At 69.7% G+C, this 57,671-nt stretch carries 45 protein-coding genes and 1 pseudogene (2 of these 46 cut by a window edge); 29 read left to right on the top strand and 17 right to left on the bottom strand.

What is annotated here, in order from left to right; genetic code table 11:
• A protein-coding gene (locus IF54_RS0130950; RefSeq protein ID WP_030324759.1) for a PadR family transcriptional regulator crosses the window boundary here: on the top strand, positions 1 to 143 show its 3' end. 439 nt of this gene lie to the left of the window's left edge; only the last 143 of its 582 coding nucleotides appear in the window; its start codon lies beyond the left edge, outside the window; it ends in the stop codon at positions 141 to 143.
• Positions 144 to 256: 113 nt separating this feature from the next.
• Positions 257 to 1,981 (top strand): acyl-CoA dehydrogenase family protein, encoded by a 1,725-nt coding sequence (locus tag IF54_RS0130955; protein ID WP_030324760.1) that lies wholly within the window; start codon positions 257 to 259, stop codon positions 1,979 to 1,981.
• 120 nt (positions 1,982 to 2,101) lie between these two features.
• Here IF54_RS0130955 and IF54_RS0130960 read toward each other — a convergent pair whose 3' ends face one another.
• From IF54_RS0130960 to IF54_RS0130980, 4 genes are all read right to left on the bottom strand, one after another.
• On the bottom strand, positions 2,102 to 3,595 hold the full coding sequence (locus IF54_RS0130960; protein ID WP_030324761.1) for an RICIN domain-containing protein: 1,494 nt from the start codon (positions 3,593 to 3,595) through the stop codon (positions 2,102 to 2,104).
• Positions 3,596 to 3,877: 282 nt separating this feature from the next.
• Complete coding sequence (locus IF54_RS0130965) at positions 3,878 to 4,852, bottom strand: sensor histidine kinase (protein WP_030324762.1); 975 nt, start codon at positions 4,850 to 4,852, stop codon at positions 3,878 to 3,880.
• Entirely contained in the window at positions 4,849 to 5,631 is a 783-nt protein-coding gene (locus IF54_RS0130970) for an MEDS domain-containing protein (RefSeq protein ID WP_030324763.1), read from the bottom strand. The genes IF54_RS0130965 and IF54_RS0130970 overlap by 4 nt, the downstream gene beginning before the upstream one ends.
• Before the next feature lie 380 nt (positions 5,632 to 6,011).
• Positions 6,012 to 6,941, bottom strand: coding sequence for an ADP-ribosylglycohydrolase family protein (locus tag IF54_RS0130980; RefSeq protein WP_030324764.1), 930 nt, complete (start codon positions 6,939 to 6,941; stop codon positions 6,012 to 6,014).
• Between the two features lie 225 nt (positions 6,942 to 7,166).
• Between IF54_RS0130980 and IF54_RS0130985 the strand changes: the two genes are divergently transcribed.
• Positions 7,167 to 8,480 (top strand): alpha/beta hydrolase, encoded by a 1,314-nt coding sequence (locus IF54_RS0130985; protein ID WP_030324765.1) that lies wholly within the window; start codon positions 7,167 to 7,169, stop codon positions 8,478 to 8,480.
• 363 nt (positions 8,481 to 8,843) lie between these two features.
• Positions 8,844 to 10,157: a glycoside hydrolase family 30 beta sandwich domain-containing protein gene (locus tag IF54_RS0130990; protein WP_030324768.1), complete on the top strand. Its 1,314-nt coding sequence runs from the start codon at positions 8,844 to 8,846 to the stop codon at positions 10,155 to 10,157.
• A gap of 79 nt (positions 10,158 to 10,236) precedes the next feature.
• Here IF54_RS0130990 and IF54_RS0130995 read toward each other — a convergent pair whose 3' ends face one another.
• Complete coding sequence (locus IF54_RS0130995; protein ID WP_030324770.1) at positions 10,237 to 12,504, bottom strand: M4 family metallopeptidase; 2,268 nt, start codon at positions 12,502 to 12,504, stop codon at positions 10,237 to 10,239.
• Positions 12,505 to 12,978: 474 nt separating this feature from the next.
• Here IF54_RS0130995 and IF54_RS0131000 point away from each other — a divergent pair, with 474 nt between their 5' ends.
• The 3 genes from IF54_RS0131000 (at position 12,979) to IF54_RS0131010 (ending at position 17,624) form a co-directional block, all read left to right on the top strand.
• Positions 12,979 to 15,078 carry a nitrate- and nitrite sensing domain-containing protein gene (locus IF54_RS0131000; RefSeq protein ID WP_051735600.1) on the top strand — a complete coding sequence of 700 codons (2,100 nt, stop codon included), beginning with the start codon at positions 12,979 to 12,981 and terminating at the stop codon, positions 15,076 to 15,078.
• Between the two features lie 37 nt (positions 15,079 to 15,115).
• The gene (locus IF54_RS0131005) at positions 15,116 to 15,655 is read left to right on the top strand and encodes a GNAT family N-acetyltransferase (protein ID WP_030324772.1); all 540 of its coding nucleotides are present in this window, start codon (positions 15,116 to 15,118) and stop codon (positions 15,653 to 15,655) included.
• 316 nt (positions 15,656 to 15,971) lie between these two features.
• Positions 15,972 to 17,624 carry a glycosyltransferase family A protein gene (locus IF54_RS0131010; RefSeq protein ID WP_051735601.1) on the top strand — a complete coding sequence of 551 codons (1,653 nt, stop codon included), beginning with the start codon at positions 15,972 to 15,974 and terminating at the stop codon, positions 17,622 to 17,624.
• A 131-nt stretch (positions 17,625 to 17,755) separates the two neighbouring features.
• Here the strand turns inward: IF54_RS0131010 and IF54_RS0131015 are convergent, their stop codons facing one another.
• Both IF54_RS0131015 and IF54_RS0131020 read right to left on the bottom strand, forming a co-directional pair.
• Positions 17,756 to 19,819: an alpha-L-fucosidase gene (locus IF54_RS0131015; protein WP_030324775.1), complete on the bottom strand. Its 2,064-nt coding sequence runs from the start codon at positions 19,817 to 19,819 to the stop codon at positions 17,756 to 17,758.
• Positions 19,820 to 20,256: 437 nt separating this feature from the next.
• A complete protein-coding gene (locus IF54_RS0131020; protein ID WP_030324777.1) occupies positions 20,257 to 21,051 on the bottom strand; it encodes an alpha/beta fold hydrolase in 795 nt (264 codons plus the stop codon).
• A 62-nt stretch (positions 21,052 to 21,113) separates the two neighbouring features.
• Between IF54_RS0131020 and IF54_RS0131025 the strand changes: the two genes are divergently transcribed.
• The 4 genes from IF54_RS0131025 (at position 21,114) to IF54_RS0131045 (ending at position 23,295) form a co-directional block, all read left to right on the top strand.
• A complete protein-coding gene (locus IF54_RS0131025) occupies positions 21,114 to 21,536 on the top strand; it encodes a MarR family winged helix-turn-helix transcriptional regulator (protein WP_030324779.1) in 423 nt (140 codons plus the stop codon).
• Between the two features lie 135 nt (positions 21,537 to 21,671).
• The gene (locus tag IF54_RS43115) at positions 21,672 to 21,827 is read left to right on the top strand and encodes a DUF6131 family protein (RefSeq protein WP_165939125.1); all 156 of its coding nucleotides are present in this window, start codon (positions 21,672 to 21,674) and stop codon (positions 21,825 to 21,827) included.
• 722 nt (positions 21,828 to 22,549) lie between these two features.
• The gene (locus tag IF54_RS0131040; RefSeq protein ID WP_030324783.1) at positions 22,550 to 23,035 is read left to right on the top strand and encodes a DUF2975 domain-containing protein; all 486 of its coding nucleotides are present in this window, start codon (positions 22,550 to 22,552) and stop codon (positions 23,033 to 23,035) included.
• Complete coding sequence (locus IF54_RS0131045; RefSeq protein WP_030324784.1) at positions 23,035 to 23,295, top strand: helix-turn-helix domain-containing protein; 261 nt, start codon at positions 23,035 to 23,037, stop codon at positions 23,293 to 23,295. The genes IF54_RS0131040 and IF54_RS0131045 overlap by 1 nt, the downstream gene beginning before the upstream one ends.
• 65 nt (positions 23,296 to 23,360) lie before the next feature.
• On the opposite strand, the gene IF54_RS0131050 is transcribed toward IF54_RS0131045, so the two are convergent.
• A complete protein-coding gene (locus tag IF54_RS0131050; protein WP_030324785.1) occupies positions 23,361 to 24,284 on the bottom strand; it encodes a GNAT family N-acetyltransferase in 924 nt (307 codons plus the stop codon).
• A 374-nt stretch (positions 24,285 to 24,658) separates the two neighbouring features.
• Here IF54_RS0131050 and IF54_RS0131055 point away from each other — a divergent pair, with 374 nt between their 5' ends.
• Positions 24,659 to 26,182 carry an RICIN domain-containing protein gene (locus tag IF54_RS0131055; RefSeq protein WP_051735602.1) on the top strand — a complete coding sequence of 508 codons (1,524 nt, stop codon included), beginning with the start codon at positions 24,659 to 24,661 and terminating at the stop codon, positions 26,180 to 26,182.
• Positions 26,183 to 26,399: 217 nt separating this feature from the next.
• Here IF54_RS0131055 and IF54_RS0131060 read toward each other — a convergent pair whose 3' ends face one another.
• Positions 26,400 to 26,915, bottom strand: coding sequence for a DinB family protein (locus IF54_RS0131060; protein ID WP_030324788.1), 516 nt, complete (start codon positions 26,913 to 26,915; stop codon positions 26,400 to 26,402).
• A 252-nt stretch (positions 26,916 to 27,167) separates the two neighbouring features.
• On the opposite strand from IF54_RS0131060, the gene IF54_RS0131065 reads away from it, so the two are divergent.
• From IF54_RS0131065 to IF54_RS0131075, 3 genes and pseudogenes are all read left to right on the top strand, one after another.
• Complete coding sequence (locus IF54_RS0131065) at positions 27,168 to 29,537, top strand: glycosyl hydrolase family 95 catalytic domain-containing protein (RefSeq protein ID WP_051735603.1); 2,370 nt, start codon at positions 27,168 to 27,170, stop codon at positions 29,535 to 29,537.
• 239 nt (positions 29,538 to 29,776) lie between these two features.
• The gene (locus IF54_RS0131070; protein WP_030324792.1) at positions 29,777 to 30,685 is read left to right on the top strand and encodes an alpha/beta hydrolase family esterase; all 909 of its coding nucleotides are present in this window, start codon (positions 29,777 to 29,779) and stop codon (positions 30,683 to 30,685) included.
• Positions 30,686 to 30,741: 56 nt separating this feature from the next.
• Positions 30,742 to 31,815, top strand: a pseudogene (locus tag IF54_RS0131075) (arabinofuranosidase catalytic domain-containing protein); the annotation flags it as partial.
• 257 nt (positions 31,816 to 32,072) lie between these two features.
• Here IF54_RS0131075 and IF54_RS0131080 read toward each other — a convergent pair.
• Entirely contained in the window at positions 32,073 to 32,330 is a 258-nt protein-coding gene (locus IF54_RS0131080) for a hypothetical protein (protein ID WP_030324796.1), read from the bottom strand.
• A 433-nt stretch (positions 32,331 to 32,763) separates the two neighbouring features.
• Between IF54_RS0131080 and IF54_RS0131085 the strand changes: the two genes are divergently transcribed.
• From IF54_RS0131085 to IF54_RS0131105, 5 genes are all read left to right on the top strand, one after another.
• Positions 32,764 to 33,828, top strand: a complete 1,065-nt coding sequence (locus IF54_RS0131085) for a LacI family DNA-binding transcriptional regulator (protein ID WP_051735604.1) — start codon at positions 32,764 to 32,766, stop codon at positions 33,826 to 33,828.
• A 147-nt stretch (positions 33,829 to 33,975) separates the two neighbouring features.
• Positions 33,976 to 35,286, top strand: a complete 1,311-nt coding sequence (locus IF54_RS0131090; RefSeq protein WP_030324799.1) for an ABC transporter substrate-binding protein — start codon at positions 33,976 to 33,978, stop codon at positions 35,284 to 35,286.
• A gap of 57 nt (positions 35,287 to 35,343) precedes the next feature.
• Positions 35,344 to 36,300 (top strand): carbohydrate ABC transporter permease, encoded by a 957-nt coding sequence (locus tag IF54_RS0131095; protein WP_030324800.1) that lies wholly within the window; start codon positions 35,344 to 35,346, stop codon positions 36,298 to 36,300.
• On the top strand, positions 36,297 to 37,151 hold the full coding sequence (locus tag IF54_RS0131100; RefSeq protein WP_037820831.1) for a carbohydrate ABC transporter permease: 855 nt from the start codon (positions 36,297 to 36,299) through the stop codon (positions 37,149 to 37,151). Before IF54_RS0131095 ends, IF54_RS0131100 begins: the two co-directional genes overlap by 4 nt.
• Positions 37,152 to 37,245: 94 nt before the next feature.
• Positions 37,246 to 39,804, top strand: a complete 2,559-nt coding sequence (locus IF54_RS0131105; RefSeq protein ID WP_199821266.1) for a CBM35 domain-containing protein — start codon at positions 37,246 to 37,248, stop codon at positions 39,802 to 39,804.
• Positions 39,805 to 39,865: 61 nt separating this feature from the next.
• On the opposite strand, the gene IF54_RS0131110 is transcribed toward IF54_RS0131105, so the two are convergent.
• Positions 39,866 to 40,303, bottom strand: coding sequence for an Rrf2 family transcriptional regulator (locus tag IF54_RS0131110; RefSeq protein WP_030324806.1), 438 nt, complete (start codon positions 40,301 to 40,303; stop codon positions 39,866 to 39,868).
• A 94-nt stretch (positions 40,304 to 40,397) separates the two neighbouring features.
• Between IF54_RS0131110 and IF54_RS0131115 the strand changes: the two genes are divergently transcribed.
• Positions 40,398 to 41,042 carry an NAD(P)-dependent oxidoreductase gene (locus tag IF54_RS0131115; RefSeq protein WP_030324808.1) on the top strand — a complete coding sequence of 215 codons (645 nt, stop codon included), beginning with the start codon at positions 40,398 to 40,400 and terminating at the stop codon, positions 41,040 to 41,042.
• A 95-nt stretch (positions 41,043 to 41,137) separates the two neighbouring features.
• Here IF54_RS0131115 and IF54_RS0131120 read toward each other — a convergent pair whose 3' ends face one another.
• The 5 genes from IF54_RS0131120 to IF54_RS0131140 all read right to left on the bottom strand — a co-directional run bounded on the left by IF54_RS0131120 (position 41,138) and on the right by IF54_RS0131140 (position 46,314).
• Positions 41,138 to 42,427 carry a glycosyltransferase family 39 protein gene (locus IF54_RS0131120; RefSeq protein ID WP_030324810.1) on the bottom strand — a complete coding sequence of 430 codons (1,290 nt, stop codon included), beginning with the start codon at positions 42,425 to 42,427 and terminating at the stop codon, positions 41,138 to 41,140.
• Positions 42,424 to 43,647 (bottom strand): bifunctional glycosyltransferase family 2/GtrA family protein, encoded by a 1,224-nt coding sequence (locus tag IF54_RS0131125; RefSeq protein WP_234439103.1) that lies wholly within the window; start codon positions 43,645 to 43,647, stop codon positions 42,424 to 42,426. Before IF54_RS0131125 ends, IF54_RS0131120 begins: the two co-directional genes overlap by 4 nt.
• A 71-nt stretch (positions 43,648 to 43,718) precedes the next feature.
• On the bottom strand, positions 43,719 to 44,240 hold the full coding sequence (locus tag IF54_RS0131130) for a hypothetical protein (RefSeq protein WP_051735605.1): 522 nt from the start codon (positions 44,238 to 44,240) through the stop codon (positions 43,719 to 43,721).
• 11 nt (positions 44,241 to 44,251) lie between these two features.
• Positions 44,252 to 44,758 (bottom strand): SigE family RNA polymerase sigma factor, encoded by a 507-nt coding sequence (locus tag IF54_RS0131135; RefSeq protein ID WP_030324818.1) that lies wholly within the window; start codon positions 44,756 to 44,758, stop codon positions 44,252 to 44,254.
• Between the two features lie 116 nt (positions 44,759 to 44,874).
• A complete protein-coding gene (locus tag IF54_RS0131140) occupies positions 44,875 to 46,314 on the bottom strand; it encodes an RICIN domain-containing protein (protein ID WP_030324820.1) in 1,440 nt (479 codons plus the stop codon).
• Positions 46,315 to 46,706: 392 nt separating this feature from the next.
• Here IF54_RS0131140 and IF54_RS0131145 point away from each other — a divergent pair, with 392 nt between their 5' ends.
• Positions 46,707 to 49,046, top strand: a complete 2,340-nt coding sequence (locus IF54_RS0131145; RefSeq protein WP_030324822.1) for an alpha-L-fucosidase — start codon at positions 46,707 to 46,709, stop codon at positions 49,044 to 49,046.
• Between the two features lie 81 nt (positions 49,047 to 49,127).
• Here IF54_RS0131145 and IF54_RS0131150 read toward each other — a convergent pair whose 3' ends face one another.
• Complete coding sequence (locus IF54_RS0131150) at positions 49,128 to 49,889, bottom strand: FadR/GntR family transcriptional regulator (protein WP_030324824.1); 762 nt, start codon at positions 49,887 to 49,889, stop codon at positions 49,128 to 49,130.
• Positions 49,890 to 50,199: 310 nt separating this feature from the next.
• Between IF54_RS0131150 and IF54_RS0131155 the strand changes: the two genes are divergently transcribed.
• From IF54_RS0131155 to IF54_RS0131185, 7 genes are all read left to right on the top strand, one after another.
• Positions 50,200 to 51,564, top strand: coding sequence for an ABC transporter substrate-binding protein (locus IF54_RS0131155; protein WP_030324826.1), 1,365 nt, complete (start codon positions 50,200 to 50,202; stop codon positions 51,562 to 51,564).
• Complete coding sequence (locus IF54_RS0131160) at positions 51,561 to 52,475, top strand: carbohydrate ABC transporter permease (protein ID WP_030324828.1); 915 nt, start codon at positions 51,561 to 51,563, stop codon at positions 52,473 to 52,475. The genes IF54_RS0131155 and IF54_RS0131160 overlap by 4 nt, the downstream gene beginning before the upstream one ends.
• A gap of 97 nt (positions 52,476 to 52,572) precedes the next feature.
• A complete protein-coding gene (locus IF54_RS0131165; protein ID WP_030324831.1) occupies positions 52,573 to 53,427 on the top strand; it encodes a carbohydrate ABC transporter permease in 855 nt (284 codons plus the stop codon).
• An 8-nt stretch (positions 53,428 to 53,435) separates the two neighbouring features.
• Positions 53,436 to 55,436, top strand: coding sequence for a hypothetical protein (locus IF54_RS0131170; RefSeq protein WP_030324833.1), 2,001 nt, complete (start codon positions 53,436 to 53,438; stop codon positions 55,434 to 55,436).
• Positions 55,433 to 55,780 carry an L-rhamnose mutarotase gene (locus tag IF54_RS0131175; RefSeq protein WP_030324835.1) on the top strand — a complete coding sequence of 116 codons (348 nt, stop codon included), beginning with the start codon at positions 55,433 to 55,435 and terminating at the stop codon, positions 55,778 to 55,780. The genes IF54_RS0131170 and IF54_RS0131175 overlap by 4 nt, the downstream gene beginning before the upstream one ends.
• Before the next feature lie 38 nt (positions 55,781 to 55,818).
• Complete coding sequence (locus IF54_RS0131180) at positions 55,819 to 56,724, top strand: amidohydrolase family protein (RefSeq protein WP_037820837.1); 906 nt, start codon at positions 55,819 to 55,821, stop codon at positions 56,722 to 56,724.
• A 112-nt stretch (positions 56,725 to 56,836) separates the two neighbouring features.
• Positions 56,837 to 57,671, top strand: the 5' portion of a protein-coding gene (locus IF54_RS0131185) for a (R,R)-butanediol dehydrogenase (RefSeq protein WP_030324838.1). The gene runs 209 nt beyond the window's last position; only the first 835 of its 1,044 coding nucleotides appear in the window; it begins with the start codon at positions 56,837 to 56,839; its stop codon lies beyond the right edge, outside the window.

Raw genomic sequence — 57,671 nt, forward strand, 5'->3', positions numbered from 1 at the left:
CGGACACACCGCTCGACGCGGAGACAGAGCTCCAGCACGTCGTCCTGCGGGGCGGTATCGCCTACGAGCGGATGATGATCGGCTGGCTCGACGACGTGCTCACCACTCTGGCCCGCTTCGCCCCGGCCGACCGTGATCGCTGACGCCTGACGGCAGACCATCGAGCGTCTGCGCTGCTCCGCGCCTCCGGCACCCCGGTCCCCAGACTTACTTCTCTCTCTATCCGACGTCCCCCATCTCCCTAGGAGTCCTCCCCATGGCCGACCAGCTCCTCTTCAACCCCCGCACGTACGACCCCGCGCACTTCGATGCCGAGACGCGCCGCCTGCTGCGGGCCACCGTCGACTGGTTCGAGGAGCGGGGCAAGCGGCAGCTGATCGAGGACTACCGCACGCGCGCCTGGCTCGGTGACTTCCTCGGGTTCGCCGCGAAGGAGAACCTGTTCGCCACCTTCCTGACCCCCTCCTCCGCCGCCGGCGAAGGCGAGGCGGACAAGCGGTGGGACACCGCCCGGATCGCCGCGCTCAACGAGATCCTCGGCTTCTACGGCCTGGACTACTGGTACGCCTGGCAGGTCACGATCCTCGGCCTCGGCCCGGTCTGGCAGAGCGACAACGCCGCCGCCCGCGAGCGCGCCGCGCAACTCCTCACGCAGGGTGAGGTGTTCGCGTTCGGCCTGTCCGAGAAGACGCACGGCGCCGACATCTACTCCACCGACATGCTGCTGGAGCCCGACGGCGACGGCGGCTTCCGCGCCACCGGCTCCAAGTACTACATAGGCAACGGCAATGCCGCAGGTCTCGTCTCCGTCTTCGGCCGCCGCACCGATGTGGACGGCCCGGACGGCTACGTGTTCTTCGCCGCCGACAGCCGCCACCCGGCGTATCACCTGGTCAAGAACGTCGTCGACTCGTCCAAGTTCGTCAGCGAGTTCCGCCTGGAGGACTATCCCGTACGGGCCGAGGACGTCCTGCACACCGGCCGGGCCGCCTTCGACGCCGCGCTCAACACCGTCAACGTCGGCAAGTTCAACCTGTGCACGGCCTCGATCGGCATCTGCGAGCACGCGATGTACGAGGCGGTCACCCACGCCCACAACCGTGTCCTGTACGGCCGTCCCGTCACCGCATTCCCGCATGTGCGCCGCGAGTTGACCGACGCCTACGTCAGGCTCGTCGGGATGAAGCTGTTCAGCGACCGCGCCGTGGACTACTTCCGCAGCGCGGGGCCGGACGACCGCCGCTACCTGCTCTTCAACCCGATGACCAAGATGAAGGTGACCACGGAGGGCGAGAAGGTCATCGACCTGATGTGGGACGTCATCGCCGCCAAGGGCTTCGAGAAGGACAATTACTTCGCCCAGGCGGCGGTGGAGATCCGCGGTCTGCCGAAGCTGGAGGGCACCGTCCACGTCAACCTGGCGCTGATCCTGAAGTTCATGCGCAGCCACCTGCTCGCCCCCGCGTCCTACCCCGAGGTGCCGACCCGTCTCGACGCCGCCGACGACTCCTTCCTGTTCCGGCAGGGGCCGGCCCGCGGTCTGGGCTCGGTGCGCTTCCACGACTGGCGGCCGGCCTTCGAGGCGTACGCGCACCTGCCGAACGTGGCCCGGCTGCGCGAACAGGCCGACGCGCTCTGCGAGTTCGTCACCACCGCGGCCCCCGACGAGGAGCAGAGCCGCGACCTCGACCTCCTCCTCGCCGTCGGTCAGCTCTTCGCGCTGGTCGTCCACGCCCAGCTCGTCCTGGAACAGGGCCGCCTCACCGGTCTCGACGAAGACGTGCTCGACGAACTCTTCGCCGTCCTCGTCAGGGACTTCTCCTCCCACGCCGTCGAACTGCACGGCAAGGACTCGGCGACCCCGCAACAGCAGGAGTGGGCGCTGGGCGCGGTCCGGCGTCCGGTCGTAGCCCCCGAACGCACCGAGCGGGTCTGGCAGCGGGTGGAGTCACTGTCCGGCGCGTACGAGATGGCCCAGTAGGCCCATGAGTTGTCAGGCGGACCGGAGGACCGGACGTGGCTGCGCAGGGCCTGCCTTCCGTGGCTCGCGAGAAGTGGCCGTCCGGTTCTCTGGTGCGCCCTGACTGCTGGTTGGGGAGCCTTACGACAGGTTCCACTGCTGGCTGGCCGCTCCGGTTCCGGTCAGCTGGACCACGGCGGCGCCCGCGGTGGTCGAGGAGGCGTTCACGCCGATGTTCAGCCCGCTGCTGATATTGACGAGCATGAACTTGGTGCCGGTGAGGCTGCCCACAAGGTCCGCGGCGAACTGCTGGTTGGCGCCGCCGTTGCAGGTCCACTGCTGCAACTGGACGTTGTCCACCGTGGACTTGCCCGGGACGTCCAGGCACAGGCCGCTCTTGACGCTCTTGAGCGTGTAGACGTTGTCGGCCGCCCGGTTCAGCGTCCACCTCTGGTTGTCGCCTCCGTCGGACTGCCACTGGATGACCTTGGCGCCGTCGGCCGTGGAGCCGCCGGCGACGTCCATGAGCATCGAGCTGCCCGCGTTGGTGAGGGTGTGCACCGCGTTGGTGGGCACGCCGGAGTCGGGCGTCCAGGTGCCGGCGCCGGAGTCAAGCGACCAGCTCGGGTACTGGCCGACGTTGACCGTGGTGCCGCGGATGGTCATCGGCAGCCAGATCAGCTGGGAGTTGCCGAGGTCGTTGGCGTTCCACCGGTCGCCGGCGTAGATGTAGGTGGTGCCGGCACTGCCCTGCACGGTGATGATGTTGGCCGTCTGGGTGACGTACGTGTGGGTGCCGGGTGCCGCGAAGTTGCGCATCGGTGCCCAGGTCCCGCTCAGCGAGGTGGCGGTGGTGTAGACGTTGTCGTTGGCGCTCCAGCCGGTCAGATGAGAGGCGAGCAGGTAGTAGACGCCGTTGACCTTCACCATGGCGGGCGACTCGAAGCTGTTGGCCGAGCCGCCGCTGCCCAGGGTCGTCACCAGGCCGTCGACGGACAGGTAGTCGGCGGAGAGCTTGTAGATGTGCAGACCGTTGTTCCGGTCCTCGCTCAGCAGGTAACCGGCGCCGTCGGTGTCCTGGAACAGGCCGATGTCACGGCTTGCGTTGCCCAGCGGGCGGAAGCTGCCCTGGTAGGTGTAGGGCCCGCAGGGGGTGCTGCTGGTGGCCACGCCGACCCGCGCGTCGCCGTAGCTGGCGCTGTCGATGTGCATGTACATCACGTACGTGCTGGTCGACGCGTTGTGGATGACCTTCGGCCGCTCCACGACGCGGCTGGGGCCCAGGTCGCCGCTGTCCTGCCGGCTCAGCGCCTGGCCCTGGTAGGTCCAGTTGGCGAGGTCGGTCGAGGTGTAGCAGGGGATGTCCTGGAAGGACGTGTCGGCCGAGGTCTCGCCGGTCTTGTCCTCGCCGAAGCCGTACCAGGTGTTGCCGGCCTTGACGATGCCCAGACCGTGCAGTTGGAGCGCGTTGCCGTTCTGGTCGGTCCTGGTGGCGCCCAGGGTGAACGTCACGGAGGCCGCCTGCGCCTGGACGGTGGGCAGCAGCAGCGCCACCAGCGTGCCGAGCAGGGTGACGAGCGCGGCGACGCCTCTACGCGAGCGGGTCGTCCGGCCAACGGATCTTTCCTTGCTCATGCTCTTCCCTCTCCCTTGAGGCGAGGGCAATGAGACGGCCCGACCTGATCCATCGTCAAGGAAAAGGATTGATTTTGTTGAATCTTGACGCCGTAGTCCTGCTTGTTACTGGCGGGTTTTGTTGGAACGGCGAGCCATGCGGAGGAAGGTGAGCGCGCCTGCACTCCCGCCGAAGGAGAGCGGAAGGCCGCGGAGACGAGAACGATCAGGATGCGAAGGCGGACCGGCCCGGCCACCCCCGGCAGCCCCCAGCCCGCACATTGGCTGGATCTCAGAACACACCTACGCGTGGGCCCCGTCGGGCGGGAGTTCGGTGTGGAGGCGGATCGTGGTGCCGGTCTTCGCAGTGGAGCGGATCTCGACCAGGTCGCACAGTTGGTGCACGAGCCACAGTCCCCGTCCACCCATCTGTGTGTGGGGCGGCTTGGAGCGGCCCACCAAGGGGTCGCTGATGTAGCCGGCGTCCCGGAACTCGCACACCAGACGCCGACTCTCGGTCCAGGTGCGCAGGACGCCCTGGCCGCCGCCGTGACGGATGCTGTTCGCGGCCACCTCGGTGGCGGCCAGATGGAGTTCGCGCAGCCGGTGACCGTGCAGGCCCAGCTGTTCGGCGCAGGCGGTGATCTTGTCCCGTAGTGCAGGAAGATCACCGGTCGAGTAGGCGAACTCGTCGTAGGGGTCGCAGGGGTGGGTCAGCGAGACGAAGTCGAACGGCGCCTGCGGGTCGAAGTCGGAGGAGGGTGTGGTGCGGCCGTCCGCGCGGATCTCCGGGTGGCAGCGCGCCATCTGCTCGACGGCCGCCTGCTCACCGGCCAGGTCGTACGGGCACAGCAGCCACCAGGCCGGGCCGTCGGCGAAGGCCCTGTTCAGCAGCCACTCGTGATAGCGCAGCTCCTCCACCTCGGAGGGAGAGCGTGCCTCCGCCCAGGGCGACTCACCGATCCCGCGAACGAGCCGCCCCTGCGCCGTGTACTCCCTGATCCATTCCTGCCAGGCTCCGATGAGCCGCCCCGGATGGTGCGCCAGCGGGCTGGTGTCGACGTACCGCACCGCGCCGTCGTCGGGGACCTCGGCGCGCAGCAGGGTGGCCTTGCTCTCGGGGACGGCCACCACGACGGCCTCACCGCCGTCCAGCGCCTCCTGGATGAAGCCCACGGTGCCCTCGAGGAACTCCTCCCCGGAACGGTACGGGTACAGCTCGTGCCGATATCCCTCACCGGGGGGCGGAGTGTCGGTACGGGGAGGGGAGGAGGTCACGGCGTCATCACCACCGGAATCGAAGGATCTGCGAAGCCGGTCAGCTCCCAGGCCAGGCGTACGGTCTTGTTCGTCCCCTCCAGCACCACCTTGCGGTCCGGCAGGCAGCGGGCCGCGTCGGCGAGTGAACTCATTCCGGCGGCGTCGAGGAAGTCGAGGCCGTGGCACAGCAGGCGTAGCGTCACCGCCTGGGACAGCAGGGTGCGAAGGACGGCGCCGAAAGCGTGGGCGCCCTCGGCGTCGACGACCCCGGTCACGGTCCAGCCGTCCTTGCCGGTCCGGTAGACGTGGAAGGCGGGTGACGCCGGACGGCCGCCCAGGTGCTGCGGATGCACGCATCTCGCCCGCTCGGGCGCCGGCGCGCTCTCCTCACCGCACTGATAGGCGCAGACCACCAGAGCACCGCTGTCCGCGGCGAACTCCTCCAGGTCGAGCTCGCTGCGCAACAGCTGCTCCGTGTCGACCGGGGGCCCGTCGCACGTCACGTGGTGCAGGACACGCAACGATCGGTATCCCTCACGCTCCGCGCTCGCGGCCTCGCGCCGCACCGCGGAGATCAGGGAGCCGTTCAGCCGGGCGGGGTCGAGCACGACCGGGGCGAAGGCCGCGGTCGTGCGGGTGAGCGGCCCGACGATCAGTACCTTGTCGCCGAAGAGTTCACCGTCCGAGACGAAGGCCCTGCTGCGGTCCCACACGTCGTCCGCGGGATCCAGCAGTTGCAGGACGTGGTCACCGGAGCCGACCTCTTCGAGTGCCGCCAACGTGCGCGTCGCTCGCACCCCAACCTCCCCTCACCTCATGTTCACCCTACTCAACGGCACGTCCTCCCTCCTGCCCGGACCAGCCGGTGACACACCTGACGGAGCGGGTGGCGCCCCCATGTCCCGAGCACCGGCCCAGTCACCGTCCGGCGCCGGCGCGTGACGGGGTCAAGGCCCCGCAGGCGTCGGCGTTCAGGGAGTCGAGCAGCTACAGCTGCATCGGTCGCACCTCAAGACCGGTCATGCCGAGCTTGAAGACAGCCTCGGCAACGCCCTGGGCCAGGCACACACCAGGCGATCAACGAGCAGAGCTACGGCCCCGTCGTCGACGGACTGGGCAGCACGCACCCCCGCCCTCAACGAGAGAGGGGCGCTGCCCGAGCCGGAGCACATCCCGCTCAGCCTCCGAGGCCCCGCGCGAGCCGCAGCAGATCCGGAAGGCGCAGCACCCGCCCGTCGAAGCCCGGCAGGGGTACGTGGAGCGGCTCCGTCCAGCGGGCCGGGATCGCGTCCAGCCCGTAGTACGCCCCCGCGAGACCTCCGGTCACCGCGGCGACGGTGTCCGTGTCCCCGCCGAGGTCGATCGCGGCACGCAGCGCATCCTCGAAGCCGGCGGTCGTGCGCAGGGCCCAGACGGCGGAGCCCAGGCAGGGCCAGACGGCACCGTTGAACTCGGTCGCCTCATCGGGGTGCCAGTCCGGCGCGAGGACCGCGGTGTAGCGGGCCCGGTGGTCGGGGTGGACGAGGGCCAGGATGTCCGGGAGCGCGGCGAGCGGATCGGTGCCCTCGAGCGTGACGCGGACGAGTTCGTGGAAGATCGCGGTGCCCTCCCAGGCCGCACGGTCGCCATGGGTGAGGGCGGCGATGCGGCGGGCCGCGTCCGTCGTGGCTTCCCGGCCGGCCGCCGCGAAGTGGACCGCGGAGGTCGACGCCCGCATCAAGGAGCCGTTGCCCGCCGCTCGTTGACTGACCTGGAAGTGGATCGCGGCGGCGAGGTCCCAGGGCATGCCGTTGGTCAGGACGGCTTCGGTCTGAAGGCCGATGTCCTTCGGCTCCGCTGCCGCCCAGCGCTGGAAGCGGGCGAATACGTCCGGCAGGTCCAGTCCGCCACGCTCCAGCAGCGACTCCGCGACGAGAACGGCCATCTGCGTGTCGTCCGTTGCCTCCCCGGGGTCCCAGCCGCCGCCCCCGCACATCTCCCCGCCGACACCGGGCGCGGGAAACCGCGCGGAGAACGCGCCCTGGGGACCGAACTCAAAGGGGCCGCCCAGGGCGTCACCCACCGCCGAGCCGACGACGGCACCCGCGGCCCGCTGAAACCGGTTCATCCGCTGCACCCGCGCAGGCTATCCGCGCCGCCCCCACGCGCGCGTGCCCCTTTTTCCGCCGCCCGCGTGCGCCTGTTCTTCCGCCGCGCAGCGAACCGTTCCGGCCAGATGGGTGATGTTTGCCTGCAATACGCACACAGAACACCTTCAAGGGAACGCAGACCGCGTTTTGTCCCTCCTTCTGTGCATAGGAACCTTGCACGGCCAGGAAAGTCAGGGACTGACATGGGTTTGACCAGTCGAACAACCGTCTACATGTTGGTGGCGTTGGCCGCCCTGTGTGTCGGGTTGCTGGTCTGGTTGTGGCCTCGCTTCGCGAAACCGGGGCTGTGGCATGTACTGGGGCGGCTCGGAGCCATCGGCGTGACGCAGCTCATGATCGTCGCGGCGTTCGCGTGCGGGGTGAACTCCTCGTACCAGTTCTTCAGCTCCTGGAACGAACTGTTCGGCAACGGCGACACCGCCCCCGTCGGTGTCACGCAGGCGATGGGGGGAGGCGGCGACGCGGCCACCGGCATCAGCGACGTCCACGGCACCCTCGTACAGCCCTTCCACGACTCGCAGCTCAACCAGGTCAGCGGGCTCCCCGACGGGCCGCCCGCGGTCACCGGGCGGGTCGAGTCGGTCAAGATCATCGGACGTCGCACCGGCGTCGTCGATCCGGCGTTCGTGTATCTGCCGCCGCAGTACTTCCAGCCGGCGTACCACCGCATGCGCTTCCCGGTGATCGTCGCGCTCAGCGGCTATCCGGGCAGCATCTTCAACCTCGCGCAGCATCTGCGTGTCTCGCAGACCGCAGGGGAACTCCAGCACCAGGGCAAGATGCAGCCGACGATCATGGTGATGATCCGGCCCACGATCGCCCCGCCGCGCGACACCGAGTGCGTGAACGTCCCCGGCGGTCCGCAGACCGAGACGTTCCTCGCCAAGGACCTGCCGCAGGCGATCAGGTCCGCCTACCGGGCCGGCCACTACGCCAGTTCCTGGGGCGTCATGGGGTACTCCTCGGGCGGCAGCTGCGCCCTCCAGCTCACCATGCGCAACCCCGGGGCCTACACCACGGCCGCGGCCCTGTCCCCCGACTACCGGGTCAAGGACGACCCCACGACCGGGAACCTCTTCGGCTCCGGCCCGGGCCGACAGGCCCGCATCGACGGCCACGACCTGATGTGGCGCCTGAAGCACCTGCCCGTTCCCCAGGTCTCGGTGCTGGTCGCCAACAGCAAGCACGGCGAGAAGGGCTACCCGCAGACCCAGGCCTTCATCAAGGCGGTCAAGGCACCGATGCGGGTCGTGTCGATACTGCCCGAGAGCGGCAGCCACAACTTCCCCACCTGGGTGCGGGAGATGCCGGCCGCGCTGACCTGGATGAACGACCAACTCACGTTCCCGCAGGATGTCGTACCCCGGGTCCACCCCAAGAGGACGACCGAAGCCGACGGCACGCCCAAGCCGGGGCCCAAGTCGAAGCACGACCCGCTGCGCGCCGAGGGCACCGAACCGCGGGAGCCCGCCGCCTCGTCCCGCCCGGCCCACTGAGCGGCCCGCGCGCGACGCCGATCGACAGCATTGGCTTGTAGTCGCGCCAGGGAAGCCCCCCAAAGCCTTGACGGCTGCGGGGGGTGACCCTACGGTCCCTACACCACCACACGATCGGTCCGCCGCCCGAAACATTCGCACCTGAGGGAGCGCTCCCACACCCCCCGACCGAGCCGCCACGCGCCACACTGCGCTCTCCTCTCCCCCCACGCGCCCCCTGCCCGCTCGACAACCCCTGCTCCGTCCCCTGCCGGGGCGCCGTTCCACGACAACGCGACGAAACTTTCGACTCCTTACGAGAGTGTCGTCGCGCAGCGAGGCGCGGACGAGAAGCCCGTCAGAGCCAAGTCAGCAGGAGGAGCAATGTCGTTGCACCAGAACGGTTCCGGCAGCACAGGGCCACAGTCCCCCAGTCGCCGGGCAGTCCTGGCGACCATGGGCGCGCTCCCGGTCCTCGCCGCGACCACGACCCCGGCCGTGGCAGCACCACGGACCCCGTCCCTCGCGGCGGCCGCGGTGACCGTCGACCCGTCGGCGACCCGGCAGACGATCCGGGGATTCGGCGGCATGAACCACCCGCTGTGGATCGGCGACCTGACAGCCGCGCAGCGGGACACGGCCTTCGGCAACGGCGACGGACAGCTCGGGTTCTCCGTGCTGAGAATCTTCGTCTCGGAGGACCGCGCGAACTGGACCCGCGAGGTCGCGACGGCCAAGCGGGCGGTCGAGCTCGGCGCCACCGTCTTCGCCTCCCCGTGGAATCCCCCGGCGCAGATGGTCGAGACCTTCGTGCACGGCTCGCAGACCAATGCGAAACGACTGCGCTACTCCATGTACGGCGCCTACGCGCAGCACCTGAACGACTTCGTCACCTTCATGCGGAACAACGGCGTGAACCTGTACGCCATCTCGGTGCAGAACGAGCCCGACTACGCCCAGGACTGGACGTGGTGGACCCCGGCCGAGATGACCAGGTTCCTGCGGGAGAACGCCGGCTCGATCAGCACGAAGGTCATCGCTCCGGAGTCCTTCCAGTACGTCAAGAGCTTCTCGGACCCGATCCTCAACGACCCCGCGGCCCTGGCCAACATGGACATCCTCGGGGCGCACCTCTACGGCACCTCGTTCCAGAACTTCCCCTATCCCCTCTTCAAGCAGAAGGGGGCGGGCAAGGAGCTGTGGATGACCGAGGTCTACTACCCCAACAGCAGCGACTCGGCCGACCTCTGGCCGCAGGCCCTGGACGTCGGCGAGCACGTGCACCGCGCGATGGTGGACGCCGAGTTCCAGGCGTACGTGTGGTGGTACATCCGGCGCGGCTACGGCCCCATGCGGGAGGACGGGCAGATCAGCAAGCGCGGTGCCGCCATGGCGCACTTCGCGAAGTACGTCCGTCCGGGGCACGTGCGGATCGCGGTGACCGCGAACCCGCAGTCCAACGTCTACCTCTCGGCGTACAAGGGAAGCGGGTCCCGGCTGGTCATCGTGGCCGTCAACAAGGGGACCTCGCAGGTGAGTCAGCAGTTCACCCTGGTCAACAACGCCTCGTCCGGGGTGTCCTCCTGGCTGACGGACGGGAGCAGGAACCTCGCGGCCCAGAGCCGGATCACCGTGTCCAACGGGTCGTTCACCGCGCAGCTTCCCGCGCGGAGCCTGACGACGTTCGTGACCGGGTGAGGCATCCCCTGAGCACCCCGCCGCCCGGATCCCGAAGGACCCGGGCGGCGGGTGCCGTTCTGTGTGTCAGGCAGGGGTGTCAGGGCGTCAGCTGCCAGCGCGCGATGTACCCGACGTCGATGGACGCCCGGTCCTGCACACGCAACTTCCAGGTGCCCACGAGCGGTTGGGCGGAGGCGTTGACCGTGAAGGTCTGGTCCACGTTGTCGGCGGAGCCGCCGCTGCGGTTGAGCAGGGAGTAGACGGTGCCGTTCGGGCCGACGAGGTCGACGGTCAGGTCACCGCGGTAGGTGTGGACGATGTTGACGTAGACCTTGGTGGTGGCGGAGGCGTTGCCCTCGCGGCCGGTGATGGTCACCGCGGACTCCACGGCCGGCCCGTTGTCGGGGATGTCCACGCGGGTGTTGTTGGCGTAGACGTAGGCGATCTGCCAGCTGAAGGTGTCCGTGGCGCGCGCCCCGGTGCCGTCGGTCACCGTGACGGTGACGTCGCTCGTGCCGAGGGTGGTCGGGGTGCCGCTGATCAGACCGGTGGGGCTGACGGTCAGGCCTTCGGGCAGGCCGGTGACCTCGTACGTCAGCGGGGATCCGGTGTTGGTGGTGTAGGCGTCGAGTTGCAGGCTCACCACCTGGTTGACCCCGCTGACCTGGTCGGCGACCGGGGCGAGGTTGACGCCGAGGGCGATGCGGCTGCCCACGTTGATCGCGGCCCAGGAGTCGGCGACGGCGAGGTACGTCGGACTGTACGCGCCGAACAGGTCGGCCGCGGCGGACAGGGTGGCGGTGCGGGCGCCCGCGTAGTCGGTCGTCGAGGTCATGTACGCCGTCAGGGCGCGATACCAGATCGCGGCGGCGTTCTCGATGCCGATACCGGTGACGGGCCGGCCGTCGGAGGTCGGGCTGTCGTAGGAGACGCCGTTGACGGTCTTGGCGCCGCTGCCCTCGGAGAGCAGGTAGAAGAAGTGGTTGGCGGGGCCGGACGAGTAGTGGACGTCGATGCCGCCCAGGTCGGAGCTCCAACTGTCCCTGGAGGCACCGTCCTTGGAGGGCTTGTCCATGTACCGCAGGGGCGTGCCGTCGCCATTGATGTCGATCTTCTCGCCGACGAGGTAGTCGCCGGGATCGGCCGCGAGGTTCTCGTGGAACTCGACGGCGGCGGCGAAGATGTCCGAGGTCGCCTCGTTCAGGCCGCCGGACTCGCCCGAGTAGACCAGGCCCGCGGTGGCGGCGGTGACGCCGTGGCTCATCTCGTGGGCGGCGACGTCCAGCGCGGTCAGCGGGTGGGTGTTGCCCGAACCGTCGCCGTACGTCATGCAGAAGCAGGAGTCCTGCCAGAAGGCGTTGACGTAGTTGCTGCCGTAGTGGGCGCGGCTGTAGGCGGCGACACCGTCGTTGCGTATGCCGTTGCGGCCGTAGGCCTCCTTGTAGAAGTCCCAGGTGGCCGCGGCGCCGAAGGCCACGTCGACGCCGGCGGTCTGGCGGTTGGAGGGCAGACCGTTGCCCCAGACATCGTTGTCGTCCGTGAACAGGGTGCCGGTGCCCGAGGTGCCCTGGTTCAGGTCGTACGTCTTGTGCCCGGCGCGGTCGGGGTCGGTGAGCTGGTACGTCGAGCCGGACAGGGTGGTGCCGAGCGGGACCGTGCCGACGTACTGCCCGGTGCCCTCGCCGGTGTGCACCTTCTCGGCGGACAGGAGCTGCTTGCCGCTCCCGGCGTCGGTGACGACCTGGAGCTCGCTGGGCGTGCCGTCCGGCTGGACTCCCTCGACGACGGTCTCCCAGGCCAGCACGGGCTTGCCGCTGCCGGCCCACACGACCAGCCGGGAGGAGTTCTCCACTTCGGCGCCGGTGACCTTGTCCTTCTTCGACGCGGCGAGGGCCTTGGCGGCGGCACCGGAGGCCGCGATCCTCGGGCTGAACGAGGGCAGGGTCAGCCGCGCCGCGTTGGCCCGGGTGACGGTCGTACGGCTGCCGGCGTCATGGACGACGAGGTCGCCGCCGAGGACGGGCAGTCCGGCGAGGGTGCGCTCGTAGCGGGTGTGGGTGGTGCCGTCGGCGTCCTTGACGACGTCCTTGACGACCAGCTTCTCCTGGGCGCCGAGGCCGATGCGCCGGGCCGTGCCGGTCGCCGCCGACTGCGCGCTCTTGATCAGGGCGGCGCGGCGGGTCGGGGTCAGGGCGGTCTGGGTGGCGCCGGCCCGGGGGGTGGCGGTGATCTTCGCGGGGGCCGGCTTTGCCGGGGCCGCGGTGGCCAGGTCGGGGGCGGCCAGGGCGAGTAGTGAGCCGATGGCCGTGAGGGCGAGGCCGGTGGCGCGTCTGCGCCGGGTCAGGGCGCGGTGGTGCTGGGGCAACGGGGCTCCTTCAGTACGACGTCCGGCCCCTGGTGGGGGCCGTTGAGGAGACGGACGGGCGAGGTACGCCGGTCCGGAGCGCTGCACGGCATGCGGGTGGAAGGAGGTGGGGGGTGGGAACACGCGACAGAGGCGCGTGGTGAATCTGTGAGGGAACTGTGAACGACGGGAGTAGAGTGACATCACCACCAGGACTTTGTCATGCAAGGAACAAATCAACGGCTTGAATTGACCTTGCAGGCCAGGCAAATCGGCACAGGCAGCACCGGTTTTCGGCCTTGCGGGAGCGGTCCGTCGGGACCCGCTCCTGCCCGTCGACGGCTCGCAACTGCGCACAGTTTTGGTGAAGTCACGGTCAGAAGCGAAAGCGGAGTGCTACACATCGGACGGACCTTCATGGGTCAACTCCCTGTGACCGCCGCCCCGTTGAGGAGAGTGTCGAACGCGAGGCGGAACTGAGCGGATAGGACGACCGTGTCGCACTCCCCCACCCCCGCGCGCCGAAGATTCGGTGCCCGCAACCTGCGGGTGGCCCAGAAACTCCAGGCCATCCTCCTGATCCCGGTGCTGGTCGCCCTGGCCCTCGGAGGCGTACGGGTCAAACGCACCGTCGACACCTGGCAGTCGGCCGAGGACGCCGTCCGCGTGGCGGAGCTGGTCCAGGCGGCGAACAAGTACGCCAGTGACGCCATCAAGGAACGGGACGTCTCCGTCATCCCGTTGGTCAAGGGCGACCGGGACGCGGCGGCGGTCGTCAAGGCCCGGAGGATCACCGACGAGGACGCAAAGGAGTTCGACGCGGCGGTCGACCGCATGCCGAGGACAGCCGGCCTCGAGCGCCGGATCTCACTGGTGCGGCAGGGCGAGAAGCAACTGCCAGTGGTGCGGGCGAGCGCCTTCACCTCCCGGATGGCCGGTGTCCGGACCGAGGAGAGCTACCACGCGGTGCAGCACCCGCTGATGGAGATCTCCAACGAACTCGGCTTCGGCATCACCACCCAGACGACCTACGGCCGTAGCCTCTACGCCGTCTCGCTCACCCAGGCCGCCGAGTCGCTGATCCGCGCCATCGGCACCCACCTCCTGGTCCAGGACCGCAGCAAGCTCGCCAAGGGTGAACTCCAGGCCCAGCTCGGCTCGTTCAGCTCCTACGTCTACCTCGAACAGATCGGGCTCCAGGAGTACGCGGGGTTCGCCGGCACCGCCGACATGGCCCGCTTGCGTGAGGCACTGGAGGGCGCGCGGAAGAAGGGACAGGAGCTGGTCTCGGAGGCCCGGAGCCAGGCCGAGGCGGCCGGCCAGACCTTCACGGCCCCGCCGGACCTGGCGAAGATGTACAGCGAGATCGCCTCCGGCGCGACGGCGGCACAGCTCGCGAAGCAGGGCATCACACCGCAGACCTTCTTCGCGGCCTCCACCCTCAGCTTCGACGCCTACCGCAGCGTCGAGGTGTACCTGACCGACACCGCGCTCGCCAAGGCGCACACCATCGCCGACGACGCCCGCGACGACGCGATCCTGAACGCCGCGCTCGTGCTCGCCGCCGTCCTCGCCGCCTTCCTCCTCGCGAACTGGGTTGCCCGCACCATGAGCACCAGCATGCGCCGGCTCAGCGCCTCCGCCCACGAGATCGCCGCCCAGCGGCTGCCCGCCCGGTTGACCCAGCTCACCCGTGCCATTCCCGGCCGGGTGGAGAACGAGGTCGAACCGATCCCGATCACCACCACGGACGAGATCGGCGAGGTCGCCCGTGCCTTCGACCACGTGCACCGCGAGGCCGTACGACTCGCCGCCGAACAGGCCCTGCTGCGCGCCAACATCAACACGATCTTCAGCAACCTGGCCCGCCGCAGCCAGTCCCTGATCGAGCGTCAGCTCTCCATGATCAGCGAGCTGGAGGGCCGGGAAGCCGATCCCGACCAGCTGGAGAACCTGTTCCAGCTCGACCACCTCGCCACCCGGGTCCGCCGCAACGGCGAGAACCTCCTGGTGCTCAGCGGCGAGGCCCCCGCCCGGCAGTGGGACCAGCCGCTGCCCCTGGTCGACGTCATCCGCGCCGCGGTCTCGGAGGTCGAGCAGTACGAGCGCGTCCATTTCGCCGGTGTCCCGGAGACCGAGATCGACGGGCGGGCCGTGAACGACCTGGTGCACCTGCTCGCCGAACTCCTGGAGAACGCGACCACCTTCTCCTCACCGCACGTGCCCGTGCACGTCACAGCCGCACGGTTGCCGGACGGCAGGATCATGCTCGAGATACACGACAAGGGAATCGGTATGCCCCCCGAGGAGCTGGCCGAGATCAACCGGAATCTCGCCGATCCGCCCACCGTGGACGCCTCGATCTCCCAGCGCATGGGTCTGTTCGTGGTGGGCCGGCTGGCCGACCGGCACGGCATCCGCACCCAGTTGCGCCCCGCCGACCGAGGTCAGGGCACGACGACACTGGTGATGCTGCCCGACACGATCACGCATCGAGCGGCGACCGCGGAACCCGACGCCGACACCATGGCGCTGGTCGCGTTCGTGGACAGCCGCTTCACCGACGCCGCCACCTGGACCGACGAACCCATCTGAGCAAGTGACCGTCCGAGTCATCGGTTAGCGTGCACCGATGGAAGAACTGGAACACGTCACCTGGCCCCCCGAGCCGATCAGGACCGAGCGGCTCGTGCTGCGTACGCCCGAGACCCGGGACCGTACGGCGTTCATCGAGCTGCTCACCTCGGCGGAGGTGCACGCCTTCCTCGGCGGCCCTCGTGGGCGGGACGAACTCGAGCGCGGGACGCCTGCGGTGCCGGAGTCGTGGCCCGGCAGTTTCGTCGTCGATCTGGACGGATCGATGATCGGGCAGATCCTGCTCAGGAGAGCGACCGGGCACCGCCGGCCGGCCGCCGCCGGGAAGGCCGACCTCGGCTACCTGTTCCTGCCACGGGCGTGGGGACACGGGTACGCAGCGGAAGCGTGCGCGGCGGCACTGTCCTGGTTCGACAACGCCTTTCCCGGCGAGCCGGTGGTGCTCACCACCCAGTCCGCCAACGGCCCCTCCATGCGCCTCGCCGCGAAGCTGGGCTTCACCGAGGTGGAACGGTTCGAGGCGTGGGGAGCCGAGCAGTGGCTCGGTATGAGGGCGCCGGTCACGGCTGCGGGTTGAGCCCTTCGAGAGTTCGGGGATCCATTCCGCGGGTGGGGCCGTACGGCTGTGGCGGGCTCCCTTGGTGCCGTAGTGCGCGAGGTGCGCACCAGCCCAGCAGCCCGTCCGGCGGCTCGTCGTCAGGGGCTTTCCGTGTCCGTCACGCCGGGCATCCTGAGTCACGGAAGGCGACGCGAGCCACCCTTTTCCAACTGAAACGATCCGTTCCGTATAGCAACTATCAAAGGCCGTACAACTTCTCCCCAACAACAGGTGTCTGACGTACCGACCGTAGGTGTTTTCTTGGGGGGAAAACTTGATCAAGGTAAGCGTCGTCGTGCCGATCTACAACGCCGGTCCCTATGTGGAGCGTTGTGCGCCGTCACTCGTGAACCAGAGCCTCGGCGCGGACGCGTACGAGGTCGTCTACGTCGATGACGGTTCGACGGACGACTCGGCGGAACGCCTTCGACGACTGGCCGACGCGCATCCGCACGTCCGGGTCTTCGAGCAGGAGAACTCCGGCTGGCCGGGCAGGCCCCGGAACGTGGGAGTGGACCGGGCCCGGGGGAAGTACATCCAGTTCGTCGACCAGGACGACGAGTTGTCGTACGAGGCGCTGGAGCGGCTGTACGCCCTGGCGGAGCGCAACGGTTCGGACATCGTGCTGGGCAAGGTGCACGGCACGATGGCAGGGCCCAGCAACGTGTTCAAGCGGACGGTCGACCGGTGCACCGCCGCCGACGCGCCGCTCTTCGAGAGCCTCACGCCGCACAAGATGTTCCGCCGGGACTTCCTGAGCGAGCACGCGATCCGCTTCCCCGAGGGGCGGGTCAGGCTGGAGGACCAGTTGTTCATGGCGCGCACCTACGTGCGGGCCAAAACGGTGTCGATCCTCGGCGACTACCCCTGCTACCGCTGGAACCGGCGTGAGGACGGCGGCAACAACAGCAGCCGTCGGATCACGCCCGACGACTACTACGGCCACCTCGACAAGGTCGTGGCGGCGATCAAGGAGGGTACGGAGCCGGGCGAGCTCCAGAACCGGCTGCTGCGCCGCTCGTTCCGGGTGGAACTGCTCCGCCCGGTCAGCGAGCCGCGCGTGCTCCAGCGGACCGGGAAGGATCTCGAGGAGTACTACACCACCGTGCGGCGCATGGCCATGACCAGCTATCCGCCGGGGGTGCGCGAGGGGCTCCCGGCGATCAGCGCGCTCCGGGCCGAGCTGCTCGTCCAGGACCGGCTGGACTCGCTGATCGAGCTCGCCCGCCGCACTCAGCGGATCAAGGCGCGCGTCGAGGTGGACGACATGCGCTGGCGCAACGGCAAGCTGGTGCTCCGGACCCGGATCGGCATGGTCAAGGCGAACGGCGAGCCGCTGACCGTCGTGGACCGGGGCGGGCGGATGCTGCTCGACCCCGAGCTCCTCGACGGCATCCCGGGGGCGGAGGACTGGGAGGTCCGCGACCCCTTCTCGCACGCCTACGGGGAACTCATCGTGCACGACACCGCCGGCAACCACTGGTGGTACCCCGACGGGGAGCTGGCCCCCGCCCTCGAAGCCCTGGGCGGCGGCCGTCAACGCGTGGTGGTCGCCGGTGAGACGGTCATCGACCCCCTGACCCTCGCCGGAGGCGACCCCCTGGAGGGCGGCTCCCACCAGGTCTGGGCCGGCGGCCAGCTGCTGGGCGTAGGCCGCCGCCCCCGGCTGGCCGTGGCCCCGGGCCCCAGCCGCGTCTCGCTGGGCGCCATCGCCGTGGGCACGCCGCCGCGCCTCGTCTCCCCCGGCTGGGGTGGCCCCGGCGGTCAGCTGCGGCTCACCGTCGGCGGCCCCGGCAGGATCGGCCCCGCCCGCCGTGTCGTGCTGCGCACCGCCGCGGACCACCGACTGCGCCACGGCGTCCGCGAGGTACTGCGACGCCTCCCCGACGGCATGCGCGCCAATGTCCGCGCGGCAGCGCGCCGGGCGGAACGCCGGATGCTGCGGTAGCCGTGGCCGAGGGGGGATGACGGGGACATGCGCGGTCCTGCCTGCTGACGTTTCCGGCGACCACGTGAGCGCCCCGACCGGACGGACCGGTCGGGGCGCTCAGGCGCTCATGCCTCCACGCACCGGGACGGTCAGGTACCGGGTTGGAACGTCCACAGCAGGTTGGGGCTGTTCACCCAGGTCCACTGCTTGGTCACGGACCCGGAGGGGACCTGTCCGCCGCCGTCCAGGACGAGTCCGGTGGCGCGGTTGGCGAGGGAGTACTGGCCGTTGCCGCGGTCGGTGATCTGCCACTGCTGGTTGGGGCCGCCGTTCCAGGCCGCCTGCCGGGCGGGATCGCCGGGACTGGTCGAGCCCCAGCCGTCGGCGACCATGCCGTTGGTGCGGTTGACCAGCCGGTAGTAGCCCGTGCCGAGGTCGACGGCCTGCCACTGGAGGTTGGTGCTGTCGACCGGCGTCCACTGCTTGAGGTTCGAGCCACTGGCGACGTTGCCGCCGCTGTCCAGGGCCAGCCCGTCCGTGACGTTGGTCAGCCGGAAGTACGAGGACGGGTTGAACGTCACCTTCAGCGAGGCGATGGCGTCGTTGTTGCCGGTCACCCGCAGGTCGGGGTTGTCGGAGGTGAACGTCCAGGCCGTGCCGGTGAAGTTGTCGCCGGAGTAGCCCGTCACCTGGTAGCCCTGGGGCACCCTCAGCGAGGAGACGGACGAGGGCCCCACCCCTGCCGCCGACAGCTGGGACGAGGTGTAGCTGCCCAGGGCCAGAGCGGTGCTGCCGCCGGCGTAGTTGACGTCCTGGAACACCGTCGCCCGGGCTCCGGACGCGGCCGTGGGGACACCACTCACCTCGACGCACACCACCGAGTCGCCGGCGTCCGGGGCGCTGGTCGGCACCGTGACGTTGATCTGGCCGCCGCTGACGCTGTAACTGAGCGAGGCCGAGGGGTTGTTCATCAGGTAGACACGGCTGATCGTGTTGGTGAGCGCCGGTATCTGCAACACACCGTTGGTGGGCCAGGTGAAGACGTGGGCGAACAGCTTGCCGTTCTTCTTGGTGGCCCTCCCCCAGCCGGGGTCGCTGGAGTAGGGGCTTGCCAGGGCGCCGTGCACGCTGTCGCCGTAGGTCGCCATCCACGAGGCCAGGCCCTGGAGAATGGTCACGGATCCGGCCGTGACCGAACCGTCGCCCTTGGGGCCGATGTTCAGCAGGAAGTTGCCGTCACGCGAGACACAGGTGACGAGTTCCTGCACGAAGTTCTTGACGGGCTGGTAGGAGTTCTCCTGGCCCGCGTTGTAGCCCCAGGCGCCGTTCATGGTGTCGCAGCGCTCCCACTGGCGGTCCATCGGTGCGCTCGGGACGCCGAACTCCGCGACCGCGTAGTCGCCCAGACCGAGGTCGCGCTTGACCCGTTCGTTGACGACGAGTCCCGGCTTGCGGGCGATCAGCCAGTTGTAGAGGTCAAGGCCGTCGGACTTGAGCCACCAGTCCTGGAGGGTGGGACTCGCGGGCTCGCCGAACCAGTCGCCGTCGAACCACAGGAGCGCCGGGTCGTAACGGTCCAGCAGTTCTTGCAGCTGGGCCTTCATGTCCGCGATGTACGCCGTGCGGGCCGCCATGGAGGCCATCGTGGTGACACCGCCGCTCCGGATGGTCTGGGAGGGGTGGTTCCAGTCCAGGATCGAGTAGTAGAGCCCGAACTTGACGCCTCGCGCCTCGCACTCCTTCTTGAGCGAAGCCAGCAGGTCGCCCTGGACACCGGCGTAGTCGTGCATGTTGTACAGCTTGGTGCCGGTGGTGTCGGTGAAGCTGGGGACGTTGCTGTCCCACATGGCGAAGCCCTCGTGGTGCTTGGCGGTGATCACCAGGTACTTCATGCCGGCGTCGGCCGCGAGCTGGGCGATGGTCGCCGCGTTGAAGGCGGTGGGGTTGAAGTGGGCGGACACCTGGGTCTGGTAGTCGGGCTTGGACCAGCCCTCGGTGGCGAACGCCCACTCGCCGTGGCCGAGATAGGAGTAGGACCCGAAGTGGATGAACATCCCGAAGCGGGCCTGGTACCACCAGTCCATCTTCGACGGGACGCTGTAGGCCTGGGCGGTCGCAGGCCGGAGGACTTGCGGCAGCCCGAAGGCCACAACGCCTCCGGCGAGCGCGGCAGCCTTGATCAGGGATCGTCTGCTCAGGGGGGCGGAGGACATGGTGCGGCTCCTGGATCCTGGGGGGTGCGCCGGATGACACGGGGCGCGACATCGGATGAATTTATAGACGCTGCCCAGGGGGACGTCCAGAGGGGACGTAACAACTCGTCAATTGATCCCGTTTAGAGCCCTTTTGTGACAGAGAGCATTCCAACTAGGAGCGCTAGATCATCACCCAAATCCCGCGATTGCTCGGATCAATAGCTCCTCTCGGACCCGTCCAGGTGCTCAACGATCGCGTCCGCCGAGTTTCCCTGGTGGTGTCCGGGGCGACGGCATCCACACGCGGCGCGCCCACGTCGCGTCCGGATCAGGCATCGCGCTTCTGTCGCCCTTCATCCGGCATCCTGCGCCTCAGCGCCCCGCAGAGATCTACCGCATCTTCATGTGGCCCAGGACGGTCACCCCTTGAGGTGCCGACGGGCGCCGGCGGCTCCTCACGAAGGACGGGACCTGATGCCCGTCCGGGCCAGGTACGCGTCGAGCAGGGCGTACGTGGCGTCCGGTCGTTCGATGTGCGGGAGGTGGCCGGCTTCGGGGATGGTCTCGAGGCGGCCTTCGGCGAAGGCGTCGGCGTAGGCCGCGCCGTACGCGGGGGTGACGACGCGGTCGCTCTCGCCCCAGAGCAGAAGAGCGGGCACCTGGATACCGCCGAGCCGTGGCAGCAGTTCGGGGTCGTGCATGTAGGGGTCGCCGGCCAGGACGCGCATGGTGGCCATGTTGGCCTGCCTGCGGGCGAGTTCCTCGGGACCGAGGGCGGCCGGGTCGACGTGGTAGCGGTCCGGGTCGTGCCAGGAGTGCTCCGCGATGCCGCGGGCGTCGAGGGCGAAGATGTCGGTGATCGGTTCCGGGTCCACCCGGATGCCGACGGCGTCGATGAGGACGAGGCCGGAGATGGTTCCGGCCTCGTCCCGCGCGGCCATGTCGGCGGCGATCCAGCCTCCGAGGGAGGAGCCCACGACGACGACGTCACGCAGCTCGCGTTCCCGGAGGGCGTGCAGGTAGGCAAGGGCCAGGTCGTCGACGCCGGTGAGCCACTCGGGGCGCGATGTGCCGTCCCAGCCGGGGTGCACGGGCGTGAGCGTGTGGGCGGTGCGCGCGAGGTGCCGGGCGAGAGCGGCAACGGTGGCGGGACCGCCACCGCCGTGCAGGACCAGTACGGGTCTGCCGACTCCGGCCTCGGAAAGCGTGAGGGACAGGTCGGCACAGATGGGTGCGGTGTCTGAAGTCATGCCCAGCACTCTAACTAAACATCTTTATATAAGCTAGCTTGGTCATGGCGTAGACTTGTCGCATGCGCGGTGAGCTGCAAGAACTCGGCAGGGCGGTCAAACAGGTCCAGTACCGGCAGCACAGGGCCCTCGACAGTGCCCTCGCGGCCGTCGGCACGACTCTGGCCCAGTGGGACGCGCTGCGCGCGATCAGCCGCTCCCCCGGCGCGTCCGCCCGTGAACTGGCCACGGCGACATTCCAGACCGAACAGGCCTTCGGGACCCTCGCGGGACGCCTCCTGGCTCAGGGCCTCGTGGAGCGCCGACCGGGACACGGGCGCCGCATCGAGCACCACCTGACGAGCGCCGGCGAAGACACCCTGGCAGCCGGCCACAAGGTCGCCGACGCGGTACTCGCCGACTGCTTCGCCGCCCTGCCCGCCGCCGAGCGCGCGACCCTGCTCGATCTGCTGCGGCGCCTCACATCACAAAACGACACACACTGACGCCCGGCCGCAGGCCACCGTCATTCCCGCAAAAAATCATGATCTCGCCGGCTCGATTCACGAAATGCGTGGGCCTCTATTGCCGAATCGCGGGTAATCGGACATCAAGAGCAGTACCCGCTACAGGAGGTCGCGATGATCGCCCTTGGTGTAATCCTTCTGATCGTCGGTTTCCTTACCGGCGTCTCGATCCTGTGGACCATCGGGATCATCCTTCTGGTGATCGGCGCGGTCTTGTGGATCATGGGGTCCGCAGGTCACGCCGTTGCTGGTCGCCGGCACTATTGGTGAGGTCGCCGCTGCGCACGCCCTCGCACCAGAACCGCACACGGCGGGCCGGGACACCCCGGCCCGCCTCGTGACGCGTTTTCCCCTTACGGATTGATCGCTCAAAAAAGCCTGATCAGCAAATAGTCGTCGAAGTAGCGTGCGGCCGAGCCCACGCTCTTGTAGCAGGACACGTCCGACGACGGCCCGAGCGGGCAGCGCCCCATCCGCGCTGCCCGAACTCGTCCACGAGGTCGGCACCTCCGACTGGGACCTCAGAACCCCGGGCCGGGTGGCCCAAGGCACTGGCAGCCCCACAGGCCGTTACGCGTGCGCAGCGCGGTGCGCACGCGTAATTGGCCGCCCCCATGCGGCCGCCCCTCCCGGAGTCGATTCCCGGGCCATCAGGTCGAAGTCGGCGACGACCGACCGGTCGGGGCCCTGGGGGTCTGAGGTTCACGCGGTCTTTCAGCAGGGACCGCGTCGACGGAAAACATGACGTTGTCACAGACGGGCGAGCGGGATGGAGGTGGGGGACGCAGCTGATCGTCCGCAACTCGACGCCCCCGCTGCGGCGGGATGTCGCGGGGTGAGCGAGCCGTACACCGCTCAAGGAGCCGAACCGGCTCGCGCGAGGCATGATTCGCGCACTCGCCCGCCGGTTGCCGCATCTGACGCCCCACCCACCTTGCCCTGCCTATCGTTTTTCGATAGATTTCCATCGCCATTCGATGGAAGGTTGAGGCATGGGAAAACTCGCCGTGCGGGCGCTGCGCGCCGTGCTCGTCGTGGTGCTCACCGGCACCGTGGGCGTACAGGCACTGATGGTGTGGGCGTTGGCCACCGACCCCGAGGACGGATCCCTGCCGCTGACGCCGCTGCGCCTGATCACCATCCTCGGCCTCGTCTCGGTCCAGGTCACCGGGGTCTGCGTATGGCGGTTGGTGACGATGGTGCGCCGCGGGACCGTGTTCTCCCACGGCGCCTTCCGTTACGTGGACGGCATCATCGGGGCGATCACCGCGGCGGCCCTCGTATGGTTCACGGTCACCGCCGTCAACGCGCCCGGCCAGCGGGACGATCCCGGGGTCACCGTCATCATGGCCGGGATCGGCCTGGCCATTCTGGGGGTCGCTCTCATCGTGCTCGTCCTGCGGACGCTGCTCGCCCAGGCCGTGGCGCGCGATGTCGAAGCGGCCCAGATGCAGGCCGAGTTGAACGAGGTGATCTGATGCCGATCACCGTCGACATCGACGTGATGCTGGCCAAGCGCAAGATGTCCGTGGGGGAACTCGCGGAGCGGGTGGGGATCACGCCCGCCAACCTCGCGGTCCTCAAGAACGGCCGCGCCAAGGCGGTGCGCTTCACGACGCTCGCCGCGCTCTGCGAGGTGCTCGAGTGCCAGCCGGGGGATCTGCTGCGGTGGGAGACGGACGGCGAGCGCGAGACGTCAAGGACAGGCGCCGGCACCGGAGCGTCGGGCGCGTCCTGACGGCCGCGCCGAGGGGAGTCCACGGCGGCCGCCCACGGGAGGTCACGGCGACCACCCGCTCCCGGTCACCCCTCGGTCAGCTCCTTGCTGTAGACCGTGGACGAGCGCCGGACCGTCATGCCGATGCGCTCGTACAGCGACAGCGCGCCGGTGTCCGAGTGGGTCCACAGGGTGCAGCCTCGCTTGCCCTGCCGGTGGAAGGCCCGGAAGGACTCCCGCAGGAGCACGCGCGCTATCCCCCGGTTGCGCTGGTCCTTCCGGACCGCGACCCGCTCGACGTACCCTTCGTCGTCGCCCGGGACGTCCAAGGACAGCACCGCGCCCACGAGTTGGTCACCGGCGAAGGCGAGCGGTGACGCCGCAGGGTCGAAGGCAGGCAGTTCGACCGTGTGCCGGGCCCATTCCGGGTAGCTCTTCCGCCGCTGCTGCCACTCGTCGAACGCGTCCTCGGTGAGCTGGTACACGCTCCGCTCGTCACCCGCCTCGAAGGCTCGGACTGTGATGCCGGCCGGAGACTCGGGCACATCCGGTTCGGAAGGCATCGCGAACCCGAGGAGCCACTCGGTGACGAGCCGGGTGTACCCACCGGATCGCAGGAGTACGACCGCCGCCCGATCACTGTCGGGGACGGTCTGGGCGAGGCGGTCACCGCCGAACCTGCGGGCCCGGTCCTCGGTCCAGGCGAGCAGGAGGCCGCCCAGGCCCCGGCCGGTATGTGCGGGATGGACGTGGACCGTGGCGCGTCGGCCCCTCACCCGGGCCCAACCGACCAGCTCTCCGGCGTCGTCGTGCAGGAGCACCGACTCGGACGGCGCCTCGGCCGCCGGTGTGCCGAGGTCGGCGGCGACGCTGTCGACACCTGTGGTGGCTCGGCCGTGCAGCGCGAGCTCGCACGCGGCGACCAGTCGATGGACCTCGGGAGCGTCTGATGTGGTGGCCGGTCTGGAGTGGTACCCCACCGGCAGCAGCTGGGAAGAGAGACCGGACATGGATGCACCCTGCGTCATCCGTACGCCTCTGTCACCTGATTTACGGCCCCCGAACCGCAGGGGACCGGCCGCCGAGGCGCGGCGACCGGCCGGAGGCGGACTCACCCGCTCCGCAATTCGGACTATTCCGAGCGCTATCCCGAATACACCCAGGCGCTACCGAAGGTAACAGCGGGCAATTCCGAAGCCTTTGAACATCGGTCAGCCCAACTCCTTGTTCCTGGTGAGTAGCGTGTGCGAAGGTAAGCCTCGCTTAAGGCGGACCGGTTCTGACCAGCCGACATGGCCGCCTTCAGGTATGTACCAACCAGTCCCCGCTTTCCGACAGAGCGTCAATTCGCATGCCTTCTGCCGTTGGAAAGGAAATTGGCCCTGTGCAGTCCCTCCACCCCCCACGCCCGCCGTACCCGCCCCGCCCCGGGCTGATCCCCGGGGCAGCGGACCGCGAACTCAGCTCCAGGCTGAGTGGCCGCGGCTCCGGAAGGCAGGCCGCGATCGCGGTCCTGCTCGCCCGGCATTGGCCATCGGCCCGTGACTACGCACTGCTGTGCCTGGCCTCCGCGACCCCCACCGCTCCCCTCGCGGCCACCAGCGCCTTTCACCAGTTGCTCGACCGGCTGGAGGAGGGCGGGCCCGCCGGTGCGCTGCGTCCCCAACTGCTCGTCATGGTCCGCGAGACCATCCGGGCCTGGGCCGCGGACGACGACGTCTGCGCGGCCTTGCCCGAACTGCACAAGCCCACCGGAGGCCGGGGACTGCACCTGGCGAAATCCGGGACGGCCGCCAGCCGCAAACTCGCCGAACGCGCCTTCGTGGCCCTGCCCGAAATTGCGCAATGCCTGTTGTGGCATACCGAGGTCGAGGCGGAGGCCATTGACATACCCGCCGGTCTCACGGGGGTCGGCAAGACAACCGCCAACGCCTCCCTGGAACAGGCTCGCGAGCAATTCCGGACGGGAATCGTGCGCGCCCACAGGGAACTCGCGCCGTCCTCGGAATGCCGCTTCCACAACCGTCTGATCGATGTCGGCGTGGGCCGGGGAGTGGAACTCCCCCACGATGTCCGGCACCATCTGACTCAATGCTCGTATTGCCGAGCCGCCGTCGAACAACTGGGTTGCTTCGACGGCGGGTTGGAGGTTCTGCTCGCCGAGGCGGTCCTCGGCTGGGGCGGTCGCCGCTATGCCGCCAGCAGACCCGGACGCAGCGGTCCGGCGGTCTGGGCTGCCACGGGGACGGATCCGGGTCCGGTACCGGGACGGCACCGGAGCGGAGGGGAGGGCAGGCACCGGGCGGTGGCAGCCGTCGGCGCGGGTCTCACCTCGCTCGCCCTTCTGGCGGGCATCCTCGCCGCGCGCGGTTGGTCCGACGACGGCCCTGGTCACCTCGCCGAACCTGTCTGGGGCGGGGCGACCGCCTCAGCCGCGGACCACGGCACCCCGTCGGCGACCTCGTCTCCGTCCACCGCTTCCGCGATCGGCTCCGGGGCGGAGACCGACGGCCGCCTGCACAACGCCGCCACCGGGCTCTGCCTGGACGCAGAAGGCGCGATCGATTCCGGTGCGGACCTCCGGCTGGCCCAGTGCTCGTCCTCCCTGTCACAGGAGTGGTCGTACGAGTTCGACGGCTCGCTGCGCAGCGGCGCCGACCCCTCCCTGTGTCTGACGGCCGATGCGGCCGGCAGCAAGGTGCGTCTGGCTTCCTGCGGCGAGCAGGAAGCGGCGACGGCGTACGTCCTGAGCGCCGGCGGAGAGATCCTGCTGGGCGAGCACCAGGGCCTCGCCCTGGCCGCGGAGCCCGGCACGGCGCCGCCCCGCGTGGTGGTGACGGCACGCGACGGCTCGCAGGAACAGCGCTGGTCCTTCGAGGAGGAGGACGAACCCAGCTCCCGCACGTGAGCACGAGGACCAACCCGGCTCCGGCACGTGAGCAAGAGGACCAACCCGGCTCCGGCACGTGAGCAAGAGGACCAACCCGGCTCCCGCACGTGAGCACATGAGCGCTGCGAGGAGGGCGTGAGGGCCGGGAGCGGAGCCGACGGGCCCGCGCTGCCTGCCCTCCCACCCCCGGCAGCTTCCGGAGTGCCGGTCCTCGGCGCCTCAGGTGGTACCGCCTCTAGGAGTACCCCTTCGCCCCGTCGAGCAGCTCCCGCACGATGTCCGCGTGGCCCGCGTGCCGGCCGGTCTCCTCGACGAGGTGGATGAGCATCCAGCGGAGGTTGGCCTTGGCGGACTGGTAGTCGGGGTGCCGGCCGACGTCGTCCAGGGATGCCTCGGCCACGATCTCGTTGCTCCGGGCGCACTGGGCCTCGTACTCCGCGAGCAGCTGCTTCAGCGAGATGCCGTCGGTGTGCCAGTCCGCGTCCTCGGCCGTCTCGTCGAAGGAGGGGTTCTGCGTCTTGTCGCCGCCCAGGAACAGCACCTCCAGCCAGGTGTGCTCGACCCACCGCATATGGCTGATGAGCCCGGCCATCGTCATCGCCGGCGAGGTCGGCACGACGGAGCGGTGTGCGTCGGCCTCGCTCAGGCCCTCGCACTTCCATCTCAGGATCTGCCGTTGCAGGTCCAGCCAGCCGATGAGCGCGGTGCGTTCGTCGGCCTGCAAAGGAGGACGCTCAAGTGAAAAGGACATGCCCGCACGTTAGGGCGCCCGGTCTCCGGACGCCGCCGATTTACGAAGCAAGATCAACCGGACAGACCCCGGGGACGCCGCCGGTCAAGACGTCCAGGCTGCTGCACACCACCTGCCTCACCCCCCGCGACCAGGTGTATGTCAATCTGGACGTCGCCCAGCACGGTGTCGGCAGCGGTGCCTGAGGCCCCGCGTCCAGCCCCGGTACGAACGCCACGCCCAGCCCGTCCGTCTCACCCTCGGATTCCGCACATGCTGAAACTCTGGTACCACCGTCCCGCCGAAGGCTTCGCCCAGTCGCTGCCCCTGGGCAACGGCTCCCTCGGCGCCATGGTGCCGGGCCGCCCGGCCCACGAGCGCGTCGACCTCAACGCCGACACGCTCTGGTCCGGCGGTCCCGTCGCCCCCGCCGACCACGACCCCGCGCAGCACCTGAGCGCACTGCGCCGGGCTGTACTCGACGACCACGACCACGGGCGCGCCGAGGAACTCGCGACGCGCATGCAGGGTCCCGACACCCAGGCCTACCAGCCCCTGGGCGCCCTGCTCCTCGATCTCGGGCACGGCGACGACGTCACCGAGTACCGCAGGGAGCTGGACCTGGCCGACGCCCTGTGCAGGGTGGCCTACAGCGCCGACGGGGTCCGGCACACCCGCGAACTGTTCGTCTCCGCGGTCGCCGGCGTCCTCGTGGTCCGCCTCGGCTGCGACACACCAGGGGCACTGTCCTTCACCGCCCGGCTGGAGTCGGCCCATCCGGGCTCGGCACCCGGCCCGGCGGTCTCCGGCCGCGCCCCCGCCCACGTCGAGTTCGAGGGCACGGGACCCGACGCTGTCCGCTACGCCCCCGGCGCGGGAACCGGGTTCGCGGCCGCCCTGCGTGTCGTCCCGGACGAGGGCACCCTCGTCGCCGATCCCCTGACCGGCGGTCTGCGACTGACCGGCGCCACCACCGCCACCGTCCTGGTCGCCGCCGCCACCGGCTTCCGCGGGTGGGACGTGCTGCCCGACGGCCCGGAATCCGGCCCTGAGGCCGAGGTCGCCCGGCTGCTCGACGCCGCCGCCGGGATTCCGTACGACCGCCTGCGGGCCGAGCACCTCGCGGACCACCGCGCCCTGCACGACCGGACCGTCCTCAGCCTGGGCAGCGACCCGGCGCTGGAGGCGCTGCCCACCGACGAACGGCTCGCCGCCGTCCGCTCCGGCGCGGACGACCCGGGCCTGACCGCCCTCCAGTTCGCCTACGGCCGCTATCTGCTCATCGCATCCTCCCGCCGCGGCACCCAGCCCGCCAACCTCCAGGGCATCTGGAACACCCAGGTCCAGCCGCCCTGGCAGTGCGACTGGACCACCAACATCAACCTCCAGATGAACTACTGGCACGCCGAGACCACCGGCCTCTCCGCGTGCCACGAGCCGCTGTTCGACCTGATCACCGACCTCGCCACCGCGGGTCGCCGCACCGCTCGGGACTACTACGGCTGCGGAGGCTGGACGGCCCACCACAACGTGGACGTCTGGCGCACCACCCACCCGGTACAGGGCGAACCCCAGTGGGCCAACTGGCCCATGGCCGGTGCCTGGTTGAGTGCGCACCTGTGGGAGCACTTCCGGTTCAGCGGTGACCTCGGGTTCCTTGCCGACCGGGCCTGGCCGGTGATGCGCGAGGCCGCCGTCTTCCTGCTGGACTACCTCGTCGAGGACGGCGAAGGCCATCTGGTCACCTGTCCTTCCACCTCCCCCGAGCACCGGTTCCAGCTGCCGACGCCGGGCGGGACGGCGTTCGCCGCCACCACCGCCGCCGTCACCATGGACCTGTGGCTCGTCGAGGAACTGTTCTCCAACTGCCTGGCGGCGATGAAGGAGTTGGGCCTGACCGACCCGATCGCCGACGCCCTCGACCAGGCCCGGCGACGGCTGCCCCCGCTGCCGTACTCCCCCGGGCAGCCGCTGGCCGAGTGGCGCCACGACGCGGTGCCCGAGGAGCCGGGCCACCGGCACCTGTCCCACCTGTACGGGCTGTATCCCGGCGACCGGGTCGACGCGGAGAGCACTCCGGAACTGTTCGCCGCCGCCCGGGCCGCCCTCGACCTGAGGCTGGCCCATGGTGGCGGCGGCACCGGCTGGAGCCTTGCCTGGGTGGTCACGCTCGCCGCGCGCCTGGGCGACAGCGCCCTGGCCCACGAGAGCCTGCGCCGACTGCTGGCCGAGTCCACGTCCGACAACCTCTTCGACCTGCACCCGCCGGAGCTCTTCCAGATCGACGGCAACTTCGGCGCCACGGCGGGCGTGGCGGAGATGCTGCTCCAGAGCCACACCGGCGAACTGCGACTGCTGCCCGCGCTGCCGGACGCCTGGCCGAGCGGCACCGTACGCGGACTGCGGGCCCGCGGCGGCATCACCGTCGACCTCGACTGGCGGCACGGCGGCCTGGTGCAGGCCGGTCTGCACCTCCCCCGCCCGGGCCGGTACCGGCTGCTGCTGCCGACGCCGGGCCCGCACCCGGACGTCACCGACGACCAGCACGGGGGCGTCGAGACCAGGTGGACCAGTCCGGCGGACGGGTTCGCTCGCGGCGAGTTCACGGCAACACGGGCGGGCCTGCATCACGTGCGGTTCTGAACCTTGGCTTCCCGACGGCCGTATTCGTCAACCCGCCAGACAAAATCCTGTGACGGCCATTGACGATTACCCCTGGCTTCCTATCATCCGAAGTGCCCGAAACCCCGATACGTGTTCGGGATATCGGACAGGCACCCATGCGCTAGCAACCCTCGGCGCGCAGGCAGAACCATTGTCCCGCCGGGAGTTCGACATGCCTCCACGCCTGTCATGCACATGCTCATCCAAGGAGTGATGTGATGCAGAAAGCCAAGTTATGGCCCCTCGTGGTCGCGACCCTTCTCGCCATGGTCGCGACCACCGGCGCCACGGTCGCCCACGACACCGGCCCCGCGGCCGCCCGCACCGGCGCGGCGACCGCCGGCTGCGGCAAGGCCCCCGGTCTCGCGAGCGGCACCCACACCCTGACGGTCAACGGCAAGAGCCGCAGCTTCATCCTCAGGGTCCCCGACAACTACGACCGCAATCACGCCTACCGGTCGGTGTTCGGCTTCCACTGGCTGGGCGGCAGCGCGACCGACGTCTCGACGGGCCGCACCGTGGAGAACGGCACCTGGGCGTACTACGGACTCCAGCGACTGGCCAACAACAGCACGATCTTCGTCGCACCCCAGGGACTCAACAACGGCTGGGCCAACTCCGGCGGCGAGGACGTGGCCCTCACCGACGCCATCATCAGCCGCCTCGACAACGCCCTGTGCGTCGACACCGCCCGCCGCTTCTCCGTCGGCTTCAGCTACGGCGCCGCCATGAGCTACGCGCTGGCCTGCGCACGGCCCACGGTCTTCCGGGCGGTCGCCGTCCAGTCCGGCGGTCAGCTCAGCGGATGCGCCGGCGGTACCCAGCCCGTCGCCTACCTCGGTGTGCACGGCATCCGCGACTCGGTCCTCGGCATCTCGGGCGGGCGGACCCTGCGCGACCGGTTCGTCCGCAACAACGGCTGCGCCGCCCAGAACCCGCCCGAACCCACGCAGGGCAGTCGCGCCCACCGCGTCACCGCCTACACCGGCTGCTCCGCCGGGCACCCCGTCGTCTGGGCCGCGTTCGACGAGGGCCACATCGCCGCACCCCAGGACGGAGCGGGCGGCGACAGCGGGTCCCGGACCTGGGTGCCGGGCGAGATCTGGAAATTCTTCACCCAGTTCTGAGTTCCGCCCCGCGGCTCCGGCCGCGCACCACCCCCCACCCGCAAAGGAGTTCACCCATGGCCCTACGACCACGGTCCCGCACCCTCCGGCACGCGCTGCTCGCCACCGGAGCCGCCGCCGCGCTCAGCGTCGGCCTGCTCACCGGAACGGCACCGGCCGCCCCGGCCGCACCCGCCGCCGGCTCACTGCCATGCGACCTGTACGCCGCCGGCGGCACCCCCTGTGTGGCGGCCCACAGCACCACCCGCGCGTTGTACTCCTCCTACAACGGCCCCCTGTACCAGGTGCGCCGCGCCCGGGACAACGCCACCCGTGACATAGGTGTCCTCAGCCAGGGCGGGGTCGCCAACGCCGCCGCCCAGGACTCGTTCTGTTCCGGCACGACCTGCCTGATCACCGTGATCTACGACCAGTCCGGGCGCAACAACCGCCTCACCCAGGCGCCTCCCGGCGGATTCTCGGGCCCCGCGGCCGGCGGCTACGACAACCTCGCCAACGCGACCGCCGCGCCCATCACGGTCGCCGGCCACAAGGCCTACGGCGTCTACGTGGCACCCGGCACCGGCTACCGCAACAACAGCACCAACGGGGTAGCGAAGGGCGACCAGGCGGAGGGCATGTACGCCGTCCTGGACGGCACGCACTACAACGGCGGCTGCTGCTTCGACTACGGCAACGCGGAGACCAACAGCCGGGACAACGGCAACGGCACCATGGAGGCCATCTACTTCGGCAACATCAAGGTCTGGGGCTATGGCAGCGGCAACGGCCCCTGGATCATGGCCGACCTGGAGAACGGCCTGTTCTCGGGGTACAACCAGCGCTACAACGCGGGCGACCCGTCGATCAGCCACCGCTACCTCACGGCTGTCGTCAAGGGCGGCCCCAACCGATGGGCCATCCGCGGCGGCAACGCCCAGAGCGGCTCGTTGTCCACGTTCTACAACGGGGTCCGCCCGAACGTGCCGGGCTACAACCCGATGAAGAAGGAGGGCGCCATCATCCTCGGCATCGGCGGCGACAACAGCCACGGCGCCGCGGGCACGTTCTACGAGGGCGTCATGACCTCCGGCTACCCGTCGGACGCCACCGAGAACGCCGTACAGGCCAACATCACCGCGGCCGGATACGGGAGGTAGTACCCGACGGCCGCGCAACACCCTTGCGACCGCGGCTCGTTCAGGAGCGAGCCGCGGTCTTGCACACGGCCAGCGGCGCCAGGCAGGATCGCCGGGGAGAGGCAGGCGGCCGGGACCGGTGAGTCCCGCGCGCATGATCTCGCACACCTCAGCGAACACGCGTGCCTGCTCCGGCGTGAGGCGGTCCTAAGACCGTGGCCGGCACAGTGGCGATCTCCCTCGTGGAGGCCGGGGGCGCCATCGTGCGGCTAGCCGCGGTTCTTCTCTTCCAGCCACTCCGTGTAGTTGTACGAGGCGCTGCTCCCCTGCTTGCCCGGCGAGATCTTCAGGATCGCCTTGTCGTTCTGCGGGTTGCCGCTGAGGTAGGCCTCGGTCAGAACGTACGGCAGTCCGTCGACCCGGAACCGAATGCTGCCGTCCGGGTACGCGCTGACGCGGATCTTCCTGCCATCGGGAAGTTCGACCGGCTCGGCGACGAAGTGCGCCTTGAGCGGCTGATCGGCCATACAGACCTCCAGGTCATACAGGCTCGTCGAGGTGAGCAGCATAGCCGTCGGACAGGAACTCAGGGGCGATACGAACTTCTCTCATTCCCGCTCGAGTTGAGAAGGCGGCTCGGTCCAGACAGCCCACCCCGACCGCCTCTCTGGACCCTGCCGAGCGCACGGAGAACCGCCAGGTCCCGGACGCAGCAAACCGACATCCACGCATCCGAAGCGCCGGACGCCGACGAGGGCTGCCACCCGGAGGGGGCCCTACGGGCCGTGGTGGCACCGGCGTTGGGTCCCCTTCGCGGAGAACGGGGCCGGCGACGACCTGGTGCGCTGCCGCCTTTCGCCGCAACCCACGTGAAGTTCCCTGTCACGGGCGGGCCGGGCCCGGGTAACGCCGTGATGACAACCTCTTGACGGCCGTGTTGTGACCGCTCACAATCCTCCCATGCATGTGACCGGTCACGGAAGCCCGGGCCCTCCTCGGCGCACCCCGCGCACGCCTCGTAAGGCAGCGAGCATCCGCGAGGTCGCCGAGGCGGCGCACGTCTCCCACCAGACCGTTTCGAGGGTCGTCAACGGCCACCCGAACGTGAGGCAGGAGACCCGCAGCCGGGTCGAGGCGGCCATCGCGGAGTTCGGGTTCTGCCGCAACGCCAGCGCGTACGCCCTGGCCAGCGGTGTCACCAGAGCGGTCACCGTGCTGACGTCGAACAGCGTGCCGCACGCTTACGCGGCCACCCTCCAGGGTCCGGAGGAGGCGGCGCGGGCGGCGGGCTACTCGGTCGGCGTCCGGGTGCTCACCCCGGAGGACGATCCGAGCCGTACGGTCGCCACCGCGACCGCGACCGCGACCGGCGGCGGGATCGTCGTCATCGGGTTCGACCGGCTCGGAGCGGCAGCCCTCGCTCGCGTACCGGCCGACGTGCCCTGCACCTCGGCCGTGGAGGCACCGCCGCCCCGCCGGCCGGCGGTGTGGGCCGACGACCGCGCGGCCGCTCGGGCCGCCACCCGGCATCTGCTCGGCCTCGGACACCGGACCGTGCCCTACGTGGCGATCCCTGCACCCACCGGCTCCCGCGCGTCCATGGCACCCCGCGCCGAGGGCCGGCGCCAGGCCCTGGCGTCGGCCGGTGTCACTCCCCCGCCCGCGATCGGCGAGGGCTGGGACGCCCCGGCCGGCCACGAGGCGGGACGTGAACTGGCCCGGGACCCCGGCGTCACGGTGATCCTCTGCGGCAACGACGACCTGGCGCTGGGCGTCCTGCGCGCCCTGCACCACGCCGGCCGCGCCGTACCGGGAGACGTCAGTGACATCGGGTTCGACGACGCCCCTCACTCGGGGTTCGTCGCTCCCGCGCCCACCACGGTCCTCATGGACTTCCGGGGTCTGGGGCGGGCCGCCTTCCAACTCCTGCGCACCCAGGTGGAGTCGGACTACCGGCCGCCCGAACTCACCCTCTTCGCACCCGAGCTCGTACCGCGCGAGAGCTCGGAACGAAGAACAGCATGACCCCGGGCCGCCCCCACGCCCCGCTCCGATCCGGCCGTCCCCCACGTTCCACAGCACAGCCATCTTCAACCGCACAGCCATGTTCCACAGCACAGCCAGGTTCCACAGCACAGCTCTGCCCACCCTCGCGTGCCTAAGGACAGATCCATGAAGAGAGTCGCCTCCGCCCTCGCCGTCGCGTGCGCGCTCGGCCTGGCCGCCACCGCGTGCAGCGACAGCACCGCAGGTGGCACCGGCGCCGCCCCGACCGGGTCGGTCGACGCCACGGCCGATCTCAAGGGCGTCCACCTGACCATGTGGGTGGCGCAGAACAGCGTCGCCGAGCCGAAGCAGGTCATCGACGCCTTCCAGAAGGCGACCGGGGCCACCGTGACCACCCAGGTGATCCCGGACCCCTACGAGTCGAACGTCCCGACCAAGCTCGCCTCCGGCGACAAGCCCGACCTGATGTTCTGGCAGCCCACGGGCAGCACGCTGCCGTTCGTCCAGCCGGAGAAGAACCTGCTCCAGCTGGACAAGGAGGACTGGGTCGGCAAGCTCGGCAAGACGGAGCAGGGCCTCGGGCAGGTCGGTGGCCACCGCTACGCGGCGATCGTCACCAGCCCGGCGACCCTCGGCGTCTACTACAACAAGGACGTCTTCAAGAAGGCCGGCGTGACCAAGATGCCGACCAGTTACGACGACCTCCTCGCCACGGCCGGGACCATCAAGGCGAAGGCGGGCGTCGCCCCGTTCTTCGAGGTCGGCGGCGACAAGTGGCCTCTCCAGTGGCAGGTGCAGCTCCAGATGACCGACCTGCCGCAGGGCTTCTGGGACAAGCTCAACAAGAACCAGGCCAAGTGGACCGACCCGGTGATCGTGAACGCGATCAAGAAGTACAAGTCGCAGGTGCTGGACGGGGGCCTCGCGCAGGCGAACTACAAGACCGCGACCTTCGTGGACCAGGGCAAGGCGCTTCTGGACGGCAGCGCCGCGATGGCCGTCAACGTCACCTCGTTGCAGAGCGAGATCCAGGCCACCTCCTCCACCGCGGAGATGGACCGGAAGCTGGGCTGGTTCCCCGTCTCCAACAGCTCCGACCAGGCGCTGTACTCCCCCGACCAGACCAACGGCGTGGTCGCCTTCAGCACCGGTGACGCCAAGCGGCAGAACGCCGCCCGGCAGTTCCTGTCCTTCTGGCTCGGCGAGGACTACCCGGCCTACATCAAGGCCAACAAGGTCGTCTCGGTGGAGCCGTCCGTGCCCAATCCCGACGGCCTGCCGCAGACCGCCCTCGCCCAGGCCGAGGCGCTGTCGTCGGCGACCGGCGTGTTCCAGGTCAAGGCCCTCACCGCGCCCGACATGCACCTCGCGCTGGCCGACATGATCTACGGCAAGAAGACGCCGGAGCAGGTCGCCCAGGCCGCCGAGGACCAGTTCACCCAGGTCCTCAAGGCGCGCGGCGTCGCCGGGTTCTGACCGCTCGTCCCGGGCCGCTCACAGGGACCGGCCCGGGCCCCTCACCGGAGGTGAGACGTGGCGGACACAGCCACCGTCGGCGTCACCGATGCCAACTCCCGCAAGCAGGCGCACGGTTCCACCCCGCACAGCCCGCCTCGCCGGCCGCGGACCAGGTCCGACCAGCCGTGGTGGTTCGCGGTGCCCGCGCTCGCCGTGTTCGGCGTGTTCTTCCTGCTGCCGAACCTGCTGAACTTCGTCTACCCGTTCACCAACTGGTCGGCGTTCCACTCGGACATCGAGTTCGCGGGCCTGTCCAACATCCGCAGCATCCTCCAGGACGGCTCGATGCTGCGGGACATCCGCATCACCGTGGAGTACGCGGTCCTGGTCGCGCTCTTCCAGAACGGCTTCGGGCTCGCCCTCGCCCTGCTGCTGGAACGCGACACCCGCTTCAACCGGTTCTTCCGGGCGATGTTCTTCCTCCCGGTGCTGATCTCGGCCCTCGCGGTCGGCTACCTCTTCCGGGCCCTTCTCGCGCAGGACGGGGCGCTGAACAGCGTGCTGTCCTCGCTGGCGGGCCATCCGGTGGACACGCCCTGGCTGGGCTCCACCACCTGGACCCTGGTCGTGGTGACCCTCATCCACGGCTGGAAGTGGATGGGCCTGGCCATGCTGATCTACCTTGCGGGCCTGAAGAGCATGCCGGGTGACGTACTGGAGGCGGCCCGCATCGACGGCGCCGGCGCCTGGCGCACCTTCCGGTCGATCCGCTTCCCGCTCCTTGCACCGGCGGTCACGTTCAACGTGACCACCGCCCTGATCGGTTCGATGAACACCTTCGACATCGTGCAGGCCACCACCGCCGGCGGGCCGGGCAGCGAGACCGAGGTCTTCAACATCTACATGTTCCGGGTCTTCGGACAGGGCCTGTACGCGCAGGCCTCGGCGATGAGCCTGGTGCTGTTCCTCATCGTCGTCGTCCTGGCCGTACCGGTCATCGTCGGTCTGCGCCGCAGGGAGGACAACCAGTGACCGCACTTCCCGTCCCCGCTCCGGCGCGGCCCGGCCGGTTGCGCTGGGTGCGGCCCGCCGCTGTGCTCGTCATCGCGGCCGTCACCATCGGCATCCCGCTCTGGCTCGTCGCGGTGACCTCCGTGAAGCCGCAGGCCGAGGCGATCAAGCCGAACCTGTCGCTGCCGCACCACGTACAGGCCGCCGAGAACTACCAGCAGTCCTTCGACCAGGGCAAGATGATCCAGGGCTTCGTCAACAGCCTGCTGGTCGTCGTCCCCTCCGTGGTCCTCGTGCTGCTGCTGGGCGCGGGCGCCGCCTGGGTGTTCGCCCGACGCAGGGGACGGCTGGCCGGCACGCTGTACGCGCTGAGCATCAGCGGTCTGCTGCTGCCGCCCGCGGTGATCACCATCGTGATGGAGCTGCGACAACTCGGCCTCGCGGGGACCCAGTTGGGAATGATCGCGGTCTACACCGGGATGTACCTGTCCACGTCGATCTTCTTCATGACGGGCTTCATCCGCAACCTCCCCGAGGAGCTGGAGGAGGCCGCCCGCATGGACGGGGCCGGTCCGGCGAGGGTCTTCTTCCAGGTCATCCTGCCGCTGCTGCGACCGGTCATCGCCACCGCGACGATCATGGTGATGCTCTTCGCCTGGAGCGACATCTTCTACGCCTTCTTCGTGCTCGGCGGAGGGGACAGGGCCACGCTGCCGCTCAACCTCTACCAGGTCGCCAACGCCCAGCTGTACCTCAACAACTGGCACCTCATCTTCGCCTACGTCGTGATGATGAGCCTGCCGATGGTGGCCGTCTTCGTCGTCGCCCAGCGACGCGTCGTCTCCGGCATCACCAGCGGGGCCGTCAAGTAGCACCGCCCCCGATCCACTCCCAGATCCGCCTTACACCCCACCCGCGTCTCCATCCACGATCCTCCCGCAACGACGCGGGAGGCGGAGGACTCCCATGCGCAGAACCGAACGCAGTCCACGACTCACGCGGCGCCTGGTCGCGGTGTCCGCCGTCGCCGCCGCGCTGGCCGGCATGGCACTGACCGCCCCGGTCGCCGAGGCGGCGACACCCCGACTCACCGTCGATCTGGGGAAGATGACCGGACCGGTGATGCACGGCGCGAACGGCACGCTCTACGGCCTCAGTGACGACGGCGTCCCCGGCGACAACCTGCTCGACCCCCTGCACATGACCACCATCGTGCAGAAGGCCCCCGACGGTCTCCAGCACCCCAACGGGGACGCGCTGACGGTCAAGCCGGCCTACGACCGCAGCGGCGGCGGCGACGTGTACGTCTACATGCAGGACTACTACGCCCAGTGGCCCTACGAGAACCTCGGCCTGGACGACTACCTGGCCAAGGTCGACACCATGGTCCGCAAGGTCGCCGCCCGCCCCGACGCCGACGATTTCGTGTGGGTGCCGTTCAACGAGCCCGACGGGAACTGGTACGGCGGTCTGGGCAGTTCCGACACCGCGACCTACACCAAGGCCCGCGACAGGTTCGAGAGCGACTGGGCGACCGTCCACAAGAAGATCCGGTCGATCATCCCGGACGCCAGGATCGCCGGGCCCAACGAGACGCACTACGACACGCGCCTCATGAACGACTTCTATCCCTGGGCCAAGGCCAACGACGTCGTACCGGACATCACCACCTGGCACGAGCTCGACCCCGGGTCCCTGTCCAGCTTCCAGACCACCCTCGCCGCCTACCGGACCCTGGAGAAGAACTCCGGCATCCCCGAACTGCCGGTCAGCATCAACGAGTTCGCCAACCGGCGCGACCAGTCCGTGCCGGGCCAAATGATCCAGTGGCTGTCACTGTTCGAGCGCAACAAGGTCTACGCCGACCAGGCGTACTGGAACATCGCGGGCAACCTCAACGACAACGCCGTCCAGACCAACATCCCCAACGGCACCTGGTGGCTGCTGCGTTGGTACGCGGGCCTGACCGGACAGACCGTCCGGGTGACCCCGCCGCAGGCCGACACCACCGACACCCTCCAGGGCATCGGGTCCCTGGACACCGGCCGCAAGCAGGCCCAGGTCCTGCTGGGCGGCACCTCCGGGAACGTCGACACCGTGCTCCGGCACATACCGTCCTCCTTCGGCCGCAGGGTCAACGTGACCGTGGAGCGCGTCGGTTGGAGCGGTTACGAGGGCGCGGCCGCCACGCCGGGCGTGGTCGCGCGCACCAGCGCCACCGTCTCCCAGGACGGCGCCGTGACTGTGCCGCTCACCGGACTCGACCCGATGGCCGCCTACCGCGTCACCGTCAACCCGGCCGGCAAGGGCACGCCCGCCGCGGCGGGCCCGCCCTGGTCGGCGTCGTACGAGGCGGAGAACGCGGCGATCACCGCGGGCACGGTGTACGCGCAGGGTTCGCGGTCCAACCCGTACGGCTTCGCCACCTCGGGCACCGAGGACGTCGGCAGCCTCAACCAGCCGACCAGCAAGGTCGCCTTCACGGTCGACGTCCCGAAGACGGGCACGTACGACCTCGACGTCTTCTACGGCAACCAGTCCGGCACCCCCTCCACGCAGACCCTCACGGTGGACGGGGGCCCGCCGGTCATCCTCACCTACGGGTCCACGCTCAACTGGACGTACCGCTCGATCGTGCGGACCCCGGTCACTCTGACCGCCGGCACCCACACCCTCACCCTGGCCAAGGGCACCAGCGAGGTGACCCTCGACAAGATCGACCTCACCGCCTCGGTCACCCCGCAGGCCGTGTACCCGGCGACGTACGCCGACGTCAGCGGCACCCCGTCGTACGACTACCGCGACTCGGGCACGAGTGGCGGCGGCGCGCTGGTGCTGGACAAGGGCGACAAGGCTGTCTTCGACGTCGACGTGCCGGCGGACGGCTACTACACGGTGCGCGCCGACTACTCGGCGACCGGCAACGCCACTCTGAGCCTGGACGGCGCCACCGCCGCCACGCTGCTCCCGGCGAAGGGCCAGGCGTCCGGCACGACCCTGCGCCTGTACCTCACGGCCGGCAACAACCGTGTGACCGCGGCGGTCCCGGGTTCCGGCAGGCTCAGCATCAGCGACCTGAAGGTGACGGGCGCGCCCGGCACCGACGGTGTGACCGCCTACGAGGCGGAGGACGGCACCCTCGCCGGAGCCGCTGCCGTCGCGTCCAACTCCTGGACCTCAGGCGGCAAGTACGTCGGGAACATCGGCAACGCACCTGGCAACACCCTCACCCTCCAGGTGAAGGCCGCGAAGGCCGGGCGGTACGTGATGAGCGTCCGCTACGCCAACAACCAGCTCGCCGGGTCCGGGAACTACAACACCAACGTCGTCTCCCGGGCGGCCGACATCACAGTCGGGGACAGCACCCAGCGGGTCATGTTCCGCAACAGCTACAGCTGGTCCAACTACTGGTACCTGCCGGTTCCGGTGACCCTCCGGGCCGGCACCAACACCATCACCTTCGCCAACGCCTCCGCCTACGCACCGGACATCGACCGGGTCACGGTGGCACCGCTGAACGGCTGACGCGGCGGGAGCGGGGGCCCGTCACGGGTCCCGGCTCCCGGCAAGCGGTCCGTGCGTGGGGTCAGCTGCCGGATGCGACCGCGACGGTCTCCTCGTGCAGGACCTCGGCGACGGTGGTGCGGGCGAGTTCGGCCAGCAGTGCCCTGCGCGCCCGGCGGTCCAGCTCGATGAGGTTGCGGTGCACCCGCTGGCCGACCCCGCAGTCGGGCTGCGGGACGTGCACGCCGAGGACCGGGTCCTCGCCGTTGAGCGCGAGCCAGACCGTGCCGAGGTCGATCGCGGCGGGGTCGCGGTCGAGTATCCAGCCCCCGCGCGGTCCCGGGTGCGAGCGGACCAGCCCGGCTTCGCGCAGCTGGCCGAGGATGCGGCGGGCGTGCGCGGCGTTGGTCGCGGGACTCCGGGCGAGGGACTGCGAGTCCCGCCACTGGCCGGGGGTGCCCGCCAGCAGGGTCAGCAGGTGGACCCCGACCGCGAACTGGGTGTTCGTGGGCTGTGCCATGCCTTCATGGTACGGCCTTTGCACTAATTCGCTACTACGGCTGTTACAGTTCTTATTCGTAAGTGTCGCAGCAACGAATACTTGGAGTCCCCCCATGGCGATCATCACCGTCTTCGGCGCCACCGGTTACGCCGGCGGGCACATCACCGACGAGGCCCTGCGTCGCGGCCACGAGGTCATCGCGGTCAACCGCACCGGCTCCGCCGAGGCCCGCCCCGGAATCACTGCGCTCGCGGGCTCTGTGGACGACGAGTCACTGGTGCGTGATCTGGCCGCCAAGTCCGATGTGCTGGTGATCGCGGTCCACGGCAGCGCGGACGGCGAGCCCTTCCTGCTGCCGCTCGTCCCGTCGCTGCTCAAGGCGGCCGCGGAGGGCGGTGCCCGGATCGGCGTGGTCGGCGGCGCGGGCAGCCTGCACGTGGCCGAGGGCGGGCCGCGCCTGCTCGACACCCCTGACTTCCCGGACGCCTACAAGCCCGAGGCGTCCACCCACGCCGACGTACTGGAGTCGCTGCGGGCCACCGACACCGACGCGGACTGGTTCTACGTCAGCCCCGCCGCCGAGTTCGGCGCCTGGGCCCCCGGCGAGCGCACCGGTTCCTTCCGGCTCGGCGGTGACGTGCTGCTCGCGGACGCCGACGGCAAGTCCTCCATATCCGGCGCCGACTACGCCATCGCCTTCGTCGACGAGATCGACACGCCGGCCCACCGCAAGGCTCGGTTCACGGTCGCGTACTGAGTCTTCCCGAGGCCCTCGGAACCGGTCCCCGCTCAGGCATGGCCGGTACCGAGGGCTTCCGTGCCGTCCGGACCGACCGTCCGACCGAAGTGCCCTTACGGCACGCCCAGTTCGAAGAGGGCGTAGCCCGCATACGACCCGGAGGCCAGGGCCGCCGTGGCAAGCAGCGCGAACCGGTGAGCCGGGCCGAGGCGGCGCAGCGCGAGGGCCGGCGGGATGAGCAGGGGGAAGAGCGGGAGCAGATAGCGCGAGACGTTGCCGAAGATCTGCTGGCTGCCCAGGACGAGGACGAGGGTCAGGACGGTGTGGACCGACAGGACGACCGGAGGCCGGATCCGGAACAGCAGCGGGAGCAGGGCCAGCGCGAGCAGAACGACCCCGACGCCGATCATGTCCGCGAAGGGCCAGGGGAAGAGGTAGTCCGAGCGCCCCACCGGGACCGAGGTGAGGACGTCCAGGGTCTGCCGGCCGAAATCCCATTCGTGCGCCCAGGCGCCGGACTGGAGCCGGAACCAGCCGCCGTAGTCGCCCATCCGGTGGCCGACCCAGCCGAGGTAGGCGAGCAGACCGAGCGGGGCGAGGAGCATCGCGGCGAGTGGACGCCGGACGCCGTCCTCGCGGCGGTGCAGTGCGAGCAGGGCGGCGAGGGCGACCGCCGCGATCAGTGCCGCGGCGGTGGGTCTGTTGAGTCCGGCGGCGCAGGTCAGCAGCCCGGCGGTGAGCCAGTGGCGGCTCATGACGGCATGGCAGGCCCAGACGGCCAGGGCGACGTAGAGGGAGTCGGAGTAGACCGCCCACTCCACTCCGGAACCGGGCCAGACGGCCCAGAGACCGGCGGCGGCCAGCCCGGCCCCCCGGCCACCGAACCGCTCGGTCACGGCGTAGATCCCGAGTGCGGCGACGAAGGACGCGACGATCGAGACCAGCAGGCCGGCGCCGTACGAGCCGAGACCGGTCAACTCTGAGGCAGCCCGCATCAGGGCCGGGTAGAGAGGGAAGAACGCAGCCGAGTTCCCTTCGAGGGTGATCAGCCCCGTGGCTCCGGGGACCGGGACGAGCGCCGGGTGGTAGCCGTGCTCGGCGATCTGCTGGTACCACCAGCCGTCCCAGGTGGCCAGGACGTCCCAAGGACGGGCGCCTCCGCCGAAGCGCGGGTTCTTCCTTCGGTAGTCCCCGGTGGCGTGCAGCAGATACATGAAGGCGCCGAAGCCGACGAGCTTCAACGTGCCGTACATGAGCAGGACGGGCCCGTGGTGCGCGATGGCGCGGCGCAGCCGGTGCAGGGGGCCTGAGGTGCGGGGCCGACCGGGGGCGGGTGGTGGCGAGAGCGTCGCGTTCCAGGTCCCCGGCCCGGCGGCGGTCGTGGGGGTGACGGTCCGGTTCATGTGCGGAACACCCACGTCCGGAACAGCAGGAACCGCAGCAGGGTCGCGCCCAGGTTGGCGGCGAGGAGGACGAGGAGTTCGATGCGGTGCGTGGCCGTGGGCGCCGCGTGGTGCAGCACGGCGAGGGATCCGGCGGTCAGGGCCAGCCCGATCAGGAAGACCACCAGACCCCGGCCCTGGTGTCGTGCGGCGTGGCCGCGGCCCGAAAGTCCGAAGGTGAAGTGCCGGTTGGCGGCCGTGTTGGCGACGGCGCACAGCAGCAGCGCGAGGGCGTTCGCCGACTGGGGTCCGGTGAGGGGGCGCAACGCCGAGTACAGCAGCAGGTTCGCGAGGGTGCTGACCACTCCCACGGCGGCGAAGCGCACGAGTTGGCGCACCGGGCCGTGGGTCGCCTCGGTCGTGGCCCGCCCCAGTGCGGCCGCCGGCCGGAAGGCGCCGCGCCGGAGTGCTCCACCGACCCTGACGATGCCGCGCAGATCGGCCAGCGCGGTGGCGAGGAGGTCGACCCGGCTGTCGGGGTCGTCGACCCAGTCGACCGGCACCTCGTGGATGCGCAGCCCGGCCCGCTCGGCGATGACCAGCAGCTCGGTGTCGAAGAACCACCCGGAGTCCTGCACCAGCGGCAGCAGCCGTTCGGCCACGTCACGGCGTACCGCCTTGAATCCGCACTGGGCGTCCGAGAAGCCCACGGAGAGGGTGGAGCGCAGCAGGGCGTTGTAGCAGCGGGAGGTGATCTCCCTCTTGGGGCCGCGTACCACCCGGGAGCCCGGTGCCAGGCGGGTGCCGATGGCGATGTCGGAGTGTCCCGAGATCAGCGGGGCCACCAGCGGCAGCAGCGCCGTGAGGTCGGTGGACAGATCCACGTCCATGTACGCGAGGACGGGCGCCGTCGACAGCGACCAGGCGTGGCTCAGGGCCCGGCCGCGGCCCTTGTCGGCCAGTCTCAGCCATGCGACCTCGGGAAACTCCTCCGCCAGCCGGGCCGCCGTCTGCGGGGTCCGGTCGGTGCTGGCGTTGTCGGCGACCGTGATGCGGAAGGGGTAGGGAAACGTCTCGCGCAGATGCGCGTGAAGCCTTCGCACGCTCGGTTCCAGGTCCGCCTCTTCGTTGAACACCGGCACGACCACGTCCAGGACCGGCTCCGGGTGGTGTGTCGGCACCGGTGTGCGGTGCGGGAGACGGCTCTGTTCCCGCACGGGAAGTGGCCCGGTTTTTCTCATGGTTGATCCTCTTTTGCGCGCTTGGTCAGGGCATGCTGAAGACACTCGGGGCGGAACGGGGCGCTCGGGGGTTACGGCGTGACGAGCGAGGTCGAGACCGACGGAGAGTCGCTCTGCCAGGTCGCCGTCCCCGTGGGCGGGGGCGAGGTGGAGCCCGCGGAGGGCGGGGGCGAGGTCGAGGAGGACGTCGTCCCGGTCGCGGCTCCCGTCGTGTCCGGCGCCGTGGGCGGTGTCGTGGTCACCGTGTCACTGCTGGTGTGCGTGGGGGCGCCGGTCGTGGCGGTCGGCGCGGAGGGGCCGCTCGGCGTGGTGTCGGGGGTGCCGGGCGGGGAGGACGTCCACGGTGTGGTGGTGACGGTGGGGACCGGGTCGTGATCCGCGGGTTCCACCTGGGAAGGCGCCTGGGGCAGCAGGAACAGCCCGAGGCAGAGCCCGGCGACGGCCAGGACGGAACCCGCGGCCCTGCGTGCGGCCCTGATCCGGCGGCGGTGGCGCACCCCGGCCCGGAGCCGCTCCCCGTGCCTCGCCTCGAAGGGCGTGGGCACCTCACCGTCGCGCATCATCCGCGCCAGTTCGCGCTCGAAGTGATCCATGGGGCCCTCCTTCACTGGACCGGCTCGATGACGTCGGCCAGGAGCCCGCGCAGTCGCGCGACTCCCCGGGCGGCGTGGGACCGAGCCGTCCCCACCGGGCATCCGAGCACTTCAGCGACCTGGCCCTCGGGAAGGTCCTGGTAGTAGCGCAACACCACCGCCACACGCTGCTTCGGCGGCAGTTGAGCCAGTGCCGCCTCCAGCCGGGACCGCTCCGCCACGTCCGCGGAGACATCCGTGGCCATCGCCGTCTCGGGCAACTGCTCGACGGGGCGCTCGCCCCACCAGCGCCGCTGACCTGCGCGGGCGGCCGCACGCACCATCACCTTGCGGACGTAGGGCTCCGGAGCCTCGTCCGCGACCTTGGGCCACACGAACCACAGCTTGACCAGGGACTCCTGGACCAGGTCCTCAGCCCGGTGGCGGTCGCCGCCGACGAGCAGCCGGGCGAGGTGGATCAGCGTCGACCAGCGGGCCGCGACGAATGCGTCGAACTCACGGGCCCGAGCCTGCTCCATCCGCACTGTCCCTGCTTTCCCCTGGTTGCCTACACCTTGAGAAAGGCAACGGGCCCCGGTGCACGCTGCACTCGGGGCCCGTGATCTGGATCACGCCGACAACTGCGGCCGGACGGTCAGACCGTGCGCTGCTGGAACTGCTGGTTGGTGGCGGTGGTGCTGCACGTCCACTGGATGAGGCGGGTGCCGTTGGCGGTGGAACCGTTGGACACGTCCAGGCACTTGCCGCTGCTGCGGGCGACGAGGCGGTGGTAGCCGTTGCCCTGGTCCTGCGGGAGCCACTGCTGGTTGCTGCCGCCGGTGCAGTGGTACTGCTGCACGAAGGCGCCGTCGGTCGTGGCGTTGTTGGCGATGTCCAGGCACTTTCCGCTGTGCTCGGCGATCACCTGGACATAGCCGCCCCCGGCGTCCTTGAACCGCCACTGCTGGTTGAGGCCGCCGTTGCAGTCGTACTGCACGACGTCGTAGCTGTCGGCTGCGGAGTTGTCCTTGACGTCGAGGCACCTGCCGCTGTGCCGGGCGACGAAGGTGGTGTAGGGGCCGCCCCCGACACCGGTGACCGTGCCCGCGGCGGTGTCGACGGCGATCTGCGGATACCACGGCAGGTCCATCGTCCTGCTGGTGGGGAACGTCAGCGGGAGCCACACGTACCGAGAGTCGTTCACGGTCCCGCCGAAGGAGTTGCCCCAGCGGTCGCCCATGTACAGGTACGAGGTGCCCGACGTGCCCTGCACGGGCAGGACGTAGGTGGTCTGGGAGCCGTAGGCCGTGGCGTCGCCGACGTCCGTCATGGCCGTCCAGGGGCCGGCGAGGCTGGTGGCGGTGGCGTAGCGCTGCTGGTTGGGGTTCCATCCGCTGGTGGTGGAGCTGAGCATGAAGTAGACGCCGCCCCGCTTGAACAGGGCCGGTGCCTCACGGAAGGCGCCCGGCCACGGGTTGGCGACCAGGCTGTCGATGCCCGTGTAGTCGGCGGTCAGCCTGTATATGTGCAGGTCGGCGTTGTTGTTCGCGGCGGAGACGAAGTAGGCCGTGCCGTCGTCATCCTTGAACAGGGTGTCGTCGCGGGACATCTCGCCGAGCGGGCGGAAGCTGCCCTGGTAGGTGTAGGTTCCGTCGACCGTGTCCGAGACCGCTACGGCCGCGCGGGCCTGGTTGTAGTCGGTGGCGGTCTCCTTGTGCATCCACATGACGAACTTGCCGGTGGTGCTGTTGTAGATCACCTTGGGCCGCTCGATGTTGGCGGAGGCCAGTTCCGGGGCGCTGCTCTGCGTCAGCGCGTTGTTGCGGAACTCCCAGTTCTTGAGGTCCGTCGAGCGGTACACCGAGACGGCCTTGAAGGAGTTGTCCGGATTGCGATTCTCCCCGAACCAGTAGTAGTAGCCGTTGACCTTGATCACGCCTCCTCCGTGGGCGTGGACGACGGCTCCCGTGGTGTCGGTGAACTGGGTTCCGTTGGTCACGGTGAGCGGGGCGGCCTGCGCGGGCGCGCTCAGGGGCAGGAGCCCGAGCGCGCCGAGGAACATGGCCGACAAGAGCAAGCAGGCACGACGCAGCATGGTGACATGCCTTTCTTCCCACTGCTTGGATAAATGTCTGAAGGTGTTGGTTTCCGCTGGAGCACGGTAGGACCCGACCGGGGGCGCGTCAACGGGTCGAGCCGGACCCTTCTCCCAGCAACGATCCCCCTCGTACGCTTCCAGACATCCAACCTCTGGCCACGGCTCGGTAGATCTCGGTGCGGGACTCCGGGCATTTCTCAGAAACTTCTCGCGCGAGGCTGGACAAGAGGCACCTACAGACCCCTTAATCCATCCTATGTCTGTCGGTGCAGCGACAAGACCAAAGCACTTCCCCCAGAGCCCCGCAGACACCGATCGAGCCGTCTCGCCACGGGCCCGATGATCGTCCCTGAGCCCTGCTTCCTCATGTCCGAACAGGAGAACTCACGGTGCCGGACTCCTTCTCCCGCAGATCAGTTCTGGCCGGTATGGCAGCCATGACGGCGGCCGCCGTGGTCGGACCCGTCGCGGCGTCCGCTCCCGCCTACGCGGCTGCGGCCGGCTCTCCCCTGCCGCTCCCGCCGTTACGGATCCCCAAGGTCGACCTCGGCCTCGAACAGCAACCCGACTCCAAGATCCAGTGGCTTCAGGACGCCAAGCTGGGCATGTTCATCCACTGGGGCGTGTACTCGGGTCCGGCCCAGGGCGAGTGGTACATGCACAACGCGCCCGTGACGCCTGCGAACTACCGGAAGTACGTCACCGACGCCACGAGCGAGCAGTTCACCGCGGACGCCTACGACCCGGCGGCCTGGGCGCAGTTGGCCAAGGACTTCGGTGCGCGGTACACGACCCTGACCACCCGCCACCACGACGGCTTCGCGCTGTGGCCGCTGAACCACCCCAACGCCTGGAGCTCCGGACAGGCCCCGCTCAGCCGTGACTTCGTCAAGGACTACGTGGCGGCGGTGCGGGCGGCCGGGCTCAGGGTCGGTCTGTACTACTCCCCCATCGACTGGCGCTATCCCGGCTACTACGACGTCACCGGCACCAACTGCGCGAGCAATCCCTGGGGTTACACCACCGATCCGGCGCACAAGGAGAACGCCCGGATCATGAAGACCGAGGTGTACGAGTCGGTCAAGGAACTGGTCACCCAGTACGGCGTCATCGACGACCTGTGGTGGGACGGCGGCTGGGTCGCCGAGCAGGGCAGCGATGCCGACGGGGCGTTCTTCTGGGAGCCCGGCCAGTTCCGGGACACCGCCAACCAGTGGCCGGTGGACGCCACCTACGGCGAGACGGACGCCGCCGGCAGACCCCTGGGACTGATGGGCATGGTCCGCAAGCACCAGCCCGACATCGTCGCCACCTCACGCTCGGGCTGGGCGGGCGACTACGACAGCGACGAGGGACCCTCGGTCCCGACCGGGGCGATCCGTACGGGCAGGCTCGTGGAGAAGGTGTTCACCGTCGGCGGCGCCTGGGGCTACAAGCCCTCCGTCCCCGTCATGAGCTACGGCACCGCCATGAACATCCTGGTCAACTGCTGGATCCGCAACATCACCGCGATGGTCAACGTCGGCCCGGACCGGCACGGCACGGTCTCCGCCGACCAGGCCGGGCTGCTGCGGCAGATCGGCGCCTTCATGAGCGCCTGCGGCCAGTCCGTCTACGGCACCCGCGGCGGACCCTGGAACCCCGTCGACGGCCAGTACGGCTTCACGTACAAGGGCAGCACCTTCTACGTCCACCTGCTGCCCGGCTACAGCGGCTCGTCCTTCACCACCCCGTCCGTCGGCGATGCCCAGGTGACCCGGGTCTTCGACGTGCGCTCCGGCGCGAACCTGTCCTACTCCACCGGGAGCGACGGCCGTGTCACCGTCACCGGCATCGACCGCACGACCCACCCCCAGGACAGCGTCGTCGGTGTCGTCCTCGACCGCAGCGTCCAGCCCGCCGACATCGCGGCCGGCAGAACCGTGACCGCCGACAGCGAGGAGGCGTCCAAGGGCAACACGGCGGCCAAGGCGGTCGACGGGTCCACCTCCACCCGCTGGTGCGCGAACGACGGCGGCACCGGCCACTGGCTCAAGGTCGACCTGGGCTCCACCCGCTCGCTGACCGGCGCCCGCATCGCGTGGGAGCTCGACAAGGCCAACTACCGCTACCGGATCGAGGGTTCCACCGACAACAGCGCCTGGACCGTCCTCGTCGACAACACCACCACGACGAGTACGAGTCAGGTGCAGACGGCGGCCTTCCAGGCGCAGGCGCGCTACGTACGCGTCACGGTGACGGGTTTGCCCACGTCGGTCTGGGCGTCCATCCGCAGCCTGGAGGTCTACGACCGACCCTTCAGTGCGGACCTCGGCACCTTCAAGCTGGTGAACCGCAAGAGCGGCAAGGTGCTGGACGTCGCCGACGCCTCGACCGCCGACGGCGCCGGGCTCATCCAGTGGCCCTGGACCGGCGGGACCAACCAGCAGTGGACCCTCCTGCCCGACTCCGACGGCTCCTTCCGGCTGCGCAACGTCAAGAGCGGCAAGGTCCTCCAGAGCGCGGACGGCACCCAGGGCTCGACGCTGGTCCAGCAGCCGGACAACGGTGCCGACAGCCAGTGGTGGAAGCTGGCCCCGTCGGCGACCGGCGGTTACCACCGGCTCGTCAACGTCCGCACCGGCTGGTGCGCCGACGTCACGGGCGGATCGACCGACGACCGCGCCGCCGTCATCCAGTGGCCCGTCACCGGCGGCGCCAACCAGGACTGGCAACTCGTCACACTGTGACCGGAGTTCGATGGGGTCTGCCGCACGTGCGGCGGGCCCCTTCGGCACTGTTCAGGGCCCCCGGACAGCCGGCGCCGGACATCAGCCGAACAGGCGCCGCTGGATCTCCCGTCGGTAGTCCTCCAGCGTCCGGTCGAGGTGTACGGCCGTCGCCTGGGCGGCCTCGTCCGGCCGGCCGTCGCGGATGGCGCGGTAGATCGCCTCGTGTTCCTCGACCGCGGAAGCGGTGCCCTCGTTGAACGTGTTGTGTATGCCGATCGCGCTGGACTGGCGCTGGAGGCGGCGGGCGTCGCGCACCGCGCTGCCGAGGAAGGTGTTGTGCGAGGCCGTGGCCACCGCCGCGTGGAACTCGTCGTCCCCCTGGTTGAAGACGTCGACCTCACCGTGGACGTACCCGTGCCGGCACTGCTGCATGGCGACCTCGATGGTGCGCAGTTCGGCGGGCGTGGCACGGGTGGCCGCGAGCCGGGCGGCGGCCATCTCCTGGACCCGGCGGAACTCGAACAGCATGAGCACGTGATCGAGGTCCACGGGCCGGAAGAAGCCGCCCCAGCGACTGGTGATCAGCATGCCGTCGTCGTCCGCGACGAACAGACCGCGCCCCTTGTGCGCCCGCACCCGACCGAGCGCCGAGAGGATCTTCACGGCCTCCCGGACCACCGCCCGGCTGGTGTCGAGCTGCTGGGCCAGGTCGTTCTCCGTGGGCATGCGGTCACCGGGCACCAGGCGGGACTCGGCGATGAACTCGAGGATCCGCTCCGCCACGATCTCGTAGCCGGGCCGGTAGTCGCGCCGCTCCTCCGATCCGTTCACCACCGCTGCCACGGCGGGCGTGTCTTTCATGTGTCCTGCCTCCGGGTGACTGCGACGAGGGTGACTGATCGGCCCTGGAGCCGCGCTCATCGTACCCCAGGCTTCAATAAGTCGTACTCATTTAGCTGAAGCTCGATCATGAATCCGTGAAGCTTTTGACCGCTTACAGGGCCTTTTAACTGGTTTTATGGCCCTCAAAGGTCAACGTGCCATGCCCGCCAAACGTCGAAAAAAGAACGACACACCCCTTGACGGGACATCTGATATGGCGGCTAATTTCATCCGCGGCGGTAACGCCAGAGCCGTCAGAAGCCCTCATGGACACCCAGTGGAGTCGCTCATGTCCGTCTACAAGCCTTCGGCCGCCCGGGAGACAGGGGCCAGCGGGAGACGAGCCGCGTTGCTGGCCGGCTGTGCCGCCACCGTGCTCCTCACCGTCACCGCCTGTGGCGGCGGTGGCACCAGCGGCACGACCAACAAGGACGGATTCGCCCAGGCCGCCCAGAACGACGGGGCGTTGACCGTCTGGGTGGACGCGACCCGCATGGACGCGGCGAAGCAGTACCAGGCGTCGCACCCGAACGTGAAGCTGAACATCGTCAGCTACGACGGCGACGCCAACGGGTCCAACTACCTCCAGACGAAGGTCCAGTTGTTCAACCGCACCGGCAAGGGCTGGCCGGACGTCGTCTTCAGCTCCCAGAACAACGAGGCCAGCTGGGCCGTCGACGCGGGCTTCGCGGCTCCGCTGAACAAGGGCCTCGTCCCGGACGCGACCCTCAGCGGGTTCGCCAAGGGCGCCAACGACGTCTGCACGGTCGACGGCACGCTGTACTGCCTGCGCAACGACCTCTCCCAGGCGGTGCTCTGGTACAACGCACCGCTGCTGAAGAAGTTCGGCTACACCGTCCCCACGACCTGGGAGGAGTACCAGGCGCTCGGCGAGAAGGTCGCCAAGGAGCACCCCGGCTACCTCGTGGGCGATGCGGGTGACTCCTTCACCCCCGAGATCTACCTGTGGGCGAGCAAGTGCGGCGCCAACCACATCACCGGCCCCAAGGCCGTCTCCGTCAACACCACCAGCGAGGCCTGCACCAAGATGGCCAAACTGCTGGACGTACTGATCAAGAACAAGTCGATGTCGGTCAGCGGTGTCTTCAGCACCGACTTCGCCAAGAACGAGGCCGACAAGGTCCTGCTCATGCCCGGCCCGGCGTGGTACGGCGGCGCGGTGTTCAAGGACGGCCTCAAGACCCCGTCCAAGCAGATAGCGGTGGCGCCCATCCCGCAGTGGCAGGGCGACACCTCCCCCTCCACCGGCAACGTCGGCGGCGGCACCTGGCTGCTGTCCAAGCACTCCAGCCACCTCAAGGCGGCCACCGACTTCCTGAAGTGGGTCACCACCGACAACGCCTACCAGGGCGAGAAGGCCCCCGGCTTCCCGGCCTACGCGCCGGCGGCCGAGAACTGGCTGAAGGCGCAGGCCGCCTCCGGGTACTACGCCAGTGACCTCACGGCCCTCAAGGACGCCTCCTCGCAGGTGTGGTCCGACTGGGGCTCGGGCCAGTTCAGCCAGGAGGCCATCTGGGCCGCCACCGTCAAGCCCGGCATCACGCAGGGCAAGACCATCGAGTCGCTGCTGCCCGCCTGGCAGGACTCGATCGTCAAGTACGCCCAGGCCGACGGCTACAAGGTCGCCAAGTGACCGTCACGCACTCCTCGGCCGGCTCTGTCCGGGGGCGCCCTCGCGGCACCTCCCGGCAGAGCCGGGCCGGCGTGGCATTCGTCGCCGGCTATGTGCTGCTGCTGATCGCCTTCGGCGTCCTTCCGACCTGTTACGCGATCTACTTCGCGTTCACCGACGCCGGAGGCGCCTTCACCGGCCTCTCCAACTTCGTCACCACGGCGCAGGACTTCCGTTTCGTCGACTCGCTGGGCCATGTGGCCCTGTACCTGGTCTTCTGGCTGCTGTCCCTCGTGGTGTTCGTGGTGGTCCTGGCGCTGCTCCTGCACAAGCTGTCCTCCGGACCGCTCAGTCAGGCACTGCGCTTCCTCTACTACATCCCAGGCGCTCTCGCCGGCGCCGCGAGCGTCCTGGTGTGGCTGTTCATGCTCGACCCGACCGTCAGCCCGGTCAGCTCCCTGCTGGAGACGCTGGGCTTCCACACCTTCGGCGAGGTCATCGCCCCCGGAAACCTGGCGCTGCTGTTCACGATCATCGCGTTCTGGACCGGCGCGGGCGGCTGGATCGTCGTCATGTACGGCGCGCTCAACAACATCCCCAAGGACGTCATGGAAGCCGCGCGCATCGACGGCGCGAACGGCTGGCAGACCGCCTGGCGGGTGCAGATCCCCATGCTCCGCAAGTGGATCGTCTACATGGTGATCCTGGCCTTCGCGGGCGGCGCGCAGCTCTTCGTCGAGCCGCAGCTGCTCTCCCTCGCCAGCACGGGCGTGGCCGGCCGCGACTACTCGCTCAACCAGCTGACGTACGACTTCGCCTTCCAGATGAACAACATCAACGGCGCGGCCGCGGTCTCGGTGGAGCTCCTGGTCGTCAGCGTGTCGGTCGCCGGTGTCTTCGTCGCACGATCGGGGTTCTTCGATGCCGACTGAGACCCGGCCCACTCCCCCTCCCACCGCTCAGGCCGCGAAGTCGACGAGCCGAACCCGGCACGGGGAACGGCAGCAGCGCCGCCGGCCCCCGCGGAAGGTGGCCTCCCGGCTGCTGGCGGGCTCGGTGCTCACCGTCTTCGTGGTGTTCTTCGTCCTGCCGGTGCTGTGGCTGCTGCTCGCGGCGACCAAGACCGACCAGCAGCTCGTCCACGACAACCCGCTGTCCTTCGGGTCCTGGCACGCGCTGAAGGCCAACTGGCACGCGCTCACCGCCTTCCAGGACGACGCGATCCTGGTGTGGCTGCGCAACTCCGCCGTCTACGCCGCGATCTCCCTGGTCATCACGCTCTGCCTGGCCATTCCGGCCGGTTACGCGCTGGCGATGACCGAGTTCCGCGGCCGGCACACGCTGCTGATCGCGACCCTGGTCGTGATGCTGATGCCGAACGCCACGCTGGTGGTGCCGCTCTTCCTGGAGATCAACGCGGTGCATCTGATCGGCACGATGTGGTCGATCATCCTGCCGTACTCGTTCTACCCGTTCGGGGTGTACCTGACGTACATCTACTTCACCACCGCCGTGCCCAAGGACCTGCTGGCCGCGGCGCGGATGGACGGCTGCTCCGAGTTCGGTGTGTTCCGTCATGTGGCCCTGCCGCTGGCCACCCCCGTCATCGCGCTCGTCGGGTTCTTCAGCTTCGTCGCCAATTGGACGAACTACTTCCTGCCCTACGTGATGCTCCCCGAGAGCGACCAGATGCCCGTCCAGGTGGGCGTCGGCAGCCTCCTCAGCAACGTGCCGTCGTTCAACCCGACCGTCGGCGCCCTCGCGATCGAACGCCCGCAGTTGGCACTGGCGACGCTGGTGGCCATCACACCGGTACTCGTCGTGTTCCTGTTCGCCCAGCGCTTCCTGGTCAGCGGAATGCTCGCCGGCGCCACCAAGGAGTAACAGCTCTCATGCCCTACAGCCCCGACCCCCACGCATCCGGCGCAGAGACCCCGGCCTCCGACCGGCCCCAACCCGACGTCACGGCCGGAGTCCCGCTGCTCGAACCACCCGGCTGGGCCATCGCACAGCGCTCGCTGTTCGACCTCCTCGACCACGCCTGGCGCCGCTTCGCCCGCGACTTCACCGGCCCCGACGGACGCCTGAACTACACCGGCCCGCTGACCACCCGCGACGGCGTGGACGACTTCTACGAGGTCTTCTTCAACTGGCCCCAGCTGTACCTCCTCGGCGGCGCCGACGACCTGCTGCCCGCCAGCGAGAAGCACTGGGAGGGCGTCACCAGGCAGCTGACCGAACTGGACATGCTGCGCGACGAGTACGAGCGCGGCTACGACTGGTTCCACCAGGGCGAGAGCCTGCTCCTGCTCTACTTCCTGTGCATGGCTGCCCCCGACCGGTGGCGTGAGCGCGCCCTGCGCTTCGCCGAGCTGTACGTCGACCCCGCCAAGGGCAACTACGACCCCGGGCACCGCATCATCACCCGCCCCCACAACGGCAGCGACCCCGAGCGCACCGGCCTGTTCGACGGTGACGTGTACCCGTGGCTGCTGAAGGAGGCCGAGACCTACGGCTACCCGCTCGAATGGCTGCCCGAGGCCCAGGACGGTCCGTACCCCCTCTCGGCGGACCCGCGGCTCGGCGACCAGATGCGCGACCGGATGGGCGTCGGCGACACCACGATGAACCTGGCCGCGGCCGGTCTGGTCCTCAACGCCTGGATCCTGTCCGGCGAGGAGCGCTACCGGGACTGGATCGTCGAGTACGTGGACGCCTGGCGCGAGCGCACCCGCGAGAACGGCGGCCTGATCCCGGACAACGTCGGCCCGGACGGGGTCGTCGGCAGCCTGCTGGACGGGCGCTGGTACGGCGGCCACTACGGCTGGTCCTGGCCCCACGGCTGGCACAGCCTCGGCCACGCGGCCTGCGTGGGGGCGCTCGCGGCGGCCACGGTCACCGGCGACGACGACTACCTCTCCATGGTCGCGACCTCCCTCGACACCCTCATCGCCCAGGCCAAGGTCATGCCCCACACGGAGGCCGACTCCAGCCTGCCCTCCAAGTGGGCTGTCGAACTCGGTCCGGACCGGCACACGCCCACCCTCCACCTGCCGTTCCGCCACAACGACTCCGGCTGGTTCGACTACAACCCGGCCACGCCCCCCGTACCGGTGGCCCTGTGGCACCACACCTCCTCCCAGGCCGACCGCGCCCGGCTGGAGGGACTGCGCGAAGCGGACGCGATCGACTGGCGCACCGTGCGGCCGTTCCGGTCCAAGGAGGACTCCGGGCACGAGAAGGCGTGGTTCGCCTTCCTCGCCGGCGACGACCCCGACTACCCCGAGCGCATCCTCGCCACCGCCCAGGCGCAGATACGGCACCGGCTGCGGCGCATCGACCGCTACCGCGACCTGGACGTGCCCGAGGCCGACATCCATGTGTGGCAGCTGTGCAACCCGGTGGTCACCGAGGCCCTGGTGCAACTGACCTGGGGCGGCCCGCAGGTGCTGTACCAGGGCGGTCTCCAGCAGGCGCGGCTGCGCTACCACGACGCCGAAGCCCGCCGCGCAGGCCTGCCCGCCGACGTCGCCGCGCTGGTCACCTCCATCGACCCCGAGGCGACCACCGTCGAGCTGGTCAACCTGGCCCCCGAGACCGACCGCACGGTCATCGTCCAGGCGGGCGCGTTCGCCGAGCACACCATCACCGACGTCCGGTACACGACGTGCACGGACGACGGCTGGATCGGCGACATGTACGACTACGGCCACTCCGAGCCGGTGGTCTCCGAGGCCGAGGCCCCTTGCGACGGCCCGTACCTGACGGTCCGGCTGCCCGCTTCCACCCGTATCCGGCTGACCCTGCGACTGGGGTTGCGCACCCGCACACCCAGCTACCGCACACCGTTCGACAGGTCCCGCTCCGACGACACGACAGGGGAATCGGCATGAAGCGCATCGCCCAGACCATCAGGCTCCGCCCCGAGCACCGCGAGGAGTACCTCCGGCTGCACTCGGCGGTATGGCCCGGCGTCGAGGCCGCCCTGCTCCGCGCGAACATCCGCAACTACAGCATCTACCTCCACGGTGACGTGCTGTTCGCGTACATGGAGTACATCGGCGACGACTTCGAGGCGGACATGGCGTCCATCGAGGCCGACCCCGAGACCCAGCGCTGGTGGAAGCACACCGATCCGTGCCAGGAACCCTTCCCCGACCGGGGCGAGGGACGGCAGTGGACCGAGCTCCCCGAGGTATGGCACCTCAGCCCGCCCGCCGACGACGCCACCGCCTGACCCGGCCCGCACCAGTCCGACCCCACTTGGATCACCTCGTGAACGCACCCGTGCTCATCGACGCCCACCACCACCTGTGGGACCTCGACCACCGTCCCCAGCCGTGGCTGGACGACCCCGGCGTGGCGTCGATCCGCCGCACCTTCAACCCCGAGGACCTGCGCTCCTCCGCCACCCGGCCCATCGCGGGCCGGCGACTGCACGGCACGGTCGTCGTCCAGTGCGTCGCGGAGGTCGCCGAGACCGAGGACCTGCTCGCGCTCGCCGAGCGGGAGCCCCTGGTCCAGGCCGTGGTCGGCTGGGCCGACCTCACGTCACCGGCCGTCGGTGACGTACTCGACAAGCTGCGAGCCGGGCCGGGCGGCGGACACCTGCGCTCCCTGCGGCACCTCGTCCAGGGCGAGACGGACCCGAACTGGCTGCAACGCCCCGACGTGGAACGCGGGTTGAGGACGGCCCGGGACCGCGGACTGCGCTACGACGTCCTCGTGCGCGACCACCAGCTCGACCAGGCGATCCGGCTCGCGGAACGCTTCCCCGACCTGCCCCAGGTCCTCGACCACGCGGGCAAGCCGGACCTCGTCGGGCAGGACCTCACCGCCTGGGAACGCGGGATCCGACGGCTGGCCGCACACCCGCACGTGGTGTGCAAGGTCTCCGGTCTGGTCACCGAGGCCGACCACACCCACTGGACAACCGCCGACATCCGCCCCGCCTGGGACGTCCTGGTCTCCGCCTTCGGCCCGGAGCGGCTGATGTTCGGCTCGGACTGGCCGGTCGCCAACCTCGCCGGGGGCTGGAACCGTTGGGCCGCCACCGTGGACGAACTTCTCACCGGCTGGAACGCCGACGACGTCCAGGCGCTCCTCGCCGGCACCGCGAGCACGTTCTACGGCCTCGCCGCGGCGGCCGCGGAGAGCGACACCACGGCCCCTGCGGCCTGATCCCTCCGCTCCCCTCCCGAACCCGCACGAACCAGCGCCGGACCCACCGCCCCGGATGCCGAGCCAGTCGGCATCCGTGGGTGCCGTCCGCGCCGAAGGGACCCTGACCCCCATGACACTTGCCGCCCGCTATCTGTCCGCCCGCACCCTGGACACGGCCCCCGCCCCCAGCGCGGCACCGGGCCCCGGTGAGGTGGAGCTGGCCCCCGCCTTCGTCGGCATCTGCGGCACCGACCTGCACATCTTCCACGGCGACATGGACGCCCGGGTCACCGCGCCCGCCGTCCTCGGACACGAGATGTCCGGACGGATCGTGCGGGTGGGCCCGGACGTCGAGGACTGGGCCCCCGGTGACGCGGTCACCGTGATGCCGCTGCGCTGGGACGACACCTGCCCTGCCTGCCGCAACGGCCATCAGCACATCTGCCAGCACCTGGACTTCATCGGCATCGACTCCCCCGGCGCCATGCAGCAGCGCTGGACCGTCCCCGCCGCCACGCTCATACGGCTGCCGGACTCCCTGCCGCTGGACCGGGCCGCCCTCGTGGAGCCCACCGCGGTCGCGGTGCACGACGTCGGCCGGGCCGGGGTGCGCGAGGGCGAGCGGGTCGTCGTGGTCGGCGGCGGCCCGGTCGGCGTCCTGATCGCCCTGGTCGCCCAAGCCGCCGGCGGGGACGTGCGGGTGGTGGAGCTGAGCGCCCACCGGAAGCTGCTCGCCGAGGAGTTGGGCCTCACCGTATGGGACCCGGCCGCCGAGGACCTGGCCGCACTCGTGCGGGAGTGGACCGGGGACGCGGGAGCGGACGTCGCCTTCGAGGTGTCCGGCGCGCAAGGCGGCGTGGACACCGCCGTCGACGTGCTCGGTGTGCGCGGCCGGCTGTGCCTGGTCGCGATCCACTCCCGGCCCCGGGAGGTGAACCTGCACCGCTTCTTCTGGCGCGAACTCA

Origin of the sequence: Streptomyces sp. NRRL B-3229, from assembly GCF_000719505.1 — a bacterium.
GTDB lineage: Bacteria > Actinomycetota > Actinomycetes > Streptomycetales > Streptomycetaceae > Streptomyces > Streptomyces griseorubiginosus.

Bases quoted from the DNA above. Each gene is read 5' to 3' on its own strand.
- IF54_RS0130955 (WP_030324760.1), top strand. From the start codon at position 257: ATGGCCGACCAGCTCCTCTTCAACCCCCGCACGTACGACCCCGCGCAC.
- IF54_RS0130960 (WP_030324761.1), bottom strand. From the start codon at position 3,595: ATGAGCAAGGAAAGATCCGTTGGCCGGACGACCCGCTCGCGTAGAGGC.
- IF54_RS0130980 (WP_030324764.1), bottom strand. From the start codon at position 6,941: ATGAACCGGTTTCAGCGGGCCGCGGGTGCCGTCGTCGGCTCGGCGGTG.
- IF54_RS0130985 (WP_030324765.1), top strand. From the start codon at position 7,167: ATGGGTTTGACCAGTCGAACAACCGTCTACATGTTGGTGGCGTTGGCC.
- IF54_RS0130990 (WP_030324768.1), top strand. From the start codon at position 8,844: ATGTCGTTGCACCAGAACGGTTCCGGCAGCACAGGGCCACAGTCCCCC.
- IF54_RS0131005 (WP_030324772.1), top strand. From the start codon at position 15,116: ATGGAAGAACTGGAACACGTCACCTGGCCCCCCGAGCCGATCAGGACC.
- IF54_RS0131015 (WP_030324775.1), bottom strand. From the start codon at position 19,819: ATGTCCTCCGCCCCCCTGAGCAGACGATCCCTGATCAAGGCTGCCGCG.
- IF54_RS0131020 (WP_030324777.1), bottom strand. From the start codon at position 21,051: ATGACTTCAGACACCGCACCCATCTGTGCCGACCTGTCCCTCACGCTT.
- IF54_RS0131025 (WP_030324779.1), top strand. From the start codon at position 21,114: ATGCGCGGTGAGCTGCAAGAACTCGGCAGGGCGGTCAAACAGGTCCAG.
- IF54_RS43115 (WP_165939125.1), top strand. From the start codon at position 21,672: ATGATCGCCCTTGGTGTAATCCTTCTGATCGTCGGTTTCCTTACCGGC.
- IF54_RS0131040 (WP_030324783.1), top strand. From the start codon at position 22,550: ATGGGAAAACTCGCCGTGCGGGCGCTGCGCGCCGTGCTCGTCGTGGTG.
- IF54_RS0131045 (WP_030324784.1), top strand. From the start codon at position 23,035: ATGCCGATCACCGTCGACATCGACGTGATGCTGGCCAAGCGCAAGATG.
- IF54_RS0131050 (WP_030324785.1), bottom strand. From the start codon at position 24,284: ATGTCCGGTCTCTCTTCCCAGCTGCTGCCGGTGGGGTACCACTCCAGA.
- IF54_RS0131060 (WP_030324788.1), bottom strand. From the start codon at position 26,915: ATGTCCTTTTCACTTGAGCGTCCTCCTTTGCAGGCCGACGAACGCACC.
- IF54_RS0131065 (WP_051735603.1), top strand. From the start codon at position 27,168: ATGCTGAAACTCTGGTACCACCGTCCCGCCGAAGGCTTCGCCCAGTCG.
- IF54_RS0131070 (WP_030324792.1), top strand. From the start codon at position 29,777: ATGCAGAAAGCCAAGTTATGGCCCCTCGTGGTCGCGACCCTTCTCGCC.
- IF54_RS0131080 (WP_030324796.1), bottom strand. From the start codon at position 32,330: ATGGCCGATCAGCCGCTCAAGGCGCACTTCGTCGCCGAGCCGGTCGAA.
- IF54_RS0131085 (WP_051735604.1), top strand. From the start codon at position 32,764: ATGCATGTGACCGGTCACGGAAGCCCGGGCCCTCCTCGGCGCACCCCG.
- IF54_RS0131090 (WP_030324799.1), top strand. From the start codon at position 33,976: ATGAAGAGAGTCGCCTCCGCCCTCGCCGTCGCGTGCGCGCTCGGCCTG.
- IF54_RS0131105 (WP_199821266.1), top strand. From the start codon at position 37,246: ATGCGCAGAACCGAACGCAGTCCACGACTCACGCGGCGCCTGGTCGCG.
- IF54_RS0131110 (WP_030324806.1), bottom strand. From the start codon at position 40,303: ATGGCACAGCCCACGAACACCCAGTTCGCGGTCGGGGTCCACCTGCTG.
- IF54_RS0131115 (WP_030324808.1), top strand. From the start codon at position 40,398: ATGGCGATCATCACCGTCTTCGGCGCCACCGGTTACGCCGGCGGGCAC.
- IF54_RS0131120 (WP_030324810.1), bottom strand. From the start codon at position 42,427: ATGAACCGGACCGTCACCCCCACGACCGCCGCCGGGCCGGGGACCTGG.
- IF54_RS0131125 (WP_234439103.1), bottom strand. From the start codon at position 43,647: ATGAGAAAAACCGGGCCACTTCCCGTGCGGGAACAGAGCCGTCTCCCG.
- IF54_RS0131130 (WP_051735605.1), bottom strand. From the start codon at position 44,240: ATGGATCACTTCGAGCGCGAACTGGCGCGGATGATGCGCGACGGTGAG.
- IF54_RS0131135 (WP_030324818.1), bottom strand. From the start codon at position 44,758: ATGGAGCAGGCTCGGGCCCGTGAGTTCGACGCATTCGTCGCGGCCCGC.
- IF54_RS0131140 (WP_030324820.1), bottom strand. From the start codon at position 46,314: ATGCTGCGTCGTGCCTGCTTGCTCTTGTCGGCCATGTTCCTCGGCGCG.
- IF54_RS0131150 (WP_030324824.1), bottom strand. From the start codon at position 49,889: ATGAAAGACACGCCCGCCGTGGCAGCGGTGGTGAACGGATCGGAGGAG.
- IF54_RS0131155 (WP_030324826.1), top strand. From the start codon at position 50,200: ATGTCCGTCTACAAGCCTTCGGCCGCCCGGGAGACAGGGGCCAGCGGG.
- IF54_RS0131170 (WP_030324833.1), top strand. From the start codon at position 53,436: ATGCCCTACAGCCCCGACCCCCACGCATCCGGCGCAGAGACCCCGGCC.
- IF54_RS0131175 (WP_030324835.1), top strand. From the start codon at position 55,433: ATGAAGCGCATCGCCCAGACCATCAGGCTCCGCCCCGAGCACCGCGAG.